This window comes from Qipengyuania huizhouensis (assembly GCF_019711635.1).
GTDB lineage: Bacteria > Pseudomonadota > Alphaproteobacteria > Sphingomonadales > Sphingomonadaceae > Qipengyuania > Qipengyuania huizhouensis.
This window is the reverse complement of the sequence record NZ_JAIGNT010000002.1, coordinates 110539-166552: the sequence shown is the minus strand read 5'-3', so window position 1 is coordinate 166552 and position 56014 is coordinate 110539. Positions and strand designations below refer to the sequence as shown.

The following is a 56014-nucleotide window of genomic DNA, read 5'->3' as shown; positions in this document are numbered from 1 at the left end:
CCGGTCAGCACCATCAAGGCACCCTGCCGATCGGTCATGTTGTCGGCGCGGTCGTACTGATGGGCAGCAAGTTCGGCAGCCTTCTGCGGATCGTCGGCAGCGGCGTATGCGAGGATCAGCGTCTTGAGCTTGCGTGCCCCCTTCGCCTCGGCGCTCTGTGAATAAGGGAGCTTTTCGGCGCGATCGTAGATTTGATGGAGTTCGTCCTGCAGCTCACTGGCAATAAATGCTTTCAGCCCCTCACGCTCCTCGAAGATACGACCGGGATCGGCGGCCTCGATCTGCTCGGCGATATACGTCTGGCTCGGCATGGAGAGCAGTTCGCCGCGCATCAGATCGTCGAGCGCATCGTCATCGGTCACCGCACGGAGAGCGCGGACGATGTCGGCTCGTCCGGTATTGCGTGTGTCTTCCGACAGCTCTCCCTTGCTGGCTGTGACAAGGTGGCGAACCATGAGATCCTGCATCGCTTCGTACCGCGCGAAGGGGTCGTCATCCTTCGCGGCCAGAAAGACAAGCCCATCGGGCGCGATATCGCGCCCGATGGTGACCGGCGCGGAAAAGCCGCGGTTGATGGAGAGTACCGGCTTTTCGGCAAAACCGGAGAACCGGAAAGTGTCGCTCGCCTTGTCGAGAACCACCAGATGCTCGCCGGAATGCGACCCACTCTCCCGATCGAACAGCGCAATCCTGAGCGGTACGGGCATGGCCTTCTTGTCGTCCTGACCGGGAGTCGGCGGGACTGCCTGTGACAGCGTCAAGACAGCTTCGTCGCCCTCATGAGAGAGTTCAACGCTCACCTTCGGCGTCCCGGCCTGCGAATACCACAGGCGGAACTGCGACAGATCCAGACCCGTGCCGTCCTCGATCGCCTTGACGAAATCCTCGCAGGTTGCCGCCTCGCCGTCGTGGCGGTCGAAGTAGAGATCGGTGCCGCGACGAAACGCTTCTTCCCCTGCCATGGTGCGCATCATGCGGATGACTTCGGCGCCCTTGTTGTAGACGGTCGAGGTGTAGAAGTTGCTGATCTCGCGGTAGCTGTCGGGGCGGATCGGATGGGCGAGCGGTCCCGAATCCTCGGGGAACTGGACTCCGCGCAGCACGCGCACGTCCTCGATCCGCTTGACAGGCGCACTCCCCATGTCCTGGCTGAACAGCTGGTCGCGCAGCACGGTGAAGCCTTCCTTGAGGCTCAGCTGGAACCAGTCGCGGCAGGTGATGCGGTTGCCCGACCAGTTGTGGAAGTACTCGTGGCCGATCACGCCTTCGATCCCGTCATAGTCGCCATCGGTGGCGGTTTCGGGGTCGGCGAGGACGTATTTGGTGTTGAAGACGTTGAGGCCCTTGTTCTCCATCGCGCCCATGTTGAAGTCGGACACGGCGACGATGTTGAAGAGGTCGAGATCGTACTCGCGGCCGAAGGTGTCCTCGTCCCACTTCATCGAGCGCTTGAGGCTCTCCATGGCATGCTCGGTGCGCTCGAGGTCGCCCTCGCGCACCCAGACGTTCAGTTCGACCTTGCGCCCGCCCATGGTGGTGAAGCTGTCGCTGCGCGCCACGAGGTCGCCAGCAACCAGCGCGAAGAGATAGGACGGCTTGGGCCAGGGATCGTGCCATTCGGCCCAGTGAGTTGCGCCATCTTCACCCATATCGGCCCGGTTGCCGTTGGAAAGCAGCACGGGGAAATCCTTCTTCGGCCCGCTCATCCTCACCGTGTAGGTGGAGAGCACGTCCGGGCGGTCGGGGAAGAAGGTGATGCGGCGGAAGCCCTCGGCCTCGCACTGGGTGCAGAGCATGCCGGAAGAGGCGTAAAGACCCATCAGCTGCGAATTCGCGCCGGGGTCGATCTCGGTCACGATCTCGATCATGTGCCGATCGCCTTCCAGCGTGACCACCAGATCGTCGCCGTCCATCATGTGTCCTGCGCACTCACCGCCGTCACAACGCAGCGACACCAGTTCGAGCCCGTCGCCATTCAGCCGGATCGTGGGCGAGGCATCCGCATCGGGATTGCGTTCGACCTCCAACAGCGCGGTGACGCGCGTCTTTTCCAGGCCGAGTTCGAAATCGAGCCGGGTCGTGGGCACCAGCCAGGGGAAAGGCTGGTAATCCTCGCGCCGGATTTCCGGCGGTGCCGTGGGCTCCACGGCCGCATCGGCCATCTCGGGATTGCCATCGGGTGTCGAAGGCGTGCGCGCGATATCCATTCTCGTCCTGTCCTTTGCGGGTTCCTCGGCTATTACGCCCGGATGGCCCGTTTGTTCATCTTCGGCCTCGGCTACACGGCGGGGCGGTTTGCGCAAGAGATGCGTAGCAAAGGCTGGCATGTCGATGCCACCGGTAGCTCAGGAAACCTCGACTTCGAGGACGTGGGGACGGTGCACGCCGTCCTGCGCGAGGCGAGCCACGTGCTCAGTTCGGTGCCGCCAGCCGGCGACAGCGACCCCGTGCTGGACCGCTATGCCGAGGCACTGGAGGGCAAGTGGCTGGGCTACCTTTCCTCCACCGGCGTCTATGGCGACGTCGAAGGCGCATGGGTTGACGAAAGTGCGCCCACCGGAACCGGGCGGCGCACCGCACGCGCCGAGTGCGATGCGCGGTGGCTGGACCTGGGCGCGCGGGTGTTCCGCCTGCCGGGGATCTACGGGCCGGGCCGCAGCGCCTTCGAGCGGGTGCGAAGCGGCAAGGCACACCGTATCGACCTGCCCGGGCAGGTGTTCAGCCGCGTGCATGTCGATGATATCGTCGGCGGACTGGCCGCCGCAATCGGGCGCGATGCGCCGCGCGGAGCCTACAATCTGTCCGACGACCTGCCGACCAGCCAGAATACCGTGATCGAGGAAGCCTGCCGCCTGCTCGGTCAGGAACCTCCCCCGCTGCAAACACTGGAAGAAGCCGATCTTTCGCCCATGGCGCGCGGTTTCTATGCGGAGAACCGGCGGGTGGCGAACGGCAAGGCCAAGCGAGTGCTGGGCTGGGAGCCGCGCTATCCCACCTACCGCGAAGGGCTGGCAGCGATCAGGGCTCTGGCGTAGCCCGCCTTGGCGGGGGCGCACTGCGCCCGCGCAGGGCAACCACCATGCCGATCAGCGTGATCGCCGCGCCTGCCGCCGGCAGGATGCCCCAGACAAAGCCTTCGAACAGGGTCGAGAGCACCATGGCGACAATCGGTACGATCACCGAACTGTAGGCCGCCGTTCCCGCCCCCACCTTTCGTACCAGCCCGTAATAGAGCGGGAAGGTCACGACCGATCCGAGCAAGCCGAGGTAGAGAATGCCCAGCGCATATTCCGGCCGCGTGTCGAACTGCGGCGGGCCCTGCGTGACCAGCGCGAAGCCGGCATTGAGGATGACGCCCATCACCATCGACCATGCCAGCAACGTCAGGAGCGGCATGCGCTTGGCTCCGTCCATGGCCTGCACGATATTTGCAGCACTGGCAGAAAGGATGCCGCCAATCGTCAAGGCTGCCCCAAGCAGGACCTCCCCCAGTGTCGCCGGGGACGCGCGCCATTCCTGCGCAAACAGCATGGCGACGCCGATCGCCGCAATCGTGGAGCCGAGGACGAATTCGCGGCGGATGGGCTGCCCGAGCACGAACTTGCCCAGCACGGCATTGGGCACGACGAGCAGCGCGAACATGACCGCCACCAGCCCCGAGGTGATGAATTTCTCAGCATTATAGACGAAGCTGAAATTGAGGCAGAACTGGAACAGGCCCAGCGCAAGGGCCCAGCGCCAGCCTTCGCGCGGCAGGGCGAGCGGTTCGCCGCGGAATTTCGCCAGCACGAACATGCCCGCCGCCGCGACGACGAAACGCCAGGTGATCGACCAGCTTGCCGGGACGACCGAAAGCTGATCGCGGATGACCAGCCAGGTCCCGCCCCAGATCAGGCTGACCAGCAGGAAGGCTGCAAGATTTCGCGGGGTGAGGAGGCTTTCGCCCCCGGATGAAGCGTTCATAGTGCCGCGATCGCAGTGGCGAGCGTGCGGGCATCTTCCTCGCGCGTGTTCCAAGCGGTGACGAATCGCGCCGCATCCGCGCCCCAGTCGTAGAACCCGAACCCCTGCCCGCGCAGCGTTTCGCGTTCGGCGGGCGTACAGCGCACGAACAGCTCGTTCGCTTCGACAGGGTGCATCAGGCGCTGCCCGCAGGCACCGGCGATTTCTGCGGCGGCGGCATTGGCCGACCGCGCATTGGCCAGCCACAAATCGCCATCGAGCATGGCGTGAATCTGTGCGGCCAGGAACCGCCCCTTGCTTTGCAGGTGTCCGGCACGCTTGCGGCGATAGCGCGCCACATCGGCCAGACCTTCTTCGAAGAAGACGATGGCTTCCGCGCTCATTGCGCCATTCTTCACGAAGCCGAAGCTGAGCGCATCGACGGGCCCAGCCACCTCGCTTGCCGACAGGTCGAGGAAAGCGGCGGCATTGCCGAAGCGCGCGCCATCCATGTGCAGGCCGAGCCCGCGCTCACCAGCCAGCGCACGAATCGCCGCAATTTCCTGGGGCCGATAGACACGGCCATATTCGCTGGCCTGCGTAATCGAGATGGCATGGGGCTGGACCTGGTGGACATCGTCCCGAATCGGATCGATCACGGCGCGGATTGCGTCAGCCGTCAGCTTCGCACCCTCCCCCTGCCCGAGCAGGAGCTTGGCCCCGTGGAGATAGAAGCCCGGCGCACCGCCTTCGTCCATCTCGATATGCGCTTCTTCGTGGCAGATCACGGCGCCGTGCGGCTGCACCATCGTCGCAAGCGCGAGGCAGTTTGCCGCAGTACCGGTTGCCACCCACAGCACCGCGCAGTCACGGCCGAAAAGCGCATTCATTCTTTCGTCGAGAGCCAGGCTTAAACTGTCGTTGTCATAGGGCGAATCGGGCTGGTCGGCACCGTGCATCGCGGCCCAGACGGCGGGATGAACACTGGCGGCATTGTCGGAAAGAAATTGCATCGGAACGCGTTTAGCGACCCGCGAATTGGAAAGACAGCAAGGAAAGAAAACAAAATGGGTATCGCAGCCATCCAAATCGAACACCGCGACCGGGTCACCCACGGTGACTACATCGCGACAATGCCGGGCGACGACAGTACGGCGAAACTGAGCTGGACGGAACGCGGCGGCATACGGCACGCCGAACATACCTATGTTCCGCCCAGCCATCGCGGCAAGGGCGTGGCCGAAGAACTGGTCAAGGCCATGATCGCCGATGCCCGGCAACATGGTTTCAAGATCGCGCCCGACTGTTCCTATGTCGCGCGCTATTTCGACCGGCATCAGGAGCTGGCGGAACTGCGCGCCTAAGGAGCAGGAGCGCCCTTCTCTTCAAGCAGGCGGGAAAAATCGGTGCGGGCGAGGCTGTCGCAGATTGCGCTGCGCCAGCGCCGCGCCTCTGCCACGGGCATTCCGTTGATGCGCAAACGGCCCCCGGCGAGACCGAGGGCGAGGCTGGCGTAGCCGCGTCTGCGCGCGACCGGCCCCTGGGCGATTTCGACCGATTGCAGCTTTACGCGGGATGCAATCGCGAGACTGGGTGAGAGCCAGCCGTGGCGGCTGTAGAGCTGGCTTTCACCAAGGGCGCGGTAGTCGTGTTTCCACCGCCACCATTGCTGGGCGACGGTGAAGAGCAGCCCGGCCAGAGGAGCCAGCCAGACCCATTCGCGCGCAAAAAGGGCAGACACGACAGTGGCCGGGACGAGGAAGAGCGCGGCCAGCACCGCCTTGTCGATCCGGTAGCGCGCCAGCGCGCGGGCCCATTGCGCATCTTCCGGCGGCAGGGAGAAGCCGGTCACTGCGACCACCGGGGCGATCTCGTCCATCCGGCCGAAGGGGACCGCATCGTGATTGGCCCCGCCGCTGTCGCTGGCGAGGCTGATGACCTTGAGCGAATGCCAGCCGAATCGGCGCCGCAGGAAGCCCGTCCCGATGCGGAGCGCCTGAACGCGGTGCAGCGGCATCACCACATCGGTCCGGGTCAGCAGGCCGCGCCGCCTGCGCAGGCCCTTCGCCGTCCGCTCGAGCCGGAAATCCCATTCGCGCAGCGCCGTTCGGCCGATTCCCGTCGTAACGCCCACCACGCCGAGCGCCGCGAGCGCGATGACTATTCCGGCAGCCTGCGCCAGTGGGCCGAGACCCGCCAGCCGCTGCCCCGGACCGGCGAGCCGCTGCTCCCACTGATCGAGATCCCATAACTCGAAGGGCAGCAGGAAATCGAATTGCTGTGCAAGGCCGCCGAGCACCGCGACCACGGCGAGCGAAAATTCGAACAGGCCGAAGGTGAAGACGCGCCGCGGCCCCATGGCGAACAGGACCTCCGCTTCCTCCGGGGCGGTCGCCGTTTCCTCGGCGTCCTGCGTTTCCGCCGTATCGCGGCGGGTGCGGACGAGTTCGCGAAGACGCTCTCCTTCGCTTTCGGACAGGTAGGTCAGCGCGAGATCGTCTTTCCCGCCAGCGCCTGTCTCGAACTTGACCTCGACCAGGCCGAACAGCCGCGGCAGCAGCTTCTGTTCGAGGCTGACGTCCTGGATCCGTTCATAGGGGACCGAGCGCGCCGCACGCGACAGTACGCCGCTTTCTACGCGGATATCGCTTTCGCCCACGGTATAGGTCAGCTTGGTCCACTGCAGGTATGCGATGACGACGTTGAGCAGGATGATCACGATTACGAGGGGCAGGAAGTAGCCGACGAGATCGCCGATATCGCCATCGTCGAGAATCGTCACCGAGGCGACCGCCAACGGGATCACCAACTGAAACAGCATCGTCACCGCGCGCACGGCGAAGCTGCGCGGATCGGTGCGCCGTGCGTCTTCCTGCCGCGTCATTATTGCGTATCGCGCCGGATGGCCGCGCGGATCTCCTCGCGCATCGCCAGCGCATCCTCATGTGCAAGACCGGGTAGCGAGACCGAGGCATTATGCGTGCCCGCAGTGTGCACGGTGAGCGTGGCGAGGCCGTAGCCGCGTTCCAGCGGGCCCTGGTCGACATCAATATGCTGGACGCGGCCGAAGGGTACGACGGTATCGGAACGGAACAGCACGCCGCGCACCACACGCAGCCGCTCCTGCTCCAGCGAATAGCCGCGCGTGACATAGCGCCGCATGGGGAGATAGAGGACGAGATAGGCAGCCACGAGAGCGACCGGGAGCCAGACCACCCCGGTCCAGCCGGGAATAGCGAACTCGGCGATGCTGGCCGCGATGATGAGGATCACGGCGAGGATGCCCGCAACCAGCCGCATCATCGACTTGTAGCGCGGATCGAGCGGGGTCAGTTCGTCGGTTTCGTCCATACCGCCTTACCTATGCAATACAGCAGCCGCGTCAACGCCTTTGATCGAAGCGCCGGCCCACGATGGCGGCGGCGATATTGGTCTTCTGTACGTCGGTGGTGCCGCCGGCGATTCCCCAGGCAAACCCGTCACGCACGCGCTGTTCCATGCCGTAATCCTTGTGATAGCCATATCCGCCCATCACCTGCATGCCGTTGGCAGTGACGCTGCGCACGATTTCGTTGGCGAAGCATTTGGCGGTGGAGCTTTCATAGACGCTCGGCAGGCCCCCTTCGTTATGCTCTGCATTGGCGGCGGCGCGGTAGATCAGCAGGCGCGCCGCCTCGACCTGCATCGCCATTTCGGCGAGCCGCATCTGCACCGCCTGGAAATCGACGATCGGCTTTCCGAAAGCGGTGCGCTCCTGCACATACTCCGTCGCCTGTTCGAGTGCGGCGGCAGCGAGGCCGAGCGACTGGGTGGCGTTGCCGCAGCGTTCGAGCCCGAAGGCGCTCATCAGTCTGCCGAAACCGCCCGCGGGAACGATCAGGTTTTCGCGCGGGACTTTGACGCTGTCGAAGGCGATGTCGCGCGTCTCGATCCCGCGGAAACCCATCAGCTGCTCGCGCTTGCCGAAGCTTACCCCCTCCATATCTTTGTCGACCAACAAGGCGCCGATCCCCTTCGCGCCGGGCGCATCGGAGAGGCGGGTATAGACGACATAGTAACGCGCATGGCCCGCGCCGGAGGTCCAGCGCTTGGTGCCATCGAGGACAAAGTGATCGCCCTCCTCGTACGCTCGGGTGGCAAGATCGGTCAGCGCAGTGCCCGCATCGGGTTCGGACATGGACACCGCCACCGTCGCTTCGCCGCTAACGACTTCGGGAATTACCTGCGCCTTCAGCGCCTCCGACCCGAACCGCTCCAGCGTCCGCACGGGGCCGACCAGCGCCTCGAACACCGGAAACGCGACCGCGTTCGAGATCATGGCGAACTGTTCGAGCACCAGCAGCGCCTCGAGATGGCCGAGACCGAGGCCGCCGTATTCTTCCGGCAGGTTGACGCCCAGGAACCCCATCTCGCCATAGCGGCGCACCATTTCTGCGGGAACGGGGAAGTCCTTCTCCTCCATCTCGCGCGCAAGCTCGGGCAGTTCCCCACGCGCGAAGCTGCGCGCTGCGTCCTGCAGTTCGCGTTGCTGTTCTGTCAGGCGGAAATCCATCGCTGCGCTCTCCCGTGGTGCCGGGATTCGCTGCCCGAGGGCGCGTCGCTTCGCAAGTCCGATAGGAAGAAATGGTGCTGCTGGGGAGGATTGAACTCCCGGCCTCACCCTTACCAAGGGTGCGCTCTACCACTGAGCTACAGCAGCACACTATGCCCGCCGGAACGCCGTGCGGGGTGGAGGCGCGCGCTATTGGCAGAGACGGCGCATAAGTCAACCTTCGCTTGCGGCGGCAGTCGAATTTCGCGAAAGGTTGCGCAATGACCGCTGCAGACGACAAGATGACCCGCGAAGAGAGGCTCGCCGCGAAACTTCGCGAGAACCTGCGCCGCCGGAAGGCTCAGACTCGCGAAATGCGCGAATCGGACGATACAGGCCTTTCCAAGGACGATACGCGCCGCTAACGCGCAGTGCTCCTAGGGGAAAACCGGAGTAACCATGTCGAAGCTGATCCTCGTTCGCCACGGCCAGAGCGAGTGGAACCTCGCCAACCGCTTCACCGGCTGGTGGGATGTCGACCTGACCGAAAAGGGCGAAGAAGAAGCGCGCGAGGCAGGCCGGCTGATGCAGGCCAAGGGCGTGTTGCCCACCGTCGCCTTCACCTCCGTCCAGAAACGCGCGATCAAGACGCTCAATATCGCGCTGGAAGAATGCGACCGGCTGTGGATCCCCGTGACACGCGACTGGCATCTGAACGAGCGTCATTATGGCGGCCTCACCGGTCTCGACAAGCAGCAGACGCGCGAGAAGCACGGGGACGAACAAGTCCATATCTGGCGCCGCAGCTTCGACGTGCCGCCGCCGGACATGGAAGCGGGCAGCGAATTCGACCTGTCGGACGACCCGCGTTACACCGGGATCGACGTGCCGCGCACCGAAAGCCTCAAGCTCACCATCGAACGCGTGCTACCCTATTGGGAAGAGGCAATCCTGCCGCAGCTGGCCAAAGGCGAAACGGTGATCATCTCCGCCCACGGCAACAGCTTGCGCGCGCTGGTCAAGCACCTGTCGAACATATCGGATGAAGAGATCACCGGTCTGGAAATCCCCACCGGCCAGCCAATCATCTATGAATTCGATGGTACGCAGGTCACCGGCGAACGCTATTACCTGAAGGATAGCTGAGATGGCCCAAGGGGGAAAAGCCAGGGTCGCCATCGTGATGGGCAGCCAGTCCGACTGGCCGACCATGAAACGCGCCGCCGAAGTGCTCGAGGAGCTGGGCGTCGCCGCCGATGTCCGCATCGTGTCCGCACATCGCACACCCGAACGCATGTATGAATTCGCCAGGGCGGCAGAGGATGAGGGTTTTCACGTCATCATTGCAGGGGCTGGCGGCGCTGCCCACCTGCCCGGCATGATCGCGGCGCTGACCCATGTGCCGGTGCTGGGCGTGCCGGTAAAATCCAAGGCGCTTTCGGGGCAGGACAGCCTGCTTTCCATCGTCCAGATGCCCGCCGGGGTCCCGGTCGGTACGCTGGCCATCGGCGAAGCGGGCGCGACCAATGCCGGGCTGCTGGCCGCCGCGATCCTCGCCAATGGCGATGCGGAGCTCGCGCAGCGGCTCAAGGACTGGCGCATGGCGCGCAGTGCCGCGGTGACCGAAAGGCCGGAAGACTGATGCTGAAACGCGGGTCCACCATCGGTATCCTCGGTGGCGGCCAGCTTGGCCGGATGATGGCGACGAGCGCCGCGCAGCTGGGATATCGCTGCATCGGCTATGCGCCCGAGGGCGATAACGTCAGCGGCGCGGTAAGCGAGGACTTCGTCACCGCCGACTGGGACGACGAAACCGCCTTTGCCGCGTTTGCCGGGCGCTGCGACGCTGTGACCTGGGAGTTCGAGAACGTCCCAGTCGCCACCGCGCGCGCGATCCAGCAGGCCAAGATATTTCCCGCTCCGCTGGCGCTGGAAACCGCGCAGGACCGACTCAATGAGAAGCGCTTCGTCGAGGGTCTCGGCGGAAGGCCGGCCGCCTATGCGAAGGTCGATACGAGCCAGGATCTCGAAGCCGCGGTCGACCGGCTGGGCGCGCCCGGCATCCTCAAGACGCGGCGCGACGGCTATGACGGCAAGGGCCAGTGGCGCATCGGTAGTGCGCGCGAGGCAGCGGGACTACGCATGCCCGAGGCGGCCTGTATCTACGAAGCCTTCGTCGAGTTCGAGGCGGAATTTTCCGTCATCCTGGTGCGCAGCCGCGACGGCGAAATCCGTTTCTGGGATTCACCCCGCAATGTCCACGCGGGGGGTATCCTTGCCTCCTCGCACTATCCGGCGGGCGAGCAGATCGCCGCGCAGGTGACCGAGGCGCGCGAACTGGCGCGCAAGGTCGCCGACGCGCTCAAATATGTCGGCGTGCTGACGCTGGAATTCTTCGCCACGCGCGATGGGCCGATCTTCAACGAGATGGCGCCGCGCGTACACAATTCGGGCCACTGGACGATCGAGGGCGCGGCCACCAGCCAGTTCGAGAATCATATCCGCGCGGTCGCGGGTCTGCCGCTCGGCGACACGCGCACCACCGCCGCTGCGGTCGAAATGCGCAACATCCTGGGGGCCGACATCGACAGCGCCCATGCGAAGCTGGGCGATGCGCGGGTCCACCTGCACGATTACGGCAAGGCCGAGGCCAGTGAAGGGCGTAAGATGGGCCATATGACGCTGGTCACGCTCGACACCCGCGGATGAGCCTGTTCCTGATATATGCCCGCGCTGCCAATGGCGCGATCGGCAAGGAAGGCCGCCTCCCCTGGCACCTGCCCGCCGATCTCAAGCGCTTCAAAGCACTGACGATGGGCAATCCCATGATCATGGGACGCAAGACTTTCGAGAGCCTGCCGGGCCTGTTGCCGGGCCGCCGTCACATCGTCCTCACCCGGAGAGAGCGCTGGGATTCGACCGGAGCGGAAGTCGTGCGTTCGGTCGATCAAGCGCTTGATCGGGCCGGAAACACCGAGGGAAGCATTGCCGTGATCGGCGGCGCGGCGATTTTCGACATCTTCATGCCGCTGGCGGACCGGGTCGAGCTGACCGAAATCCACCGCGAGTTCGACGGCGATGTCTTCATGCCCCCGCTCGGCCCGGAATGGGAAATGGTTCGGCGTGAGGATTTCGAGGCCGAGGGCGACAGGCCGGCCTATTCCTTCCTCACCTACACACGCATCGGCGAGACAGGCGCGTGAGGCGCAAGGTCGGCATCGGCATCGCCGTGCTGGTGATAGCGGCGCTGGTCGCGTTCTTCACCATCGCGCCCGGATATGTCGAGCGTGACCTCAACCGGATCGACGGCGAGCCGCTGATCGCGGTCTCGCAGGAAGCGCGCGACCTTCACGCAGACCTCCAGATCGTCGACCTGCATTCGGATACGCTGCTGTGGAAGCGCGACATGACCCAGCGTGCCTCGCGTGGCCATGTCGACCTTCCGCGCCTGCGCGACGGCAATGTTGCGCTGCAGATCTTCTCCAGCGTGACCAAGTCGCCGCGCGGACAGAATTACGATTCGAACACGGGCGATACCGACAACATCACCCCGCTGGTCATCGCCCAGCTCCAGCCGCTGCGGACATGGGGCAGCCTGCTCGAACGCTCGCTCTGGCACGCGCAGAAGCTCGACCGCGCGGTGGATGAGGAACGCGACGGACTGTTCCAGATCCACGGCGCGGAAGATGTCGACCGTCTGCTTCGACGCCGCGCAAGTGGCCGTGATGGCGTCGGCGCGATGCTATCCATAGAAGGTCTGCACAATCTCGAAGGCGACCCCGCCAATCTCGAACGGCTGTACGACGCCGGCTTTCGCATGGCGGGCCTCACCCATTTCTTCGACAATGACCTCGCCGGTTCGATGCACGGCACCCAGAAGGGGGGCCTTACCGACAAGGGGCGCGCCGTTGTGCGGCGCATGGAAGAGATGGGCATGGTGGTCGATATCGCGCACTGCAGCCCGGCCTGCGTCGCCGACATCATTGCCATCGCGCGGCGCCCGGTCGTCTCCAGCCATGGCGGCGTGCAGGCGACCTGCGGTGTCAATCGCAACCTTTCGGACGAACAGATCCGCGGGGTCGCGGCTACCGGCGGCATCATCGGTGTGGGTTATTGGCCGGGCGCCGTCTGCGACACCTCGCCGCGCTCTACGGCCAGCGCAATGCGCCATATCCGCGATTTGGTGGGGATCGAACATGTCGCGCTCGGCAGCGATTTCGATGGCTCGGTCACGACTCGTTTCGACACCAGCGAACTGTCGCAGGTGACGCAGGCGCTGATGGACGAAGGCTTTTCCGAGGACGAAATCCGCGCCGCGATGGGCGGCAATGCGCTGCGCGTGCTGAGCGCCGGGATCGAACCGATGGGGGCGAAGCCATGAGGTTCCTCGACCACCGCGATCCGCTCCCCGAATCGCTGCGCGGTGCAATCGTGGCGCTGGGCAATTTCGACGGCTTCCACCTCGGCCACCAGGCAGTGGCACGCGAAGCGATCGAATGGGCCCGGGCCGAGGGCCGGCCGAGCATCATCGCGACCTTCGATCCGCACCCGGTGCGCTTCTTCAAGCCCGACGTTCCGCCCTTCCGCCTGACCACGCTCGAGCAGCGGCAAGAACTCTATCTCGCCGCCGGGGCAACCGCGATGCTGGTGTTCCATTTCGATGGAGAGCTGGCGGGGACGACGGCGGAGGATTTCGTGCGCATACTTCTCGCCGAAAAGCTCGGCGTGAAAGGCGTGGTCACCGGGGGCGATTTCACCTTTGGCAAAGCGCGCGGCGGCAATTTCGAGAAACTGGTCGAGCTCGGCCGCGAGGTCGGGATCGAGGCCCGCGCGGTCGATCCGGTGCTGGACGGCGGAGAGCCTGTATCCTCCAGTCGCGTGCGCGAGGCGCTGCGCAAAGGCGATCCGCAGGAAGCGGCGCGCCTCCTCACCCGCCCCTTCGCCATTCGCGGCGTGGTGGAACATGGAGACAAGCGCGGGCGCGAGATAGGCTATCCCACCGCCAACCTATCCATCGAACATTACCTGCGCCCGAAATACGGTATCTACGCAGTGACGGGCCGCATCCTGTCAACGGGGCAGGAGCTGAAAGGCGCGGCCAATATCGGCGTGCGCCCCCAGTTCGAACCTCCCAAGGAATTGCTCGAGCCCTATTTCTTCGATTTCTCCGGCGATCTCTACGGTCAGGAGATCGAGGTAGCGTTCCACCATTTCCTGCGCGGCGAGGCGAAGTTCGATTCGCTAGATGCGCTGGTGGTGCAGATGGAGCAGGATTGCGAGGAAGCGCGGCGGTTGCTGGCGCATCTCCGCTGATTCGTCATTCCCGCGCAGGCGGGAATCCAGCACTGGCGACGGTAGCGGCTCCGCACTGGATCCCCGCCTGCGCGGGGATGACGGTGAGAGCGTGGCCAAGACAGGTCACTCCGTACTTTCCTACGGCGCGCAATTCCTCTAGCGGCGGCACCCTATGTCAGAAAGCGACCAGACACAGCGCGATTACCGGGACACGGTCTTCCTTCCCAAGACCGATTTTCCGATGAAGGCCGGCCTCCCCCAGAAGGAGCCGCAGATCCTTGCGCGCTGGCAGGACGAAAAGCTCTACCAGCAGCTGCGCGAAGAGCGTGCGGGGCGCGAAAAGTTCATCCTTCACGACGGCCCGCCCTATGCCAATGGCGACATGCATATCGGCCATGCGCTGAACCGCATCCTGAAGGACATGGTGGTGCGCAGCCAGAGCCTGCTCGGCAAGGACGCGCCCTTCGTGCCCGGATGGGACTGCCACGGCCTCCCCATCGAGTGGAAGGTCGAGGAACAGTACCGCAAGAAGAAGAAGGACAAGAAGGCCGTCCCCGCGGCCGAATTCCGGCAGGAATGCCGCGAATATGCGCAGAAATGGGTCGACGTTCAACGCGAGCAGCTGAAGCGGCTCGGCCTGATGGCGGATTTCGACAATCCCTATCTCACCATGCAGGCGGAGAGCGAGGCGACCATCGTTGCAGAACTGATGAAGTTTGCCGAAGCCGGAAACCTCTATCGCGGATCGAAGCCGGTGATGTGGTCGCCGGTTGAAGAAACCGCGCTGGCCGAGGCCGAAGTCGAGTACGAGGACATCACCTCGACCCAGATCGACGTGGCATTCGAGATCGTGGAATCGCCGATTGAAGAGCTGGTCGGCGCGCATGCGGTGATCTGGACGACGACGCCTTGGACGATCCCGGTGAACCAGGCTTTGGCCTATGGGCCAGAGATTGAGTATGTTCTGCTGTCATTGACGGCCGATACGCCAGGCAGTGGCGGTAATGCCGACGGGCAGGTGAACAAAGTGCTGGCGGCAGCCGGGCTGCCGTTCCACACCAACAGCATTTCGAAGTTTCTCGTCGCGAAGGATTTGGCAACTGCCTTCGCTGATCGAATCAATAAGGCAGCGCAGGCGCTCGATTTTGGCGATGCAGTCGCGCCGTCACTTCAAGAGTACATTGATCCGAACTCAGATCGGGATGCGTCGATCGCAGGCTCCGAACTCGCCGGAACCATCGCCCGCCACCCGATGCACAAACTCGGCGGGTTCTACGCAAATCCGCGCCCGCTGCTCGCAGGCGATTTCGTCACCACCGACAGCGGTACGGGTCTCGTCCACATGTCGCCCGATCATGGCGAGGACGATTTCCTGCTCTGCCGAGAACACGGCATCGAACCGGTCTTCGCGGTCATGGGCGACGGCCGCTATCGTGACGACTGGCCCTGGCTGGGCGGCAATGACGAGCGCCGCCGCGCGGTAATCAACAAGCAGTTCAACGCGCCCGACGGGCCGATCTGTTCGGACCTGCGCGAGGCTGGCGCGCTGCTTTCCGCCTTCGACGACTACCAGCATTCCTATCCGCATTCGTGGCGGTCGAAGGCCAAGGTCATCTATCGCTGCACGCCGCAGTGGTTCGTGCCGATGGACAAGCCGCTCGACACCGGCGATTTCGACGTCGCCGCGCCCGAAGGCTTCGGCGCTGCCGTGGCGATGTTCACCAGCAAGGACCATTCCACCCTGCGCGAAATCGCCATGCGCGAGATCGAACGGGTGAAGTTCTATCCCGAAAAGGGCCGCCGCCGCATCGGATCGATGGTCGCAGGCCGTCCCGACTGGGTGCTGTCGCGCCAGCGTGCATGGGGCGTGCCGATCACGCTGTTCGTGCGGCAGGACGGCAGCTATCTGCAGGACCCGCAGGTCAATGCCCGCGTCATCGAAGCGGTGAAGCGGCAGGGAGTCGATGCCTGGGACGAAAGCCGCAAGGCCGAATTCCTCGGCCCCGATCACGATCCGGCCGAGTTCGAGATGGTCACCGACATTCTCGACGTCTGGTTCGATAGCGGCTGCACCCACGCCTTCACGCTGGAAAGCGGCCGCTGGCCCGACCAGCGCTGGCCCGCCGATCTCTATCTAGAAGGCAGCGACCAGCATCGCGGCTGGTTCCAGTCCTCCCTGCTCGAAAGCTCCACCACGCGCGGCCGTGCGCCCTACGACGCGGTGCTGACCCACGGTTTCACCATGGCGAGCGACGGCAAGAAGATGTCGAAGAGCCTCGGCAACACCATCGATCCCCTGAAGGTGATGGAGCAATACGGCGCGGACATCATCCGCCTGTGGGCGCTGAGCGTCGATTTCACCGAAGACCACCGGATCGGCGACGAGATCCTGAAAGGCGTGAGCGACCAGTACCGACGCCTGCGCAACACCTTCCGCTATCTCCTCGGCGCGCTCGACGGCTTCGTCGGCGACATGGGTGATACGGGTGAGATTCCCGAGCTTGAGGTTTATGTCCTCGCGCTGCTCGCCGATCTCGACGGAAAGCTGAAGACCGCGCTCGAGGCTTACGACTTCAACACCTACACGCGCCTGCTGGTCGATTTTTGCAACGAGGACCTGTCCGCCTTCTATTTCGATATCCGCAAGGACTGCCTCTATTGCGACGGGCCGGACAGCACGCGCCGCAACGCCTATCGCACTGTGCTGGACATCCTGTTCCACGCACTGGTGCGCTATGCCGCGCCGGTGCTGGTATTCACCGCCGAGGAGGTGTGGACCACGCGCTATCCGGAAGGCGGCAGCGTCCACCTGCTCGAATGGCCCAAGGTTCCGGGCGTATCGGCCGATGGCGCTCGCTGGGAAAAGCTGCGCGATCTGCGTGAGCGCGTGACCGAGGCGATCGAGCCGCTGCGCCGCGACAAGACCATCCGTTCCAGCCTCGAAGCCGATGTGGTGGTCCCCGACAGCGCGGTGCCCGAAGGCTTCAGCGACGCGGATCTTGCCGAACTGTTCATCACCGCGTCAGTCGCCCGGAGCGATAGCGACACGGTGTCCGTTACCCGTACAGACGAAAACAAATGCGGCCGTTGCTGGCGCCTGCTCCCCTCGGTTTCCGAGGACGGGGCGTTGTGCGACCGCTGCGAGGATGTCGTCACCCAGATGGATGCTGCCTGACATGAACCCGCTCCTTCGCATGCGTCTGATCGGTGTCGCGATCGCCTTCGCCATCTATGGCGTGGACCAGTATGTGAAGTGGCTCATGGTAGAGCCGCTGCAGCTGCGCCAGCGCGGCGTGATCGACCTGCTGCCCTTCTTCGACCTGCGCTGGACGCAGAATTTCGGCGTCTCGATGGGGCTGTTCGAAGCCGACAGCTTCGAATCGCGCTGGATCCTGGTGGGTGTGACCGCGCTGATCGCGCTGGCGGTCACCATCTGGATGTTCCGCGAGAAGACGCTGGGCGATATCCTTGGCCTGTCGATGATCCTCGGCGGGGCGCTGGGCAACATCAAGGACCGCTACGAGCTCGGCTATGTTATCGACTATGCCGACTTCCATATCGGGGAATTCCGCCCCTTCCTGATCTTCAACATCGCCGATGCGGCCATCACCATCGGCGTCCTGATAATCCTTGCCCGCGCCTTCTTCATGCGCGACAAGGACGATGAAGAGGTCGACGACCTCATGCACGGCAAACCGGCAGACGCCGCGGAGAGCAACTGATGAATACCCTTACCCGTATCGCCCTTCTTGGCGCCGTTTCGAGCATGCTGGCCGCATGCGGCGGCGGCGGTTTCCTGAACCGCGAACGCCCTGATGAATTCGCCGTCCAGCGCCAGGCGCCGCTCGTAGTGCCGCCCGATTTCAACCTCGTGCCCCCCGCTCCCGGCGCGCCGCGCCCGACGGAAGGCACCGCGGCAGAACAGACGCTCGAAGCGCTATTCGGTGGCCCTGCAGAGCGTAGCTCGGTCGAAACCAGCGCGCTCGACCGCGCCGGTGCGGCCGAGCCGGGCATCCGTTCGCAGGTGGGTTCGGAAGAAACCAACACCGTGGCCAAGGGCCGCGTAACCCGCGACATCATCGCCGCCCCGGAAGGTGACGGCGCATCGGCGCAGGCCGTAATTCCTGGCTGACACCAGCAATTACTGATTCTTGCTTTTCGCTCGCACATCCGTGCGAGCGTCCTCGGTGCTGTTTCGACGCTTCGCGCCGAACACCTGCGGGTGGCCAGTCGGCCTTGCCGGGCCTCCGCCGACCCGGTTAGGCGCGGCCTGAGACCTTAGTCTGGGGTGACTTCGCGCTTCGCCTTGCCCGCGACTTCGCTGACCAGCACCTTGTCGATGCGGCGTTCGTCGAGGTCGACGATTTCGAAGCGCCAGCCCTGCTCCTCGAACCATTCACCTTCGACGGGCAGTTTCTTCATCACCGCGAGGCAGAAGCCCGCGACGGTCGCGAATTCGCGGTCGTCGCCGTAATCGAGCCCCAACCGGTCGGCGAGCGCATCGGCCGAAAGCGATCCGGCCACGAGCAGGCTGCCATCGTCTCGCTCAACGATGCCCGGCGTATCGTCCGGGTCCTGGTCGCTGGCAAAATCGCCCACCAGCGCGGTAAGCAGGTCCACCGGGGTCACGATTCCATCCAGATGGCCGTATTCGTCATGCACCATGGCCATGGCGATATCGGCCTGCTGCAGCACGCGGAGCGCATCGACCGCATCGAGCTGGTCGGGCACGACCTCCGCCTTTTTCATGAGCGTTTCGAGCACCACGCCCTTGCCCGCCAGCATCGTGCCCAGCACTTCGCGTACCCGCACGAGACCCATTATCCGGTCGGGCGATCCATCGGCCACCGGCCACACCGAATGCGGGCTTTCCTCCAGCATCGCGCGGATCGCTTCTTCATTCGCATTGACGTCGATCCAGTCGAGATCGGTCCGCGGTGTCATCACCTCGCGCACGGGACGCTGGGCGAGGCGCACCACGCCGGCTAGCATCTGGTGCTGTTCGCTCTCGATCACGCCACTGCGGGTCGCCTCTGCGAAAAGCATATGCAGCTCTTCTGCCGTGACCGAGCTTTGCCCTGCGGGCTTCACACCCAGCAGGCGGATCAGCAGGCCCGAGGAGGCATCCAGCAGCCAGACCAGCGGAGCGGCCACTTTTGCAAGCAGCGCCATCGGGCGCGCCATGATGATAGAGATCGGCACCGCGGCGCGCAGCGCGACCTGCTTGGGCACGAGTTCGCCCACGACGAGGCTGAGATAGGTCGTCAGTGCGATGACCAGCGCAAAACCGGCTTCCTCCGCCCATTCGGCGGGCAGGCCCATCGCCTCCAGTCGCTCGCCCACCGGTCCGCCCAGGCTTGCACCGGAATAGGCGCCCGCGATGATACCGATCAGGGTGATGCCGATCTGGACGGTCGAAAGGAATTTGCCCGGGTCCGCCGCCAGCTCGATCGCGGTTTTCGCCGCGGCGCTGCCCTGATTGGCAGCCGAGCGCAGCCGCCCCGTGCGTGCGGAGACAATTGCCAGTTCGCTCATGGCGAACACGCCGTTGAGCAGAATCAAGCCGGCGATGATGAGAAGGTCTGTCCAGGGAAAGGGTGTCACACCCCTTCGCTAGCACAAAAGTGCCGCCCTGCCAGCGTCTCTCGGAACAGGCTGTGAATTGGATGGTTCTGATACTCTAGAGACGCTGGTGGGCGCGTCCCATGGCGTTCGGGTGAGGCAAGGGCTGGAGCGCCCTCACGAGCCCGGCTCTCAGAAAGGGAATGAAAACATGAAAACATCACGCTTTTTCCTCGCAGGACTTTCTTCCATCGCTCTGCTCGGCACCTCTGCCTGTGTCACAGACCCCAACACCGGCGAACGCAAGGTATCGCGCACCGTACTCGGCGGTGTGGGTGGCGCTGTGGCCGGCGGCCTTCTCGGCGGCGTAATCGGCGGCAAGACCGGACGCATCATCGGCGCGGCAGCCGGCGGCGCAGCGGGCGGCTATGTCGGTTACCGCATGGACCAGCAGATCAAGGAACTGGAAGAACAGACGGCCGGCTCGGGCGTCGATGTGAGCGAAACCGACGGCGGCGAGGCGATTCTCGTCAACCTGCCCGATGGCGTGACCTTCGCCACCGGCAGCGCCACGATCAACTCTGCCTTCCGCGCGACACTCGACAATGTGGCCGCCAACCTGGTCCAATATCCCAACAGCCTTATCGACGTGTACGGATACACCGACACGACTGGCGGAACCGACCTCAACCAGCGCCTGTCCGAACAGCGCGCCCAGGCAGTCGCCAACTACCTGATCAGCCGCGGCGTGAGCTCCTCGCGCATTCGCTGGCAGGGTTACGGCGAGCAATATGAGCATCTCAAGGTCAAGACCGCCGACGGCGTGAACGAACCTCTCAACCGCCGCGTCGAGATCAAGATCATCCCGTTCGACCAGGACGACGTGGAAGCTGCTCAGGCGAACCAGTAACGTCCACTAACTCGAACTCACGTTCAACAGGAAGGGGTCGGGTCCAACCCGGCCCCTTTTTCATGCGTTGCTTTCTAGGGTCTGGCGATCTGATGTGCCCTGTCGGAGAGATGCTCGACCGTGGCGGTATGGATGTCCGGCGCACTGACAATGACGCCGAAGGCGCGTGGATCGCGCTTGTTGTAATCGAGCTTGCGACCGAAACTGTCGGACACGGCCGCTCCTGCCTCGCGCGCGATCAGTCCGGCGGCGGCGATGTCCCATTCGAAACCCCAGCGCAGCGTGGCGACGAGATCGGCGCGGTCATCCGCCACCATGGCGATCCTGAGCGCGATGGAATTGGGCTGCTCGACCTTGGTCAGCATGCGGTCCTGCTTCATCAGATCGTTGGCAGGTACGCGCGCGCCCTCGAAATCCCGCCGTGTCGAAGCGGCGATCCGGGCTCCGTTGAGCGTGGCGCCCTGCCCCGCAACGGCATGCCACACCTCGCCGCGCGCAGGCGCGCAGAGCGTGCCGATGAGCGGCCTGCCGGAACTGATCAGCGCCACCGATACCGCCCAGCCCTTGCGTCCGCGAATGAAATCGCGCGTGCCGTCCACCGGATCAACCAGCCAGATCAAATCGCGATCGAGCCGTTCCGGATCGTCGGCGGTTTCTTCTGAAAGCCATCCGGCTGAAGGCAGCAACGCGCCCAGTTCGCGCTTGAGGAAGGCATCGACGGCCAGATCGGCCTCGCACACCGGGCTTCCCGGGGTCTTCTCCCACGACTCCAGTTCCGCACCCGCTCCCGGCCAGAGTCCGAGCGCAATCTCGCCTGCCTGCGCGACGATGGATTCGAGACGTTTACTGTCGATCATGGAGCGCGAGTGCACCTGCACCCGAAAACCGCACTTTTCAAGCGCGCCCAGACATGCTTATGCGCACGCGCAGATTCCCATCCCCCCAGACCGCGCATTCGCGCGAAGGACGAGAACCCAGATGAACATTCACGAATACCAGGCTAAGGAACTCCTCGCGAAATACGGCATCGCCGTTCCCGCAGGACACGCAGCACTCACCGTCGAAGAAGCGGTTGCAGGCGCGAAGCAGCTTCCCGGGCCACTCTATGTCGTGAAGGCGCAGATCCACGCCGGCGGGCGCGGCAAGGGCAAGTTCAAGGAACTGGGGCCCGATGCGAAGGGCGGCGTCCGCCTGTCGAAGAGCGTGGACGAGGTCGAAGCGAATGCGAAGGAAATGCTCGGCAACACGCTGGTAACGATCCAGACCGGCGACGAAGGCAAGCAGGTCAATCGCCTCTACGTCACCGACGGCGTCGACATCGAGAAGGAATACTACCTCTCCATGCTGGTCGACCGTGCCTCCGGCCAGGTCGCCATGATCGCCTCCACCGAAGGGGGGATGGATATCGAGGATGTGGCGCATGAAACGCCCGAGAAGATCACCACCATCACTATCGACCCGGCGCAGGGCTTCATGCCGCACCATGGCCGCGCGGTTGCCTTCGCATTGAAGCTGACGGGCGATACCAACAAGCAGTGCCAGAAGCTGGCGAAGCAGCTCTACACCGCCTTCATGGACCTCGACATGGAAATGCTCGAGATAAACCCGCTGGTGGAAGACAAGGAGGGCAACCTCCTCGTGCTCGACACCAAGATGAGCTTCGACGGCAACGCGCTTTATCGCCACAAGGACGTCGAAGCGATGCGGGACGAGACCGAGGAAGACCCGGCCGAAGTCGAGGCGAGCGAATACGACCTCGCCTATATCAAGCTCGACGGCAACATCGGCTGCATGGTCAATGGCGCGGGCCTGGCCATGGCGACGATGGACATCATCAAGCTGAACGGCGCCTTCCCTGCAAACTTCCTCGACGTGGGCGGCGGCGCTACCACCGAGAAGGTGACGGCCGCGTTCAAGATCATCCTCAAGGACCCGGCAGTCGAGGGCATCCTCGTCAATATCTTCGGCGGGATCATGAAATGCGACGTGATCGCCAACGGTATCGTGCAGGCGGCAAAGGACGTGAACCTTTCGGTTCCGCTGGTCGTCCGCCTCGAAGGTACCAACGTCCGGGAAGGCAAGGAAATCCTCGCCAACTCGGGCCTGCCGATCGTCCCGGCAGACGATCTGGGCGATGCAGCCCGCAAGATCGTGGCCGAGGTGAAGAAGGCGGCCTGAGCGCCGCCCTGGCGGTCAGTCGACCCGTTCGAAACGGAAAACCAGTTCGCTGATCTCGTCGCCGTCGCTCTTCATGCGTACGGCGGCGAGCAGCCCGTCCTCTCCATCGCACCGCAATGTGAGCGAGTGGAAATAAGCAGCGCAACCCTCCACCGCGATCAGGCGAAAGGTGAGCATGTCGTCCTTCTCCTCCCAACCGGTGAGGTCGGCATTGAAGTGCTTCAAGCGCAGGACCAGCGTTTCCTCTTCCTCCACCAGATACATGTGCTCGGTGAAGCGGATGCCGCCTTCCCCGGTTTGCTGGACAAATGTGCCCACCATCGTATCGCCGGTAGGTGGAAGCCAGCTTTCCATCGCCGCCGCACCACCGATGCCGCTGCCGCTCCACTGGCCGACCAGCCAGGACATTTGTTCGATCGTTGCCGGCGGGGATTGGTAGTCTTCCGGTGCGGTGCGCGTTTCCTGCGCGACTGCCGCCGTCGTCATAAAGAGCAGAAGCCCTGTTACCATAGACGCTATATGCATTGCCAAACCTCCCACCGTCGGCTGAAACTATTCGCGGCCAGAACCATAGTAAAGGTAATCCGGCCCGCGCGCTTGACCTGCGGTTTTCCGCGGGACAGGAAGCCAGTCGAGAGTCGGCAAACGGCCGCCGCTTTGCTTGACGTTTACGTAAACGCAAGCTAGGCGGGCACCGAAGTTTCCATCGAGAGGAAGGTATTCGCATGAAAATCCTCGTCCCCGTCAAGCGGGTGATCGATTACAACGTCAAACCGCGCGTGAAGGCCGATGGCTCGGGCGTGGACCTTGCCAATGTAAAGATGAGCATGAACCCCTTCGACGAAATCGCCGTCGAGGAGGCCATCCGCCTCAAGGAAGCGGGCAAGGCGGAAGAGATCGTGGCCGTCAGCATCGGCCCGGCAAAGGCGCAGGAAACACTGCGCACCGCGCTTGCCATGGGCGCCGACCGCGCGATCCTGGTGGAGACCGATGACGAGGTCGAACCCCTCGCGGTTGCCAAGATCCTCAAGGCCATCGCCGAAGAGGAAGAGCCCGGCATCGTGATGCTCGGCAAGCAGGCGATCGACGACGATTCGAACCAGACCGGCCAGATGCTGGCGGCCCTGATGGGCCGTCCGCAGGGCACCTTCGCCAATACAGTCGAGGTGGATGGCGATCACGTTATCGTGAAACGCGAGGTCGATGGCGGTCTCGAGACCGTGAAGCTCACGCTTCCGGCCATCGTCACCACCGATTTGCGCCTGAACGAGCCGCGCTATGCCTCGCTGCCGAACATCATGAAGGCGAAGAAGAAGCCGCTCGATACCAAGAGCCCGTCCGATTACGGTGTCGACACCGCGCCGCGCCTGAAGACCACCAACGTCTCCGAACCGCCGGTTCGGCAGGCTGGCGTGAAGGTCGAGGACGTCGATGCGCTGGTTGCCAAGATCAAGGCATTGGGCATCGCATAAGGAATTCACCCGTCATCCGTTCGTGCTGAGCTTGTCGAAGCACCGTCCTTCTTTCGGGCGCTCGGATGAAGAAAAGTACGGCCCTTCGACAAGCTCAGGGCGAACGGACTTGGAGGTTTGAACATGAAGACACTGGTGTGGGTCGAACACGACAATGCCGAAATGAAGGACGCGACGCTTGCCGCGGTGACCGCTGCGGGCAAGCTGGGCGAAGTACACCTGCTGGTCGCCGGATCGGGCTGCCGCGCGGTTGCCGAACAGGCTGCGAAGGTTGCGGGCGTGGGCAAGGTCCACCTTGCCGACGATGCGGCATATGAGCATGCGCTGGCGGAAAACGTCGCGCCGCTGATTGCCGACCAGATGAGCCATCACGACGCGTTCGTCGCACCCGCCACCACCACCGGCAAGAACATCGCGCCGCGCGTCGCCGCTTTGCTCGATGTGATGCAGGTGTCGGACATCCTTTCGGTCGAAGGCGACAAGACCTTCACCCGTCCGATTTACGCCGGCAATGCCATCGCAACGGTCGAAAGCACGGACGAAAAGCTTGTCATCACCGTTCGCGGGACCGCCTTCGACAAGGCAGAAGCGGAAGGTGGTTCGGGCACGATCGAGGAAATTTCCGGACCGGCCGACGCGGGCCTTTCCAGCTTCGTCAGCCAGGAAATCGCCGAGAGTGACCGTCCCGAACTGACCAGCGCCAAGATCATCGTTTCGGGTGGCCGCGCGCTGAAGGACGCGGAAACCTTCGAGCAGGTCATCACGCCGCTGGCAGACAAGCTCGGCGCAGGTATCGGCGCTTCGCGCGCCGCGGTCGATGCGGGTTACGTTCCGAACGATTACCAGGTCGGCCAGACCGGTAAGATCGTGGCTCCGGAAGTCTACATCGCCATCGGCATCTCGGGCGCGATCCAGCACCTCGCCGGGATGAAAGACTCCAAGACCATCATCGCGATCAACAAGGACGAGGACGCACCGATCTTCCAGGTGGCGGACATCGGCCTGGTCGCCGATCTCTATAAGGCTGTCCCGGAACTGACCGAAAAGCTTTGACTATTTAGGACTTGCATCGACGACCCCGTCGCCACATCGTAGTGGTGAGGGGTCGTTATTATGAAGATACGTTTCTTGTCCGCGGCGCTTTGTATGAGCACCTTGCTGCAACCGACATTCGCGGATGCGGCAGAAGAGTCCTTGGTGCTTGCACCAAGCTCGCGTTGGAATCTGGATTACGGCGAAGAGTCATGTCGGTTGGGCCGCACCTTCGGGGAAGACGAAAACAAGGTCCTGCTGATCTTCGCCAAATACGCTCCCGGTGTATCGATGGAGGTGATGGCATCGGGCGTCCCGTTGTCTGCGAAGCGCGCAAGGTCCTTCACCTACAGCTTCGACCCGGCGGAGAAAATCGAAGAAGAAAGGCCGTTCTTCGGTGATCTCGAATCGGGGGGCACAATCTGGCAATTCTCCGGCAAGCTCATTCCACCGGCTACTTTTGATAATTTGCAAGAGGCCGAAGCCTCCAAAGCGGAATTCAGGGTTGCAGAAAGTCAGGCGGCCGATGCAACGAAGAGCATAACCTTCAAAGTAGGCGGCAAAGCCCCTGTCATACTAGAAACGGGCGGACTCGGCGGAGTTCTCTCCGCAATGGATGCTTGCCTCGACGACCTCGTCAGCAGTTGGGGGTATGACTTGGAAATCCAGAAATCGATAGTGAAGGAACCCGAAGCGCAAGGAGACATGTCAAAGTGGCTGGATTATCCCACGCTCCCACTGCGTCGTGGCCTCTCTGGAAGTGTGCGTTATCGACTGGCTATTGATGAAGAAGGGCGTTTAACCGACTGCATAATCCAGTCCAACTACTCCGACCCGATATTCGGCGAGGAGGTCTGTAATCGCTTTATGCGCAGGGCGCGCTACGAACCGGCGCGCAATGCTCAAGGCGAAGGGGTCAGGTCCTACGTCGCAAGCACAGTAGTATTTATTAGTGGTTGAGCCTGAAGAAGACGCGCTCGCTAGCCGAATGCCGTTGACAATGCGTGCAGGGTCAGCCCCACCAGCCCGCCAACCAGTGTTCCATTGATCCGAATGAACTGCAGATCGCGGCCAACCGCATTTTCCACACGGCCTGTGAGGGTCGTCGCATCCCAGCGGCGGACGGTTTCGCTGACGAGTTGCACGATCTGATCGCCATAGCGCGTCGCCACGCCCACGGCGGTACGGCGGGCGAAGCGGTTGACCTGCTGCTGCAAGCGGATGTCGTCGCGTAAGGCGCCGCCGAGTTCGGCCAGGGTCTCTCCGAGGTAGCCGTCTCCGGCGCCGCCGCTTTCACGGATGCTGTTTATGAGACGCGCGCGGATACGCTCCCACACCGATTGCCACCAATCCGCGATCGCCGGATTGTTCACGAGCTCGACCTTCATGCGCTCGACCCGCGCCTGCATTTCGGGATCCTCGCGAAGGCCGCGGGCAAGTTCCTGAAGACCCTCCTCGATCTTGTTGCGAAGGGGGTGCTCCGGATCGACCAGCACTTCGGCAAGGAGCTTGTAGAGACCGTCGAGAACCGAGTTCGCAACCCTCTCGTCCAGACCGGTGAAGCGAAGCACGGCATTGGCCCGATTGTGCACCATATCGCGGACCATCTGCTCATTATCCTCGAGCACGAGGCCAGCCCAACGAATGATCTTGTCGATCACCACCTTGTGCCTGCCATCTTCGATCATCGCGTCGAGCATGCTGCCCAACAGGGGCGAGACTTCCAGCTTTTCGATTTGCGCGGCGAGTCCGGAGCGGACTTGGGTGCCGAGCCTGTCGGGATCGAGCGATTCCAGCACCTCGACCGCAAGCTCGCCTGCACCGGCTCGGACGCGCGAATCACGCGCGGCCCTGGGATCGGCGAGATAGCCCCCCACCGCTGCGGCCAAATTCATCGCCCCCATCCGGCGGGCTACGACTTGTGGCGTCAGGAAGTTCTCGCGCAAGAAACCTGCCATCGTATCGGCGATACGGTCCTTGTTCGCTGGAATGATCGCCGTGTGCGGGATCGGCAAGCCGAGTGGGCGGCGAAACAGCGCGGTGACGGCGAACCAGTCGGCAAGACCACCCACCATCGCCGCTTCGGCAAAGGCATGGGCATAGCCCCAGGCAGGATGCACATCGAGCCAGCGCCCCGACGCGATGAAGATAGCCGCCATGAGCACCAGCATGCCCGTGGCAGTACGACGCATGGCACGGGCGCGATCCGCCGGGAGCGGCTCGCCGCCCCTTCCAGTCAGATTATGGGAAGTGCCCGCCATACCCTAGGCGACGCTTACTCCGCCGGTTCGATCCCGGGTTCATGGGCTTTTGGCCCGGGAACACCGTCTTCGTCGCCCGGTCGATAGGTCAGGAACCTATTCCGCAGCCAGGGCCCAGCCCGCTTCTCGAACCCGTCCGCAAGGCTGAATCCAGCCGGCACGATCAGCAGCGTAAGCAGTGTCGAGAGGATCAGACCGCCGATCACCACCGTACCCATCGGCGCACGCCATGCCCCATCGCCCGACAGGCTGAGCGCTGTAGGCACCATACCTGCCGTCATAGCAACAGTAGTCATTACGATCGGCTGTGCACGCTTGTGCCCGGCATCGATGATGGCGTCCATCTTCTCCTGACCTGCATCCATGGCCTCGATCGCGAAGTCGATCAGCAGGATCGAGTTTTTCGAGACGATCCCCAGCAGCAGCAGCACACCGATCAACACCGGCATTGAGAGCGGCTGACCCACAATCCAGACTAGGAATATACCGCCGAGCGGTGCCAGAGCAAGCGAGGTCATGTTGACCAGCGGACTCATGAGACGCTTGTAGAGCAGGACCAGCACCGCGAAAACGAGTAGGATGCCCGCCATCAAGGCGATCGAGAAATTCTCCATAAGTTCCTGCTGCATCTCGTCTTCGCCGACCTGATCGCGGATCACGCCCTGTGGCAGGTTCGCCAGAGTAGGAAGGGCATCGACCTGCTCCATCGCGTTGCCACGCAATACGCCGCTGGCAAGGTCGGCTCCGATGAAGACCCGTCGGTTCTGGTTATAGCGCTGGATCGTCGTCGGACCCGAACCGAAAGTGATGTCGGCAATCCGGCCGAGGGGGACAGAAGTGCCGTTGGCCGTCGGAACCGGCAGGTTCTCGATCGTGACGATATCCTCCCGCGCCCCTTCCGGCAGACGCACTGTGATCGGGATCTGGCGGTCGGATAGCGAGAATTTCGCCGCGTTCTGTTCGATCTCACCCATGGTCGCGATACGGATCGCCTGACTCATCGCGGCGGTGGACACGCCCAGATCGGCAAGCAGTTCGGTCCGCGGCCTGATGATGATTTCGGGCCGCGGAACATCGGCTGTGATGCGCGGGGCGACGATGGTCGAAACGCCCTTCATCTCTTCTACGACCTTGGAGGCGGTGTCGCTGAGAAGTTCGGGATCGGAGCCTGCGAGCATGATCGTCAAATCGCGCCCGCTGCCACCGCCGCCGGGACCGTTCATGGAGTTCCAGCGGACCCGTGCATCGGGGATAAGGGCCAGTTCAGGAGCGAGAGCGCGGGTGAATACATAGGACGGACGTTCGCGATCTTCCTTCAAGGTAATGTAGAGCGTCGCCTGCCCTTCCCGGACGCGTTCGAGGACACGTTCGACTTCCGGCTGCTCATAGAGCAGGGCGGCAACCTGATCTGCCACGCGTTCGGTCGTATCCAGCGTCGTGCCCGGCACCATCTCGATCTCGACCTGGACGTTCTCGTCGTCGATTTCAGGATTGAACTGGAACGGTGTCTGCGTGAACAGCAGGACCGTCAGCAGGAAAGAGAACCAGCCCACACCCAGCATCCATACGCGGTGGTCATAAAAGCGCGCCTCGAGATAGCGCCAGCTCTGGCCAAGCCGCTCGCCAATCACACGGGTGAGGAAACCGAGGACTTTCAGGAGCCCGAAAACCAGAGCGAAACCGACCGCGGTAGCCACTGCCAATTGAATGATCTGCAGGGGGCGCATCACCAGATCGTGCAGGAACCCTTCCGATGCCACGGCATTGGCCAGCGTTTGGGGTATCTGCAATCCGTCGATCGCATTGAAGGTCATAAAAACCGCCACGCCGGAAATACCGAGCAAGGCGAACACGACGAGCAGGAGCGATAACGCATAGGCCCAGCGATGCTTGGGCCCCTCAATGCCCTCGCGGCGCGCACGCATCTTGCCGCGTTCAAGCGACCAGTGAAGCACGCGCATGTAGCGGTCCATCCACTTGCCTTTGCCGTGTTCGGCATGGCCGTGCGCTTTCAGGAAATAGGCCGACAGCATCGGTGTGATCATACGCGCGACGGCAAGGCTCATCAGCACCGCGATGACGACGGTCAGACCGAAGTTCTTGAAGAACTGGCCCGTCACGCCCGGCATCAGGCCGACGGGCAGGAAGACCGCGACGATGCAGAAGCTGGTTGCGACGACCGGCAGGCCGATTTCATCCGCCGCATCGATCGACGCCTGATAGGCGCTCTTACCCATGCGCATGTGCCGGACGATGTTCTCGATCTCCACAATGGCATCGTCGACCAGAACACCCGCTACGAGGCCGAGCGCCAGCAGTGACAGGAAATTCAAATTGAACCCGAGCAGGTCCATGAACCAGAAGGTCGGGATCGCGGATAGCGGGATGGCGACTGCGGAGATGAATGTAGCACGCCAATCGCGCAGGAAGAAGAACACCACGACAACTGCAAGGATCGCACCTTCGATCATCGCCGCTATCGAGCTTGAATACTGGCTCTTGGTATACTTCACCGTGTCGAATAGCTGGATGAAGCGGACGTCGGGGTTTTCCGCCTCGATCTGCGCAATGAGCTCCTGCGCGTCTTCGTAAACGGTGACGTCCGAAGCGCCCTTTGCGCGGCTCATATAGAAGTTCACGACTTCCTGATCGCGGACCTTGGAAATGGATGTGCGTTCCGAATAGCCGTCGCTCACAGTCGCAACATCGCCCAGCCTGAGCGTCGTTCCGTCCGCAAGGCGGATCTGGCGCTGGGAGAGTTCGAAGGCGCTTCCGGTGTTGCCGAGAACGCGGACCGATTGGCGCGTGCCGCCGACCTCCGCCATGCCGCCTGCCGCATCGAGATTGTCGCGCCGCAGGACCTGGTTGATCTCGGATGCAGTTACTCCGTAAGCCTGCATCTTCGCAAGGTCGAGCGTGACTTCGATTTCCCGATCCACACCGCCGAAGCGCCCAGCTTCGGCCATTCCTTCGATCGACAGCAGACGCTTGGCGACCGTGTCATCGATGAACCAGCTGAGCTGTTCGATCGTCATGTCGCTCGCCTCGACGGCGTAAATGCCCAGGAAGCCGCCAGCGACATCGACCTTTTCGATACGCGGTTCGAGAATGCCCTCGGGCAAGCTTCCGCGCACGCCGTCAATCGCGTTCTTCACCTCGGAAACGGCGTCGTTGGGATCGGTGCCGATCTCGAATTCGACGAAGGTGTTCGAACTACCTTCACGGGCAGTCGAGGTAATCTTGTTGACCCCAGCGACCGAACGCACGGCCGATTCGACCCGCTGCGTGATCTGGTTCTCGATCTCGGTCGGTGCAGCACCAGGCTGGGAGATCGTGATGTTGACTGCCGGGAACTCGATATCCGGATTATTGACCACATCCATCCGCGCGAAGCTGAGAATGCCGGCCAGAAGGAGGGCCGTGAACGCAACCAGGGGGATGACCGGGTTGCGGATCGACCACGCGGAAAGATTGCGGAAGTTCATGCAGGCCCCCTATTGCCCGGCCGGGCGCGGATTGACCGTTTCGCCTTCGGTCAGGAAGCCCCCGGCACGCAGCACGATCTTCTCGTTGCCGGTAATGCCGCTCTCGATCACGACACCCTCGCTCGTGACCATGCCGGTTCTCACGGGCGTCCGCTGAACCTTGTTCTCGGCGTCCACCACATAGACGAAACTGCCATCGTCGTCCGACAGAACGGCGCTTTCGGGCAGCAGGGGAGCTGTGGTAGTGCCGCTGAGGATGCGGGCAGTAGCAAACCCGCCGGGCCGCAGGGCGGGATCATAGGAAAGCGCGATCCGCGCCGTCCCTTGCCGGTTCTGGGCATCGATGGTCGGGGCCACCTGCCATACCTGCCCGGTAAAGGTCTGTTCGGAGCCCACCGGCGTGACTTCGGCCGAAACACCGGCGCGAAGCCTGGTAAGCTGTTCCTCCCCCACCTGAGCGAGCATTTCGATCTCGCCGCCCCGGGCGAGACGGAACAAGGGGCCCGAACCGGCAGAAACCGTCGCGCCGACCTCGACATTGCGTTCAAGCACCAGGCCTGCCGAGGGAGCGACGATATTGAGCCTTGCATTGCGGGCCTGCAATTCGTCGAGCTGCGCGCGCGCCACGCGGACACGGGCTACGGCAGCATCCCGCGTCGCAGTGAGGCGGTCTACATCGGCTTGCGAGACGAAACCGCGCTCGACCAGTTGCAAAGAACGATCGAGATTGGACTGCGCAAGCTCCGCGTCGGCCTGCGCCACTTCGATCTGCGCAGCCGCCGCCCGAGCCTGCTGGGACTGAACCGAGCGATCGATCACGGCAAGGACCTGACCCTGCCGCACCCAGTCACCCGCTTCGACGGGGATGGAAACCACCCGGCCGCCTTCGCCCACAACACCTACCGGAGCATCGCGACGTGCAGCGAGTACACCGGTTGCCACGATCTCTCCCGCGACAGTGGTGCGCCCCGGCGAAACGACGGTGATGGCAGGTGCTTGCGAACCCGTATCCGCGGCTTCGTCTTCCGCGCCCATGGTCAGGAGAAGATACGCAGCGACGATCGCCGCGAGCACGACCAACGCGATAACGATATAGAGGCGCTTGCGACTGCGGGCTTCGCGTTCTGCGACTGCAGGCTCGCCATCGAGCGAAACGGCGACCGCTTCCCCCTTGTTGGACATGATCTCGGATTCGTACGTCATTCTGTTTGCCCCGTCTGGCAACGACTTTATTCGGCTTGGTGTATTAGTTGGCTAAATCACAAAGCGCAAGTCTGCGGTTTTCCTGGTAATGCAGGCTTCGATGCGGAGCAATCTTTCCCTCGACCGGAGTAGGAGACGGGTGGACGAATGTCGGGGGCCTTGTCCGAAACCAGTCTGGAAGATGCAAAAAGGGCGGCACAGCCAAGACTGCACCGCCCCTTGTATTTAAAAATGCTTTATAGCGTTACCGCACGCGACCCCGCTGGACGAGGTTTACGATGCCGAGCAGCACGATGGCGCCCACGATCGCGATGATAAACCCGGTCAGATCAAAGCTCTGAATGCTACCTTCGATGCCGAACAAAGTGCCGGCGAGGAAGTTGCCGATAAGCGCACCGACGATGCCGACCACGATATTCCAGAAAATACCCATCGACGCATCACGGTTCATAACCAGACTTGCGAGCCAGCCGGCCACACCGCCGACGATAATTGCGATAATCCAACCCATTGCAAAACCTCCTGTTATCCTCCCATCCGACCCTATGCCACCCCGAACGGATGTCAAGGTCGGTGGTTCCCCTTCTGCATAGGGACAGGGATTTAGCGGGTTTGCGAGCGTTTTGTTCCCGGGCCGGGCAAGTCGCTCAGTATTTGAACTGACGTTCGTAGAGATCGCGGTAATGCTGGATGCGCGTAACACGCAGGCCCTGCATGCCCGAACGGTCGACGGCACGCTGCCAGGATGCAAACTCTTCCAGCGTCAGCCCGTAGCGCTCGAGCACTTCATCGATGGTCAGCAGACCGCCATTGACCGCCGCGACTACCTCCGCCTTGCGGCGCACGACCCAGCGCTTCGTCGAAGGCGACGGCAAGTCCTTCAGGGTCAGCGGTTCGCCAAGCGGGCCGATCACCTGTGCAGGGCGGATGTCCTGATTTTCGATCATCTATTTCTCTCGGTCGCCTTGCACCGCACCATTTGCGGCTCGGCCCTGACCTAACGCCTCGGTTTTGCCATGCGCTAAACCAGTTTGGTTAATGGCCCGTTTACTTTCTCCGCAATTTTCCTTGCGTGCTTCGCCAAAGGCCTCGAAGCCGCCGTGGTCTCCCTTGGCAAGTTCTTCGCGCAGTTCGCGTGTTGCCGAAAGCTTCGCGACCAGTTCCGTCCAGCGGAACTGGTGCAAACCATCGCTTTCTCGAGCGTCGCGAACGGTCTTCTTGTTGATCTGCCCCTCGAACATGCGATCGTTGATAGGCTTACATGGTAAAGTATGTGTGAATCATGTTTGGCCGCGCAACCAGCTAAGGGCTGGAGGCGAACGGCGCGGACGTGTAAGGGGCAACCATGCCCGAATCCCGCCTCCTCGACCCGGCAAGTGCCGCCGGGCTGTTCGGCCTTGATAAGCCTGCATCCGAAAGCCGGATCGTAGTCGCTATGTCGGGGGGTGTGGATTCGTCGGTCGTGGCGGCGCTGGCAGCCATGAGCGGGGCCGAGGTTATCGGCATTACCCTGCAGCTTTACGACTATGGAGCCGCAACAGGCCGCAAGGGTGCGTGCTGCGCCGGCGACGACATCGCCGATGCGCGCGCCGTTGCCGACCGGCTGGGAATCGCACATTACGTTTCCGACCACGAAAGCGCGTTTCGCGAGGAAGTGGTCGAAGCCTTTGCCGACGAATATCTGGCCGGTCGCACGCCCGTCCCCTGCATCCGTTGCAACATGGGGCCCAAATTCACCGACCTCTTTGCCATGGCGCGCGAACTTGGGGCGGATTGCCTCGCCACCGGCCATTACGTGCAGCGCAGGATGGGGCCGGCCGGCGCGGAACTGCATCGCGCCACCGATCCCGCCCGCGACCAGTCCTATTTCCTCTACGCAACGACCGAGGACCAGCTCGACTACCTGCGCTTTCCCTTGGGCGGCCTGCCCAAGAGCGAGGTACGCGAATTGGCCGAAGCATCTGGCCTGCGCAATGCGGCCAAGCCCGACAGCCAGGATATCTGCTTCGTGCCCGACGGCGATTATGCGAAGATCGTCAGGAAGATGCGACCCGAAGGCGCGCGTCCGGGCGCCATCATCCACGCCTCGACCGGCGAAGAACTGGGCGAACATCGCGGCGTGATCCATTACACTGTCGGCCAGCGCCGCGGCCTGGAGATCGGCGGTCAGCCCGAGCCGCTATATGTCGTCGGCATCGACGCCGCCGAAGCGCAGGTGAAGGTTGGACCCAAGCGCATGCTGGCCATCGAGGAAGCCAGGCTTGTCGAAACCAACCGCATCGGGCCGCTTCCCGATGCCCCCCTGACCGCCAAGGTCCGCAGCCTCGCCAAGCCCGTGCCGGTCACTCTCGAAGGGCCACTCGGCGGCGGGGCGTCGACCAGCATTCGCTTCGAGACACCCGAATATGGCGTTGCCCCCGGGCAGGCCGCGGTGATCTATGCCGGCGACCGGGTGGTCGGCGGCGGATGGATCGATTCGACCACGCGCTGCGCGGTCTAGTCTTCCCACTTCTGCAGCACGCAGCCGTAGCCCTCGCGATAGCTCGCCGTATCGGAGGCGATGAAGGGTATCGAAGCGGAAACGCTCCTCGTCGTCTCGTTCGCGCTTAGCGAAACCAGCTCCATGCCTTCCAGCTTGTCCTTGGCGCAATCTTCGAGGCTGCGGCCAGCTACGAAGCGACATGAACAGCCGACCCGCGCAGCATAGGCCGTTCCCGCCTCTCCGGTACGCGTAGCCGCTTCCCCATAGGCAAACCAGGCTGCTGCGAGCGCCACCATGACAACCAGGGCGAGCCAGAACCACCAGCGGGAGAAGAGAGAGCGTTTTTTCGCCATTGCGCGCGTTATTTCCTCATGCGAGTGACGCGGGCATGTTCCCGCGGTCGCACCCCCTTATCGCTCTTGTCCTTGCCACCACAAGCCTTGCCGCATGCGGTTCGCCCGGCCCGGCGGAAGAACCTCTGCTGAGCGAGGAAGCGCTGGCTGCAGTAACCGAAAATCCGGGCGCGCCAACCAAGGCGCTCGCGCGCGAGGTCGACGATCTTTTCAGGATGGAGGGCCTCGGCGAAACACGCGCACTGATCGTGCTGCATGACGGTACGATCGCAGCCGAGCGGTACGGCGAAGGCTACGATCCAGACACGCGCTTCGTCAGCTGGTCGATGGCCAAGACGGTCACCGCGCTGATGATCGGCCAGCTCGTCGGCGATGGTTTGCTGCGGCTCGACCAGCCCGCTCCCGTCCCCCGCTGGCAGCGTAGCGGAGACCCTCGTGCGGATATTACCCTGCGGCATTTGCTGCAGATGCGCAGCGGGCTGGAGCATACCGAAGCGGGCGACCCGCCCTATGAGAGTAGCGAGGTGCGAATGCTCTTTCTCGACGGACGGGACGACATGGCGGACTATGCCACTGCCCAACCACCCGAGGCCGAGCCGGGCGAGAAGTTCGAATATTCTTCCAATACCACGGTGATTCTTGCCGATATCGCCTCGCGTGTGCTGTCCGACGCCGGGCATGCCGAGGCGCGGCGCCGTGCGGTGAAGGATTACCTGTCCGCGCGCCTGTTCGAGCCGCTCGGCGCCACTTCCATGGTTCCCGAATTCGACCGCGCAGGAACATTGATCGGCGGAAGCCTGATGCATGCCACTGCGCGCGACTGGGCGAAGCTGGGCGAACTGATGCGGCGCAAGGGCTCGCATCGGGGCGAACAGCTCGTTCCGCGAAGCTGGGTGGCCCAAATGGTCCAACCAAGTCCCGGTTCACCGCAGTACGGCCTCCAGACCTGGCTCAACCGGCCGACGGGCGATGAAGATCACCCGCTGTTCCCCGATCGCGCGCCGCACTCGGCCTTTTCGATGATCGGTCATATGGGCCAATATGTGTTCGTTTCACCGGAACAGGGACTGACCGTGGTGCGCCTCGGTCATTCCAATGCCGAAGAACGCAAAGCCATGTTGCAGCAACTGGCCGATATTGTGGAGCTTTACCCGGCCGAGGGCAGATAGAAGCTTCCCTCGACCACGGTGACGCAGTTCCCGCCCAGAACCGCCTTGTCGCCTTCGCGGCGGCATCGCGCGTGACCGCCCCGCGGCGATGTCTGATAGGCACTGAAGCTTCCGCGCCCCAGCCGTTCGGTCCAGAAATAGGTGAGGCAGGCATGGGCAGACCCGGTGAAGCTGTCCTCGTCCACTCCGCCCCCGGGGACAAAGACACGGCTGACGATATCGGTATCCGAGCCAGGCGCAGTACAAATGAACTGGTCGTTCCCGAGCGCCGCGAGACCTTTCAGGTCCGGGTCGAGCGCGCGCACCTCGTCTTCGGTTCTGTAAAGGTAGATGCCGTATCCATCGGGATTGAGCCAAACTTCTTCTGGCTCCGAACGAAGTAGCGCTACGGCCTCGCTCCAGTCGCCCTGGATGGTAGGGATGAGAGGAAGAGCCAGTTCGTACCCTGCATCGCACCGCCTCACCTCGAGGTTGCCTGCCTTGCGGGTGCGGAAGGTGACCCGCTCGCCCCCGTCCCGCTCCAGCAGGACATGCCCGCTTGCCAGGGTCGCATGGCCGCACAGGCGCACTTCTTCCGTTGGCGTGAACCAGCGTAGCTCCCAATCAGCCTCACCCGTCTGATCCTTCGCGAGAAAGGCGGTTTCGGCGAAGTTGTTTTCTTCCGCAATGGCTTGCAGCGTGGCATCGTCTAGCCAGCTCTCCAGCGGCATCACCGCCGCCTGGTTCCCGGTAAAGGGCCGCGAGGCAAAGGCATCGACATGGGTATAGGGCAGCTTCATCAGTCTTCCGGATCCAGTTTGGCGAACTCGTTTTCCTCGACGAGCGGGTTGCCGGGCTCATCCACATGGCCTTTCGGATCGATGTGGATCAAGAGCTCCATCGCAGGGAAGCGGCGGCACAGGTCTTTCTCGACACGCTCGATGATATCGTGCGCCTGCCCAACGGTCATGCTGCCCGGCAGGTCGACATGGAATTGCACGAAGTCGCGGTTACCGCTGGTGCGCGTGCGCAGGTCATGAAGGTTGGATAGCTCGGGGTGTTCGGCAGCGGCCTCCACAAAAGCGAGACGCTTCTCTTCTGGCCATTCGCGGTCCATCAGATCGTCGACCGCTTCGCGCGCTGCGTTGAACGCCCCCCAGCCCAGCCAGGCGGCGATGGCAAGACCGAATAGCGGATCGGCCAGGCCAAATCCGGCATATTGATCGAGCATCAAGGCCGCGATGACTGCCACGTTGAGCAACAGGTCCGACTTGTAATGCAGATGGTCGGTCTGAATTGCGAGACTGCGCGTCCGGCGCATAACATGCCGCTGCCAGCCGAGCAGCGCAAAGGTGAGCACAATCGCAACAACCGAAACCGCAATTCCTTCCTCGGCAGCGGCAGTTTGGCCACCTTGAGCCAACTGACTGATCGCCCGCACTGCAATCCCGAAGGCGGACAACGCGATCAGCATCACCTGGAAGATTGCCGCCAAAGCTTCGGCCTTGCCGTGGCCGAAGCGGTGGTCCTCATCGGCCGGCATGGAAGCGATCCAAACGCCGGTGAGGGTGGCGATGCTGGCAATCAGGTCGAGCGTCGAATCGGCCAGGCTGCCGAGCATGGCGGTAGAACCGGTGCGCCAGCTCGCCCAGCTTTTCAGGGCGACGAGGATTACCGCGACCGTGATCGAGGCTATAGCCGCAGAGCGGGCGAGACGGGTGCGTTGGTCGGTCATGGCCGGATCTTCACGGATAGAGTAGCGTGTTCGACCACGTGCCATCCGGACCTTCGCGGGTGAATTGCCTGCGGTCGTGAAGACGGAACTCGCGGTCGCGCCAGAATTCGATCGTGTGCGGGGTCAGCAAGTAACCCGTCCAATGCTGGGGACGCGGAATATCGCCTTCGGGATACCGCTTCTCCAGCGCTGCAACCCGCTCGAGATAAAGCTGGCGATCGGGAAGCGGACGTGACTGGTCGCTAGCCGCGGATCCGATCTGGGATGCGCGCGGGCGCGAATGGAAATAGCTGTCGGCCTGTTCCTCGCTCACCTCCGCAAGCATACCCTCTATGCGAATCTGGCGACGCAGACTTTTCCAGTGGAACAGCAAGGCCGCCTGCATATTCGCGCGGATTTCTTCGCCCTTACGGCTTTCGGCATTGGTGTAGAAAACGAAACCTCCACCTTCACCCCATTGGCTGCCGTGGCCCTTCAAAAGGACCATACGAACCGAGGGTCGTCCGTCGGGAGTCGCGGTTGCCAGTGCCATGGCGTTCGGATCGTTCGGTTCGGCCTTCCTGGCCTCGGCGAACCAGGTTTCGAATAGCGTGAAGGGATCCGTGACCGGAATTGCGCTTTCAGCCTCATTCATCGCCCGCTCCTGCAGGATGGAACACCTGGTATGCTGCCCAGAGACAAAAACACAGTCGAGGCGATTTCATGCGCAAAAGCCGGAACTTCGGCGGATTTCTGGGGATTGGGCATAGACATGATCGGCATTCCTAGCCCTGCTGGCAATCGTATGAAAGGCTCTCTGCTTGCGCGCGTGAAGCGTCGCAACTAGCTAACACACCATGGCAGACCCGTATTCCACCCTCGGTATAACGCGTAGCGCGAGCGAAAAGGACATCAAGAGCGCCTATCGCAAGCTGGCAAAGGAACTGCATCCCGACCGCAACAAGGACAATCCCAAAGCGGCCGAGAAGTTTTCGGACATCACAAAGGCCTACGACCTTTTGTCCGACAAGGACAAGCGCGCCCAGTTCGATCGCGGCGAGATAGACATGGAAGGCAATCCGGCCAATCCCTTCGCCGGGATGGGCGGCAACTCGCGTGGCGGCTTCAGTGGAAGTGCGGGAGGTCAGCGAGGTTTCCGGGCAGAAGATTTCCATGGTTTCGGCAACGAGCAGGTCGATCTCGGCGACATCTTTGAAGGGCTGTTCGGTGGCGGTCGTACGCGCGGAACCGCCCGTCCCGACGGGATGGGCGGCGATCCGTTCGGCGGTCGTCACGCCCCTCCCCCCAGAAAAGGTGCGGATATCGGTTACACGCTGCGAGTCCCGTTCGTGGATGCTGCAACCCTCAAGGACCAGCGCATCACTCTGGCCGACGGCAAAACCATCGATCTCAAGCTTCCCAAGGGGCTGGAAGACGGAACGCAGATGCGGCTCAAGGGGAAGGGACAGCAGGGGCCGGGGGGCGCCGGCGACGGATTGGTGACGATCAAGATCGACAGGCACAAGCTCTTTGCGCGGGACGGCTCCGATGTGCGCTGCGATCTACCGATCACGCTCGACGAGGCAGTGAACGGCGGGAAGGTACGCGTCCCGACGGTCGATGGACCGGTGATGATGACGATCAAGCCTGGAACCGATGGCGGGACCGTTCTTCGCCTGAAAGGCAAGGGGTTCACCAAGAAGGATGGTAGCCGCGGAGACCAGCTCGTCACGCTCGAAATTCAGCTTCCGCAAGACCTCGCCGATCTTGCCAAGCGGCTCGAGGGATGGAAGGACGAAAGCAACCCGCGAGCCGATCTCGGAGCGTAAGCCTGTACGAATCCGATCCTCCAGAACCGAAGGAGCGCCAGATCCGGTCGCTCTCTCCTGAGGCGCGCCGGAAACAGGCACAGCACCTGCGCGGGCGGATCAAGAAGCACGTCGGTCCGGGAACTCGCGTCTGGGAAGTGGCCAAGCGAACCCTGGTCGGCACCTATAACGACGGTTTCATCCATGCCGGCAATCTTGCCTATCTGGCGATGCTGTCGATCTTCCCCTTCTTCATCCTCGGCGCTGCGATCTTTTCCGCCATTGGCGAGGAAAGCGAGCGTGCGGCGACGATCAACGCGGTACTTTTTGCCCTGCCCCCGGTGGTCGGCAACGTCATCGAGCCTGTTGCGCGGGATGTAATCCAGGCACGTAGCGGGTGGTTGCTGTGGGCGGGTGCTTTCGTCGCGCTGTGGACCGTGGGAAGTCTCGTCGAGACCATTCGGGATATACTCCGCCGTGCCTACGGAACCGAGGCCACAGAGGCGTTCTGGAAATACCGATTGTTCTCGACCGGGGTGATCCTTGGCGCGGTGCTGTTGCTCATGCTCAGCCTGATGGCCCAGTTCGTGATCGGCGCAGCGCAGCAGATCATCGAGGCCTATTTCCCCGACCTGGTCGACAGGGTACTCGAACTGCAACTTTCACGCATTGTCCCCGCACTGGGCCTGTTCGGCTCTCTCTATCTCATCTTCTACACTCTTACTCCATCCGAATATCGCCGGCGGCGCTATCCCAAATGGCCTGGAGTGCTGCTGACGACTCTTTGGTGGATCGCCGTGACCACCATCATGCCGGCAGTGCTGACCAGCTTCTTCGCTTATGATCTGACCTATGGCGGGCTGGCCGGTGTGATGGTCGCACTGTTCTTTTTCTGGCTTGTCGGCCTCGGTGTGGTTATCGGCGCGGAACTCAACGCTGCACTTGCGGAAACGCCCGAAGAAGAAATGAACCTGATCGGACAGGCGGACGAGGGGCGCAGGGTCGAACTCGCAAAGGAAATGCAGGAAGAGCAGGAAGGAAACGTGGAATGACCGGTCTTATGGAGGGCAAGCGCGGCCTCATCATGGGTCTGGCCAACGACAAGTCGCTGGCCTGGGGTATCGCCAAGAAGCTGCACGAACACGGGGCAGAAATGGCATTTTCCTATCAGGGCGAAGCGCTGAAAAAGCGCGTTGGGCCGCTGGCCGAGCAGCTTGGCAGCGACTTTACCTTCGAGTGCGATGTTTCGGACATGAAAGCGCTTGATCGCGCATTCGACACGCTGAAACAGCGCTGGAACACGATCGATTTCGTGGTTCACGCCATCGGCTTTTCGGACAAGAGTGAACTGCGCGGGAAATATGTCGACACCAGTCTCGACAATTTCCTGATGACGATGAACATCTCCGCTTACTCGCTGGTCGCAGTCGCCAAGCGGGCGCGCGAGATGATGACCGATGGCGGTAGCATCCTTACGCTGACCTACTACGGCGCGGAAAAAGTCATCCCGCATTACAACGTCATGGGCGTTGCCAAGGCGGCGCTGGAGACGAGCGTGCAGTATCTCGCCAACGATCTCGGCCCCGAGAACATCCGGGTGAACGCAATCAGCGCCGGTCCGATCAAGACATTGGCCGCGAGCGGGATCGGCGACTTCCGTTATATCCTCAAGTGGAACGAGTATAACTCGCCGCTCCGCCGGAACGTCACAATCGAGGACGTGGGTGGCTCCGGCCTATACCTCCTTTCCGACCTATCTTCGGGTGTGACGGGCGAGACGCATCACGTCGATGCCGGCTATCACGTTGTAGGCATGAAACAGGAAGACGCGCCCGACATCGCGCTCGACAAGAACTGACTTGGCAAGGGTACTCGTCACCGGAGCGGCAGGCTTCATCGGCGCGGCGGTGGCCGAACGCCTATGCGCGCGAGGTGACGAGGTTCTGGGTATCGACAGTCTCAACGAGTATTATCCGGTCTCGCTGAAGAAAGATCGCCTCGCGAATGTAGAGGCGGGCGCGCAGGGACGATTTGCCTTCAAACATATCGACTTTTCCGACTGGGAGATGCTCTCAGCAGCGCTTGAAGTCGAGACTTTCGACAGCATCGTCCATCTCGGCGCGCAGGCCGGTGTACGCTATAGCCTCGAAAACCCTCGCGCCTATGTCGAAGCCAACCTGATGGGCCATCTCAACCTGCTCGAGGTGGCACGGCACCGCACGATCGGCCATATGGTCTATGCCAGTTCTTCGAGCGTCTATGGTGGCAACGAAACGCTGCCTTTCGCGGTGGAAGACCGCGCCGACCATCCCGTCTCGCTCTACGCAGCGACGAAGCGCGCCGACGAACTCATGAGCGAGACTTACGCCCATCTCTATCGCATTTCGCTCACAGGCCTGCGCTTCTTTACCGTCTACGGACCTTGGGGCCGTCCGGACATGGCGCTTTGGCTTTTCACCGATGCAATCCTTGCCGGACGAGCCATAAAGGTCTTCAACAACGGCGAAATGTGGCGAGACTTCACCTTTATCGACGACATCGTGAATGGCGTAGTCGCCTGCCTCGATAGCCCGCCGGTCGATGATGGCACGGAAAAGGCAGGTGGAAGCGTCAAATCCCACGCGCTTTACAACATCGGCAATCACCGCAGTGAAAAGCTGACTCGCGTCATCGAACTGATCGAAGAGGCTTGTGGCAGGAAGGCGGAGATAGAGTTCCTCCCGATGCAGCCGGGCGACGTCGAGAAGACCTATGCCGACATCGACGCTATCCAGCGCGACATCGGCTACCAGCCGACCACGTCAATCGAACAGGGCATTCCCCGCTTCGTCGAGTGGTACCGCAAGTACCATAGCCTTTAAGCGCCTAACCTGCTGCCAGCAGATCGCAAATACGCTGCGATGAATGACCATCACCGAAAGGATTATGCGCGCGCGCCATGAGGGCATAGGCCTCATGGTCGTCGAGCAGGTGCTCGGCCTCGCGGACAATCGTCTCCGTGTCGGTTCCAACCAGCTTGGCGGTCCCCGCCTCGACACCTTCCGGACGTTCGGTGGTCTCGCGCATAACCAGCACAGGCTTGCCGAGGGCGGGCGCCTCCTCCTGCACTCCACCGCTGTCGGTGAGCATCAGATGGCTGATATCCAGCAGACGCGCGAAGTGGGGATAATCGAGCGGTTCGATCAGGGCGACGTTGCCGAGACCTTCGAGCTGCTCGTTCATCACCGCACGTACATTCGGGTTCATGTGGACAGGAAAAATAACCGCGATGTCATCGCGTGAGGCAATACGCTTAACCGCATTAGCAATATTCTGTATCCCTTCGCCGAAATTTTCGCGCCTGTGGCTGGTTATTCCAATGATACGCTTGCCAGCAAACCGCTTTTCGAGATCAGCGAGACCCGAGGCGAGCGAGGGTTGAGCCTCGATCCGCCCGGTTACCCATTTGAGCGCATCGATCACCGTATTGCCGGTGACATGCACGCAGGCCGGATCGACATTCTCTTTCAACAACGCGTCTGCGCTGGTCTGCGTCGGTGCGCAGTGAAGCCTGGCGAAAGTACCCACCAGTCGGCGGTTCACTTCTTCGGGCCAGGGCTGGTAGATGTCGCCGCTACGCAGCCCCGCCTCGATATGGCAGACGGGAATTTTCCTGTAATAGGCCGCGATCGCACCGGCCATTACCGTGGTGGTATCGCCCTGCACCACGACCCAATCGGGCTTTTCCTCATCCAGCACCTTGCCGATACCGGTGAGCGCCCGCGCCGTCAGTTCGTCGAGCGTCTGACCTTCGGTCATCAGGTCGAGATCGTGGTCTGGGCGAATATCGGCAATCGAGAGCACTTGATCGAGCATCGAACGATGCTGCGCAGAAACGCATACACGGCTTTCGAAGCGACTATCCGCTTCCAAAGCATGAATCAGGGGAAATAGTTTGATCGCTTCGGGTCGGGTACCGAAGATCGTAAGAATGCGGGGCTTGCTCACCCCCGATGATCTAACCAGAAACCTTTACGAAATAAAGATAATCAACCTTCCGGATCGCCTGCAACCAATTCTGCATCGCTCGCTTCAGGCTGAGGAAGAGGTTCTTCTTCGGGTGTCGCGGTTGCGCGTTCCCGCTCGAGGCGCTCCATATATTCGCGCTCGATCATTTCGACCTCTTCCTGCGTGCGCTCGGCGTCTTCGTCGATCGTCGATAGCCGTTCGGCGCGCGCGGCCGCAATCACTTCACTGAAGCGCACGGCGGAAGAATTTTCCTTGTCGGCATAAGCCTTGGCAATCATTTCCTGCGTGCAACCGGTGAAACCGCCAGCACCCGCGGGCGAGCAGGACATAATGCCGAAATCGCCGACCATTTCCAGTCGCTCCACGCGGTTCATCCAGGCTTCGGCCTGCGGTCCGTCGGTAAATCGCTGCGATTCGGGTATACGATAGCGCTCGCTTTCCGCCTGTCGCGCACAAACCACGATTGTACCATCATCGCCTTGCGGGCATTCATCATCTCCATAGACGATGACCATGTTGTAGCTTTCATCGCCAGTTTCGACCGGCGTCTGCGCATTGGATGGTCCAGCGAATGCAGCGGCAGAGAAAGCTACTAAGGCAAGCAGGGGTTTGGTCATAATGGCCTCTTGTGAGCGGTAGCGGTTAGTAGGCGCCTGAACGCGTGAACTATCAATGAAGCGAGTGAAAGGCACCTGCCGTTCCCGTCAGATTCTCTCGGAAATTCTGATGGCCGCCCGGCAACCCAGGCGAATCAGCCCCGACAGGATGGGATATGCAGGTGCGCGCTCTGCGCCTGCGGCCAGTGCCGCATCGCGGTGCTCACGCTCGTCTTCGCGGAACTCCTCGATCATTGCGGCGAGTTCCGGATCTTCATTGGTTTCCTCGAGCTCGTCGAGTTGCCTGGAATAATGCCGGTCGATTTCGGTTTCGACAGCCGCAGTGCACGCCATCGCTGCTTCCGGTCCGATCAGGGCTGTCGCAGCGCCGAGTGCGAAACCCGCACGATCCCAGAAAGGCTGGAGGGCAGTGGGGCGCACCCCGCGGCGAGCCATCAAGGCATCGAATTTCGCGCGGTGGCCAGCCTCCTGCTCCGCCATCCCGGCGATCTCGGCGGAGTCGGGCCCACGATCGCCCATGACGGCGAGTTGGCCAGCATAGATTCGCGTCGCCCCGAACTCTCCCGCCTGATCGACGCGTATCATCCGGGCGATATGGTCCGGTGTTTTGGTCATGATCGACCTTCCTTGCGGAGGAGATTGAATATGAACAGGCTGGTCGCCGTGGATATGAGGAAATTGAAGCCGGCAAGACTGATGCCCAGCAATGTCCACGGCGCTTCGTCGCACCGCACCACCGGTGCGTTCATGATTGCGTCGAGTGCGCTTTGTCCTTCGCCTGTCTGCGGAATGGCGGCGCAGGAGGTTACGCCTTCCCACCAACCATATTCGACACCGGCATGAAACAGGCCGATAAGTCCGGAGGTGAGCAGCCCCCCTGCCGCCAGCGCAATCCATAGCCGCTTAGGCGCGGCAAGGAAGGACAGCAAGGCGAAAGCTACGGCGGCGAAGTGAGGATAGCGCTGCCACCAACACATTTCGCACGGATAGAGATCGAAACCGTATTGCGACAGGTAAGCACCCGCGAGCAACAGCGCCGGGACTGCCAGCGCCAGTCGCTGCGCCATCCGCAGGTTCGGGCTTTCATTGATGCTCACCCTGGAGGCGCTACCTTCACTTCGTGCGCGAGGCAACGGACCGCGGACTTGTGCGGCGCAACGTCTCGACGGCGTAGTGCAACTGGAAGTCCTCGATACCCTGTGCTTCGAGTTCTTCCGCGGTTAGCTGGAACCGCGGATCGGTATGTGTATCGCTCTCCAGGTCTTCGTCCTTAATGCCCAGCTCGTTTATCAGATGGCCGCGCAAATCGCTTTCCCGCATCGTGAACTTCATGCGGCTGGCGAGATCGGGATCGGATAGCTGCGGAACCCTGATATCCGGCTTGATCCCACCCTCCTGCACCGAATGGCCGGAGGGTGTGTAATAGCGCGCCGTCGTGAGCTTGAGTGCGGCGTCGCGGCCCAAGGGGAGCAGCGACTGAACACTACCCTTGCCGAAGCTGCGTTCACCCATCACGATGGCGCGGCGATGGTCCTGCAGCGCACCAGCCACGATCTCGCTTGCCGAGGCTGAGCCGGCGTCGATCAGCACGACGATCGGCAGATCTTCCGCAATGTCTCCGCGAAAGACGGTTTCGGCGTCGTAACTTATCGATTCGCCGCGAGCCCGGCCGCGCTGCGAAACGATCTGGCCCTTCGACAGGAACAGATCGGAAAGCGCCACTGCCTCGTCCAGCGAACCGCCGGGGTTGCTGCGCATATCGAGCACGAGTCCGTTGAGGCGACCGGTGGCCTGCGTTTGCAAGTCCTTCCACGCAGCGAAAACATCGCTCCCGACATCGCGCGAAAACTCGTTGATCATGATGTGACCGATGTTGCCATCCTGCAATTCCCAGGTCACCGGCTCGAGCTCGATCAGACCGCGCGTGACGTCGAGGTCGAATGGCTCCTCGCGTCCCGGGCGGAATACAGTGAGTCGGATCGAGGTTCCCGCCTGACCACGCATGCGCGCCACCGCTTCGTCGAGATCAAGGCCGTAGATCAGTTCGCCATCGATATGGGTAATATAGTCGCCGGCCTTGATCCCGGCTTCATCTGCTGGACTCCCCCGGAAGGGCGAGATTACCTTTACGGCACCGTCTTCGCCGACAACCGAGAGACCAAGGCCCGAATAGTTGCCATCGATCATGGTTTCGAGCCGCTGGAGGTCGGAGCCGTCGAGATAGGCCGAATGGGGATCGAGAGCAGCAAGCATTCCGCTGATTGCGCCGTTGATGAGCACGTCATCCTCAACGGGCTCGACATAACTTGCCTTGACCCTTTGATATACTGCGAAAAGTTTCGCAAATTCCGGACCGGCGCTGCCTTCGACACGAGCAAGACCGGCAGTGGTTGCTGGTAAAAGAGCGACAGCGGTCACAAGGGCGGCCGAACGGGCCAGGGCGGCAAAGTTCATCGAGACGGATCTCCAGTTTCCGAAGCCGAGTCTATCGCGCATCGCGACTGAATGAAAGATGAGCCGAAAAGTGCAGTGCGGGCGATGGAATTTCTGCGTAGTCTTTCTGCTATCCGATCAACGCAGCTGGTCGAGAGGATTGACGGGTTCGCCATCATGCCTCAGTTCGAGAGTTGTGATGGGATTAATCGTAGCGGCAAGACCAAGCGGAGATCCCGCCGTAAGCTGCTGGCCGGTGTCTACGGAAAGGGTTCCCAGCCCGGTAACCAGACTGGTCCAGCCGCCTTCATGTTCGAGAATGACAATTCGCCCATAACCTTCATACTCCCCGGCGAAGCTGACCCGCCCATTGGCGGGCGCAATCACTTGCGCCCGCGGGCGTGAGAGGATGGAGATGCCGGGACGTCGACCACCATTGTCGGTAGTCTCGGCGAATCCCGAAACGACACGTCCCGCGACCGGCAACAGATAAATTTCAGGGGCATCCACTCGAGAGGCGGTTGAAGTAGCGGGGGTTGGTGGTAGCGAAGCCGAACCCGGGCGTGCCGGGCGAACAAGCGGACCGTCGAGTTTGGCAAGGCGCAGACGCAGGGCCGCCGATTGATCGAGCCTTGATATTAACGCATCAAGATCGCGCGCCTCTTCCGCCAACTCGATTGCGAGTGCCGCTTCGCGATTCGCCCCTCCCGCCGCCTGCCTGGCGAGTACACGTTCCTTCTCGGCCAAGGCGAGCATATCGCTCCGGCGTCGGTCGAGCGTTTGTTCTGCGCGGCGTCGGTCAGCCAGGAAGCCGCGACTTTCCGTTTCCAGGCGACGTGCCCGCTCAAGGTCGCCGCGCAATCCGGCGGTACGCTGCTGCACAATGGGTATAGCGCTTGCGAGAACGACGCGAGTATGGACGACGTCACGCAGCGACCCCGGCTGTAGCGCAGCGAGCGCGAGCGGCCGACGCGCCATCGTCTGAAGCGCGGCGGTGAGCTGCGCGAGTGGCTCGCGACGCTGAGAGAGATCATACGAAAGTGTACGTCGTTCACGCTCGACAATCGCGAGTTCGGCTTCAGCCGCGACGATACGCGCTTCTGCCTGCTGCACCCGAGCGGCGAGAGCAGCTGCGGCGGCTCGCGCCTTTCTCGAGGCTTCGCTGGAACGTCGGGCTTCGGCCTCGAGACGTTCGGCTCGCTGGCGTGCGCTACGCTGCTGGACTCGTGCGATTTCGAGAGCTTCCCGTGCAGCCGATGAATGGATCGAAGCTGAGGATTGTTGTGCGGTCAGCGGCGCAAGACCCTGCAAACCAACGATAATCGCCAGAGAAGCAGCAACGATAAGGGCAGCAGTGCGGTTCATGACGTCAGGCTTTCCTGCTGGCGTGATGCCCGATTATCCGCTCCGATGGTAGGGGTGACCGGCGATGATCGTAGTTGCTCGGTAAAGCTGCTCGGCCAACATGGCGCGCGCAAGCAGGTGCGGCCAGGTCGCCTTGCCGAAGGCGAGCAGCAGGTCGGCATCGTGCCGGTCTTCCTGCGAATGCCCGTCCGCAGCGCCCAGGATAAAGCGACACTCGCGCATCCCGTCGTCGCGCCAGCGCTCAAGGGTTCCAGCCAGCTTCTCGGAGGAAAAATCCTGGCCGCGCTCGTCCAGAAGCACGGTTTTGTAGGGCGTCTGCGGTTCGGGTATGCGCCCTCCGCTGTCGGGGAGTTCGGTGAATTTCACCGGCCAGACAAGGCGCTTCTCGTAGCGCGCGATCAGATCGGCCTCGGGTGATCGAGCAATCTTGCCGCGAGCGATGACGTGAAGAAGCATGTTCAGACCTGGCGCCGGATACTGAAGCGGTACGCGAGTGCGTTACTTGGCGTCGAAAACGCCCGAGGCAGCTCACGCAGAGGCGCTACGCCGTACCAGCCACTGGCGGTGCGTCGCCGAACGCCCACATCCGTTCCAGATTATAGAAGCTTCGCACTTCGGGCCGGAACAGGTGAACGACGATATCGCCGGCGTCGAGCAGCACCCAGTCTGCCGCGGGAAGCCCTTCGAGCTTTACCGGGCCGTACCCGCTCTGCTTGAGCTTTTCAGCGAGTTTCTGGGCAATCGAGGCAACCTGCCTCGTCGACCGGCCCGATGCGATCACCATATGATCGGCAATGGAGCTCTTTCCTGCAAGATCGATGGTCACGACATCCTGCGCCTGATCGTCATCGAGCTGTCCGAGCACAAAGTCGAGCAATTCGTCTTTCGTCGGTTCAGTCATGCGAACGACCTTGGTCGTGGCGATCCCGGAAACAGCCGGATCTGTATGCGCCTGAGTCATAGGCGATTGTACTACTCCTGATCGTGTAAGCCCTTGAGATAGGGAGTGGAGGGAAAACGGCAACACGCATCATGGCGTGGTCGTTTCCTCCGCCGAGGGTATGAGACGATGTGTCACCTGATCTCGCCGGGACAAGCCCGTATGGCGCAATGCCCAATCGGGGTCGGCACGGCGGATTGCCGTGGCCGAACGCGGATCGGGATCGAAACGCAATGTCACCAGTGCCGGTGCACTCCATTCACCCCCATTTGCAAAACTGGCGGATGGCACACGATAGTGCCTTAACCAGGCCATCGCGGGGCTTGCGATAGCATCGGCATCATAGCCGGGCCGGCCGATGACTGCAATCGGCATGGTGCGGGCAATCGTACGCCAGTCTTTCCAGAGGTGGAATTGAGCAAGATTGTCCGATCCCATCAGCCAGACGAAATCACACTTGGAATATCGCCTGCGGATAGCGCGCAGCGTATCGACCGTGTATCGCGTTCCCAATTCGCGCTCGATAGCGGTGACTCGGATCGGCGCGCGCTTCGCCTGCGCCATTGCTGCGCTTATGCGCGCCGAAAGCGGGGCCATGCCCTCCTTCGGCTTGAGCGGATTTCCGGGCGATACCAGCCACCAGATCTCGTCCAGTCCCAGCGCTGCGCGGGCGAAAAGGGAAATCCGCCGGTGGCCGCCATGCGCCGGGTTGAAGCTGCCTCCCAGCAAGCCGATGCGCGTCGCTCGCGAACCCGTCGACTTCAATGCTTTCCAGCCCTTCTCATGAAACTCGCCTATCAGTCCCGCGCCTGCGTGTCAGCAAATTGGCAGACTGGTCAATCGAGAGGTAAGGTTAAAGGTGCTGAAACTTTCTGGACTTCGAATTTTTCGAAAATTCCCTGTCTGTGAAACGCTTCACCGCATCCAACGCTCGACTCGTGGATTCTACGGGAACCCGGATTCGATTTTGTTAGGAATCTCCCATACCGACAGTCTCAGGGATAAAAGACCAAGGGACGGGTCGTTTGAACAATTCACGCGCCAAGTCAGGCTGGAAAAGCCGTATCGAAAGCTGGTTTCCAGATCGCGAATTCTTCATGCGTTCGGAAGGTACAGTTCGCTTCATTACTATTTCTTCGAGAATCCAGAAGCTTGCAGCATCTATCGTGGTTCTCGTTGGGCTTGTGTGGGCGGCATCGTTGGTCATTGCAGGCTGGGCGCAGTACAGCGCCAGCGCCGACCGAATGAGCCTTCAAAACCGCGAAGCCAGGGTTGCCACTTCGGAGGAGCGCCTCGCCGCTTACGGTGACAATCTTGAGGACGTGAGCGAGGATCTCAATCGTCGCATGGAATTTATCGAAGGCGTTGCAGAACTCCTTCCCGCTGACATGAAAGTCGATACGCGCGTCAGCGATTCGAGCGGTGAGACTGCCGCTACGGTCGAAAAGGTCAGCGCCGCGTTTCCCCAGGCCGCCGAACTCGCACGTATCGAAGCACGCCAGCTTGCACTCGTGGAAGGGCTTACCCGCTATGCAGATTGGCGCGCAAAGCGGGCCGCCGCCCGGCTCGAGAAATTCGAGCTCAATCCCGATGCGGTCATTCGTCAGTCCGAACGCCAGGCGATGGGTGGTCCTCTCGAAGGTCTGTCGACAGACAGCGAAGGCAACATCGATCCACGTTTCGAACGCCTCGGTCTGTCTATGGCGCGCATGACAGCGCTCGAAAATGCGCTCGAGGGCGTCCCGCAATTCGCTCCTGCGAACCGCAACATGATCTCCAGCGGGTTCGGTTACCGCCGTGATCCGTTCAACCGTCGTCCGGCCATGCACACGGGTCTCGACTTCCGCGGGAAAACGGGCACACCGATTTTCGCCGCCTCCAAGGGCCGCGTCAGTTTTGTAGGCTGGAAGGGCGGCTATGGCAAAACCGTTGAGATCACTCACGGCAATGGGCTCATGACCCGTTACGCTCACATGTCGCGTTTCGACGCCAAGGTCGGAGATACTGTCATCGCCGGCAAGGTCATCGGTGCGATCGGCAGCACCGGTCGATCCACGGGCCCGCACCTTCATTTCGAGGTCCGCATCAACGGACGGGCCGTCAATCCCCGCACATTCCTGGAGACAGCCCCCAATGTTCTCGAAGAAATCCGCCGAGACCCAAAGCTCGCCGCCAACGGTCAATAACCCAGGACGCAGCGCCCCCATGGCTTCCAAGAATAACTCGACATTTTCCGTCCTCGGTTCGGATCTCACTATCAAGGGCGATATCAAGGCCTCTGCCGATCTCCATATCGACGGCAATGTCGAAGGTGATATCGCCTGCACCAGTCTCGTGCAGGGTGAGACCAGCAAGGTAATCGGTGCAGTAGAGGCCGAGAGCGCCCGCCTTGCCGGCACCGTCGAAGGTTCGATTACCGCTCGCGAACTTGTGATCCTCAAGAGCGCGAAGATCACCGGCGACGTCTTCTACGACGCGCTGACCATAGAGCAAGGCGCGCAGGTCGAAGGCCGCTTCGCACATCGCGATCCGAAAAGGAATGCGCCCTCTGCTACCGCTCCGAGAGCGGAAGGCAATGCCAAGCCGGAGCTGCAACTGGCGAACTGATCACATTCGAGTTGAGAGGATGAAGGCCGCTCCCGCCATGCGGGGGCGGCCTTCTCTCATCCCGGAGCCGTTTCAGCCGCCACTTCGGCGCGCAGAGCCTTGCGATCCAGCTTCCCGATCATCGTCTTGGGCAAATCCTCGCGCAAGACGACCTGTTCCACCCGCTCGTGCTTGCCGACGCGGGCATTGAGCCAGGCACGCAACTTCTCGGCCGAAATCTCGGCGTCGGGCTGGAGGACGACATAGGCGTAGGGAGATTCGCCGCGATACGGATCAGGCCGACCGATGACGAGGACTTCCTTGACGGCTTCGTGCTCGAGCAGGACACTCTCGACCTGGCTCGGAAACACCTTGAAGCCGCCTACCGCAATCATATCCTTGATCCGGTCGACTATTTCGAGAAACCCGTCTTCATCCATGGTGGCAACATCGCCGGTGCGTAACCAGCGCTTGCCGTCACGCTCCACAAAGGTCTCGCCATGGGTGTCGGGCCGGTTCCAGTAGCCGCGCATGATCTGGGGGCCATGAACCGCGAGTTCACCGGGCTGGCCTTCCGGAGCCAGCTTGTTCGGGTCCTCCTTGTCGAGCAGAAGTATCTCCGTGCCCATGACGACCTGTCCGATCGTCCCCTTCTTGCGCACTCCCTCGTAAGGATTGGCGGAGACGACCCCCGAACTTTCAGTGAGCCCGTATCCCTCGACGATACGGACGCCCGTTACCTCTTCGAAACGATCGTGCACGGGCGCAGGCATTGGCGCACCGCCCGAGATGCAGACCTTCAGAGATGACACGTCGGCCTTGGCCAGCTTCGGATGGTCCAGCAGCGCCTGAAACATGGTCGGCACCCCGGGAAAGCCGGTGGCTCTGTATCTCTCGATCGTATCCAGAACTTGCGCCGCGTCGAAACGGGGCACCATGGCGATGGACGCGCCGGTTACCATCGCGTGGTTAAGCAGCGCAGTATTGGCGAAAACATGGAAGAACGGCAGTGCTCCCATGAAGACTTCGCTAGCCGGATCCCCGTATGGGTTGAGCCCGGCTACCTGCTGGGCATTGATCGCCAGCTGGGAATGGCCCAGCATCGCGCCCTTGGGGCGCCCGGTGGTGCCGCCCGTATATTGGAGCAGGGCAATGTCCTGCTCCGCATCGATGGATGGGAAGGAAGCGGTTTCTGAGTTCGTGAGCACATCGCTCCACGCCACTACGCTGCTTGAGTATTTCACCTTGGCGATCTTGCTGCGGCCGAGCACCTTCAGCGCCAGTCCCTTATACCAAGGTAGCATCGCGGCCAGCGACCCGACGACAAGCGTTTCCAAGCCCGAGGCTTCGAGCACGCTGGCGGCATTCGTGTAAAGTTCCGGGACGTCGAGCGTGACGAGCAGACGCGTGCCCGAATCCTCGACCTGCCAGGCAAGCTCCTCCACCGTGTAGAGGGGGGAGAAGTTCACGACCACGGCGCCCGCCATCATCGCACCATAATAAGCGGAAGCATAAATCGGGACATTGGGCAGGAAGAGACCGACCCGGTCGCCGGGCTCGATCCCCCTCGCCATCAGGCCTGCGGCGAAGCGCTGTGCTTCGAGCTGGATATCTCGATAGCTGTAGCTGCGCCCCAGGAAATGCAGAAACGCTGCGTCAGGTGTCTTCGCCGCCGTCCGGCCAAGAAGATCGGGGAGGCTGGCCACCTGGAACTGCGTGTCCCACGGCGTGGGATGGTGGTAAGGATAACTATTTACATCCATGTCAATAGCATGGAGCAAAGAGGTATAAACGCAAGCAAAAAGGGCGCGAAAAGCACCTGCTTCCCCGCCCTTTTACCAGTCAGTTTCGTTGCTCAAGCTTCGGAAGTACCCTCTTCGGCCTCTTGTGCGCGCTTAGCCGTCAGCCAGGCTTCGGCCTCGGCTTCCTGCGCGGCTTCCGTCGCAGCCTTTTCGTTCGCATCGCGTTCGGCGCGCAGTTCCTCGATCAGTTTTTCACGATCGCTGCCGCCACTGGCCTGTACGGGGATAGCCTCATCCTCGATACCGGCCTTCTTCGCTGCCTTGGCGACGACCGCATCGAGTTCGCGCTGCGAACACAGGCCGAGAGTCACCGGGTCCTTGGGCTGGATGTTCTGGATGTTCCAGTGGCTACGCTCGCGGATCGCGGTGATCGTGTTCCGCGTCGTCCCGATGAGCTTCGAAATCTGCGCGTCCGAAACCTCCGGATGATTGCGCAGCAGCCAGGCAATGCCGTCGGGCTTATCCTGCCTCTTGGACACCGGCGTGTAGCGTGGGCCCTTCGTGCGGCTTACCGCGACCGGCGCACGTTGCATCTTGAGCCGGTATTCGGGGTCCCGCTGGCCCTTCTCGATTTCTTCCTGCGTCAATTCGCCCGAATGGAGGGGGTCGCGCCCGGTATATTTGCTACCCGCCAGATCATCGGCCATGGCCTGGACCTCGAGAATGTGCAGGCCGCAGAATTCGGCGATCTGTTCGAAGGAAAGCCCCGTATTGTCGACCAGCCAAGTGGCAGTCGCATGCGGCATCAGAGGGGTGGGTTGGTCGGCCATGAAAATGCCTTTGTGTGAAGTCCGGAAATAGAAGGGCCGCCCCTCGCGGAGCGGCCGTTGCGTGCCACATGTAGGCGACGGAGCAGGATTCGGCAAGCAGCTTGGAGCCAGAGACATTTTCACGCTGCGGCAAGGATCAAACCGGGGGCGCTTCTCCATCGAGCGCTGCGAGTCCGGAGAGAAATTGGGCCGTTGCCGCCTCCCAGCTGAACTGCGTCCCATAGCCTGAACAGGTTATGGAGTCGCAATAGAGCGCGGCATCGATCGCCCGGTCTAGGTCCTCTGACAATGCTCCGACTTCGTCGGTAACGATATCCCGCGGTCCCGCAACGGGATAGGCCGCCACGGGCGTGCCACAGGCAAGCGCCTCGATCATCACGAGACCGAAGGTATCCGTCCGGCTCGGGAAAACGAAAACATCGGCCCCGGCGTAATATCCTGCCAGCTCGCGCCCCGACTTGCGACCAAGGAAGTGCACTTCGGGATAACGACGGCATAACCGCTCCAGCGCCGGACCGTCACCGACCACGACCTTGGTACCCGGATGCCGGGCTTCCAGGAAGGCCTCTATATTCTTTTCGACCGAAACGCGCCCGACATATAGCTGGATGGGGCGCGGCATGTCCTCGAATTCGGGCGGCGGCGGCGCTCCGGGATCGAAACAGGCGAGATCCACTCCGCGCGTCCAGTGGTGCAGCTTGCCGAGGCCATGGCTACGCAATTCCTCGCGAATGCTTTCGGTCGCGACCAATACTCGCCGAGCCGGTGCGTGGAACCATTCGATATAGCGCCAGAACCAACGTGCAGGCAGATGGGTGCGACGAGCAATATATTCGGGAAATTGCGTGTGATAGGCAGTGGTGAACGGCATCCCGCTTCGTGCACAATAGCGCCGCGCCGCCATTCCCAGCGGACCTTCGGTAGCTATGTGGATCGCGCCCGGCCCAAATTCACGCAGTTTGCGGGCGATGGCGCCCGGTGGATTTAATGCCAGCCGAATTTCCGGATAGGTCGGGCATGGAATTGAGGCGAATTGATCGGGCGAGATCACCATCACCTCGTGACCTTGCTCGCGCAACATGCCGCAGGTTGTCGTAAGTGTCCGTACGACACCATTCATTTGCGGGAGCCATGCGTCGGTCACTATTGCGATGCGCTGAGGCGCCTCCGTGACAGCGCGCAGTGGAGCAGTACCCCCGTGGGGCAAGTTCACGCGGCTTCCAGCTCTGCACCAGCGGGCGAGATTTCGCGACGAGCGACCTCTTCGGGCCAGTGGAGCAGTTCCATCGTGCCGTCGAAATGTTCGACCAGAGCGTTGCATCCCTCCACCCAATCTCCATCGTTGTAATAGGAAACCGATTTGCCTTCGTGCATGAACTCCCGAATTTCGGCGGTATGGATGTGGCCACACACCACGCCATCGACGCCCCGCTCGCCGGCGGCACGGGCAACAACCTCTTCATATTTCAAGATAAATTCGACCGCGTTCTTGACCTTGTGTTTTGCCGCCTTGCTGATCGACCAGTAAGGAAGGCCGAGCAGCTTGCGCACGCTGGCCACCCAGCCGTTCAACTTCATCATGGCATGATATAGGGCGTCGCCGACGAAGGCGAGCCAGCGATGGGCAAGCATGATAGTGTCGAATTCATCGCCATGCAGCACCATCAACCGGCGCCCGTCAGCCGTATCGTGGAAGGCGGCCCGGCGAATCTCGACACCGCCGAAGTTCATGCCGGAGAAGGGCCGCACCATCTCGTCGTGATTGCCCGGAATATAGACGATCCGCGTCCCGCGCCGTGCCCGCTTCAGGATGCGCCAGACGATGTCGTTGTGCTCGGACGGCCAGTAGAACTTTTTCTTGAGCCGCCAGCCGTCGATGATATCGCCGACGAGGTACATCGTCTCGCTGTCGGTATGATCGAGAAAGTCGATCAGCAGTTCGGCATTGCAGCCCTTCGTGCCCAAGTGGACATCGCTGATCCAGATAGTGCGATATTTGCGCCGCTCGCCCACTGTACGCTCCGGCACCGATGGCTGTATTGGCGGAAAGCCCGCGACATTGGTAAAGTCGGAAAGGTTTCTGGGCAGTTCGGTCACGGTCCATCCCCCGAAGCTAC

57 protein-coding genes and 1 tRNA gene (1 of these 58 cut by a window edge) are annotated in these 56014 nt (G+C 62.2%); 25 read left to right on the top strand and 33 right to left on the bottom strand.

All coding sequences use genetic code 11. From position 1 onward, the window contains the following. Positions 1–2207: the 5' portion of an aminopeptidase N gene (pepN, locus tag K3180_RS03290; RefSeq protein ID WP_221538245.1), read on the bottom strand. It extends 445 nt beyond the left edge of the window; the window shows 2207 of its 2652 coding nt (coding positions 1–2207); the start codon lies at positions 2205–2207; the stop codon falls past the left edge of the window. Positions 2208–2249: 42 nt separating this feature from the next. Here pepN and K3180_RS03285 point away from each other — a divergent pair, with 42 nt between their 5' ends. Then, the gene (locus K3180_RS03285) at positions 2250–3035 is read left to right on the top strand and encodes a Rossmann-fold NAD(P)-binding domain-containing protein (protein ID WP_221538244.1); all 786 of its coding nucleotides are present in this window, start codon (positions 2250–2252) and stop codon (positions 3033–3035) included. On the opposite strand, the gene K3180_RS03280 is transcribed toward K3180_RS03285, so the two are convergent. Beyond that, positions 3019–3963, bottom strand: a complete 945-nt coding sequence (locus K3180_RS03280; RefSeq protein WP_221538243.1) for a DMT family transporter — start codon at positions 3961–3963, stop codon at positions 3019–3021. The two genes, K3180_RS03285 and K3180_RS03280, sit on opposite strands and share 17 nt — an antisense overlap. Continuing rightward, positions 3960–4955: a threonine aldolase family protein gene (locus K3180_RS03275; RefSeq protein ID WP_221538242.1), complete on the bottom strand. Its 996-nt coding sequence runs from the start codon at positions 4953–4955 to the stop codon at positions 3960–3962. Before K3180_RS03275 ends, K3180_RS03280 begins: the two co-directional genes overlap by 4 nt. Before the next feature lie 54 nt (positions 4956–5009). Here K3180_RS03275 and K3180_RS03270 point away from each other — a divergent pair, with 54 nt between their 5' ends. Then, a complete protein-coding gene (locus K3180_RS03270) occupies positions 5010–5306 on the top strand; it encodes a GNAT family N-acetyltransferase (RefSeq protein ID WP_221538241.1) in 297 nt (98 codons plus the stop codon). Here the strand turns inward: K3180_RS03270 and K3180_RS03265 are convergent. The 4 genes from K3180_RS03265 to K3180_RS03250 all read right to left on the bottom strand — a co-directional run bounded on the left by K3180_RS03265 (position 5303) and on the right by K3180_RS03250 (position 8641). Then, a complete protein-coding gene (locus K3180_RS03265; RefSeq protein WP_247710269.1) occupies positions 5303–6826 on the bottom strand; it encodes a PH domain-containing protein in 1524 nt (507 codons plus the stop codon). The two genes, K3180_RS03270 and K3180_RS03265, sit on opposite strands and share 4 nt — an antisense overlap. Beyond that, positions 6826–7293: a PH domain-containing protein gene (locus tag K3180_RS03260; RefSeq protein WP_221538240.1), complete on the bottom strand. Its 468-nt coding sequence runs from the start codon at positions 7291–7293 to the stop codon at positions 6826–6828. Before K3180_RS03260 ends, K3180_RS03265 begins: the two co-directional genes overlap by 1 nt. Positions 7294–7324: 31 nt before the next feature. Continuing rightward, positions 7325–8494 (bottom strand): acyl-CoA dehydrogenase family protein, encoded by a 1170-nt coding sequence (locus K3180_RS03255; protein ID WP_221538239.1) that lies wholly within the window; start codon positions 8492–8494, stop codon positions 7325–7327. Positions 8495–8566: 72 nt separating this feature from the next. Next, positions 8567–8641, bottom strand: a tRNA-Thr gene (locus tag K3180_RS03250). 113 nt (positions 8642–8754) lie between these two features. Between K3180_RS03250 and K3180_RS03245 the strand changes: the two genes are divergently transcribed. The 10 genes from K3180_RS03245 (at position 8755) to K3180_RS03200 (ending at position 17900) form a co-directional block, all read left to right on the top strand. Next, the gene (locus K3180_RS03245) at positions 8755–8898 is read left to right on the top strand and encodes a hypothetical protein (RefSeq protein WP_221538238.1); all 144 of its coding nucleotides are present in this window, start codon (positions 8755–8757) and stop codon (positions 8896–8898) included. Positions 8899–8932: 34 nt separating this feature from the next. Then, a complete protein-coding gene (gene gpmA, locus K3180_RS03240; RefSeq protein WP_221538237.1) occupies positions 8933–9619 on the top strand; it encodes a 2,3-diphosphoglycerate-dependent phosphoglycerate mutase in 687 nt (228 codons plus the stop codon). Position 9620: 1 nt separating this feature from the next. Continuing rightward, a complete protein-coding gene (purE, locus tag K3180_RS03235; protein ID WP_221538236.1) occupies positions 9621–10115 on the top strand; it encodes a 5-(carboxyamino)imidazole ribonucleotide mutase in 495 nt (164 codons plus the stop codon). Next, positions 10115–11182, top strand: coding sequence for a 5-(carboxyamino)imidazole ribonucleotide synthase (locus K3180_RS03230; RefSeq protein ID WP_221538235.1), 1068 nt, complete (start codon positions 10115–10117; stop codon positions 11180–11182). Before purE ends, K3180_RS03230 begins: the two co-directional genes overlap by 1 nt. After that, positions 11179–11676, top strand: coding sequence for a dihydrofolate reductase (locus K3180_RS03225; protein ID WP_221538234.1), 498 nt, complete (start codon positions 11179–11181; stop codon positions 11674–11676). Before K3180_RS03230 ends, K3180_RS03225 begins: the two co-directional genes overlap by 4 nt. Then, positions 11673–12854 carry a dipeptidase gene (locus K3180_RS03220; RefSeq protein ID WP_221538233.1) on the top strand — a complete coding sequence of 394 codons (1182 nt, stop codon included), beginning with the start codon at positions 11673–11675 and terminating at the stop codon, positions 12852–12854. The genes K3180_RS03225 and K3180_RS03220 overlap by 4 nt, the downstream gene beginning before the upstream one ends. Continuing rightward, positions 12851–13786: a bifunctional riboflavin kinase/FAD synthetase gene (locus K3180_RS03215; RefSeq protein WP_221538232.1), complete on the top strand. Its 936-nt coding sequence runs from the start codon at positions 12851–12853 to the stop codon at positions 13784–13786. The genes K3180_RS03220 and K3180_RS03215 overlap by 4 nt, the downstream gene beginning before the upstream one ends. A gap of 154 nt (positions 13787–13940) precedes the next feature. Beyond that, positions 13941–16943: an isoleucine--tRNA ligase gene (gene ileS / locus K3180_RS03210; RefSeq protein WP_221538231.1), complete on the top strand. Its 3003-nt coding sequence runs from the start codon at positions 13941–13943 to the stop codon at positions 16941–16943. 1 nt (position 16944) lies between these two features. Further along, a complete protein-coding gene (lspA, locus tag K3180_RS03205; RefSeq protein ID WP_221538230.1) occupies positions 16945–17490 on the top strand; it encodes a signal peptidase II in 546 nt (181 codons plus the stop codon). After that, complete coding sequence (locus K3180_RS03200) at positions 17490–17900, top strand: DUF3035 domain-containing protein (RefSeq protein ID WP_221538229.1); 411 nt, start codon at positions 17490–17492, stop codon at positions 17898–17900. The genes lspA and K3180_RS03200 overlap by 1 nt, the downstream gene beginning before the upstream one ends. Positions 17901–18046: 146 nt before the next feature. Here the strand turns inward: K3180_RS03200 and K3180_RS03195 are convergent, their stop codons facing one another. Further along, entirely contained in the window at positions 18047–19372 is a 1326-nt protein-coding gene (locus tag K3180_RS03195; protein WP_221538228.1) for a CNNM domain-containing protein, read from the bottom strand. Positions 19373–19541: 169 nt separating this feature from the next. Between K3180_RS03195 and K3180_RS03190 the strand changes: the two genes are divergently transcribed. Further along, positions 19542–20240: a YiaD family glycine zipper/OmpA-like lipoprotein gene (locus tag K3180_RS03190; protein WP_221538227.1), complete on the top strand. Its 699-nt coding sequence runs from the start codon at positions 19542–19544 to the stop codon at positions 20238–20240. Between the two features lie 74 nt (positions 20241–20314). Here the strand turns inward: K3180_RS03190 and K3180_RS03185 are convergent, their stop codons facing one another. After that, positions 20315–21097: a 3'(2'),5'-bisphosphate nucleotidase CysQ gene (locus K3180_RS03185; RefSeq protein ID WP_221538226.1), complete on the bottom strand. Its 783-nt coding sequence runs from the start codon at positions 21095–21097 to the stop codon at positions 20315–20317. 121 nt (positions 21098–21218) lie between these two features. Between K3180_RS03185 and sucC the strand changes: the two genes are divergently transcribed. Continuing rightward, positions 21219–22418 (top strand): ADP-forming succinate--CoA ligase subunit beta, encoded by a 1200-nt coding sequence (sucC, locus tag K3180_RS03180; protein ID WP_221538225.1) that lies wholly within the window; start codon positions 21219–21221, stop codon positions 22416–22418. A 15-nt stretch (positions 22419–22433) separates the two neighbouring features. On the opposite strand, the gene K3180_RS03175 is transcribed toward sucC, so the two are convergent. Further along, positions 22434–22904: a DUF6265 family protein gene (locus tag K3180_RS03175; protein ID WP_247710268.1), complete on the bottom strand. Its 471-nt coding sequence runs from the start codon at positions 22902–22904 to the stop codon at positions 22434–22436. A 239-nt stretch (positions 22905–23143) separates the two neighbouring features. Between K3180_RS03175 and K3180_RS03170 the strand changes: the two genes are divergently transcribed. From K3180_RS03170 to K3180_RS03160, 3 genes are all read left to right on the top strand, one after another. Continuing rightward, entirely contained in the window at positions 23144–23890 is a 747-nt protein-coding gene (locus K3180_RS03170; RefSeq protein WP_221538223.1) for an electron transfer flavoprotein subunit beta/FixA family protein, read from the top strand. 123 nt (positions 23891–24013) lie between these two features. Further along, complete coding sequence (locus K3180_RS03165) at positions 24014–24943, top strand: electron transfer flavoprotein subunit alpha/FixB family protein (RefSeq protein WP_221538222.1); 930 nt, start codon at positions 24014–24016, stop codon at positions 24941–24943. Positions 24944–25003: 60 nt separating this feature from the next. After that, positions 25004–25882 carry a TonB family protein gene (locus tag K3180_RS03160; protein ID WP_221538221.1) on the top strand — a complete coding sequence of 293 codons (879 nt, stop codon included), beginning with the start codon at positions 25004–25006 and terminating at the stop codon, positions 25880–25882. A gap of 20 nt (positions 25883–25902) precedes the next feature. On the opposite strand, the gene K3180_RS03155 is transcribed toward K3180_RS03160, so the two are convergent. The 6 genes from K3180_RS03155 to K3180_RS03130 all read right to left on the bottom strand — a co-directional run bounded on the left by K3180_RS03155 (position 25903) and on the right by K3180_RS03130 (position 33112). Further along, positions 25903–27114: a DUF445 domain-containing protein gene (locus K3180_RS03155; RefSeq protein WP_221538220.1), complete on the bottom strand. Its 1212-nt coding sequence runs from the start codon at positions 27112–27114 to the stop codon at positions 25903–25905. An 83-nt stretch (positions 27115–27197) separates the two neighbouring features. Beyond that, positions 27198–30668 carry an efflux RND transporter permease subunit gene (locus tag K3180_RS03150; RefSeq protein WP_221538219.1) on the bottom strand — a complete coding sequence of 1157 codons (3471 nt, stop codon included), beginning with the start codon at positions 30666–30668 and terminating at the stop codon, positions 27198–27200. Positions 30669–30677: 9 nt separating this feature from the next. Next, positions 30678–31871: an efflux RND transporter periplasmic adaptor subunit gene (locus K3180_RS03145; protein WP_221538218.1), complete on the bottom strand. Its 1194-nt coding sequence runs from the start codon at positions 31869–31871 to the stop codon at positions 30678–30680. A 244-nt stretch (positions 31872–32115) separates the two neighbouring features. Continuing rightward, positions 32116–32382, bottom strand: coding sequence for a GlsB/YeaQ/YmgE family stress response membrane protein (locus K3180_RS03140; RefSeq protein ID WP_221538217.1), 267 nt, complete (start codon positions 32380–32382; stop codon positions 32116–32118). A gap of 136 nt (positions 32383–32518) precedes the next feature. Continuing rightward, the gene (gene sciP, locus K3180_RS03135; RefSeq protein WP_160608664.1) at positions 32519–32818 is read right to left on the bottom strand and encodes a CtrA inhibitor SciP; all 300 of its coding nucleotides are present in this window, start codon (positions 32816–32818) and stop codon (positions 32519–32521) included. Next, positions 32819–33112, bottom strand: a complete 294-nt coding sequence (locus K3180_RS03130) for a hypothetical protein (RefSeq protein ID WP_221538216.1) — start codon at positions 33110–33112, stop codon at positions 32819–32821. Between the two features lie 104 nt (positions 33113–33216). On the opposite strand from K3180_RS03130, the gene mnmA reads away from it, so the two are divergent. Further along, a complete protein-coding gene (mnmA, locus tag K3180_RS03125; protein WP_221538215.1) occupies positions 33217–34371 on the top strand; it encodes a tRNA 2-thiouridine(34) synthase MnmA in 1155 nt (384 codons plus the stop codon). Here the strand turns inward: mnmA and K3180_RS03120 are convergent. Further along, a complete protein-coding gene (locus tag K3180_RS03120; protein WP_221538214.1) occupies positions 34368–34706 on the bottom strand; it encodes a hypothetical protein in 339 nt (112 codons plus the stop codon). The genes mnmA and K3180_RS03120 overlap by 4 nt on opposite strands. A gap of 35 nt (positions 34707–34741) precedes the next feature. Here K3180_RS03120 and K3180_RS03115 point away from each other — a divergent pair, with 35 nt between their 5' ends. After that, a complete protein-coding gene (locus tag K3180_RS03115; RefSeq protein WP_221538213.1) occupies positions 34742–35875 on the top strand; it encodes a serine hydrolase domain-containing protein in 1134 nt (377 codons plus the stop codon). On the opposite strand, the gene K3180_RS03110 is transcribed toward K3180_RS03115, so the two are convergent. Genes K3180_RS03110 through pdxH form a run of 3 tightly spaced genes read right to left on the bottom strand, consistent with a single transcriptional unit; the run spans position 35854 to position 38223 of the window. Next, entirely contained in the window at positions 35854–36654 is an 801-nt protein-coding gene (locus tag K3180_RS03110) for a PhzF family phenazine biosynthesis protein (RefSeq protein WP_221538212.1), read from the bottom strand. The two genes, K3180_RS03115 and K3180_RS03110, sit on opposite strands and share 22 nt — an antisense overlap. Next, positions 36654–37589 carry a cation diffusion facilitator family transporter gene (locus K3180_RS03105; protein WP_221538211.1) on the bottom strand — a complete coding sequence of 312 codons (936 nt, stop codon included), beginning with the start codon at positions 37587–37589 and terminating at the stop codon, positions 36654–36656. The genes K3180_RS03110 and K3180_RS03105 overlap by 1 nt, the downstream gene beginning before the upstream one ends. 10 nt (positions 37590–37599) lie before the next feature. Next, the gene (pdxH, locus tag K3180_RS03100) at positions 37600–38223 is read right to left on the bottom strand and encodes a pyridoxamine 5'-phosphate oxidase (RefSeq protein WP_221538210.1); all 624 of its coding nucleotides are present in this window, start codon (positions 38221–38223) and stop codon (positions 37600–37602) included. Between the two features lie 202 nt (positions 38224–38425). Between pdxH and K3180_RS03095 the strand changes: the two genes are divergently transcribed. The 4 genes from K3180_RS03095 to K3180_RS03080 all read left to right on the top strand — a co-directional run bounded on the left by K3180_RS03095 (position 38426) and on the right by K3180_RS03080 (position 42237). Continuing rightward, entirely contained in the window at positions 38426–39397 is a 972-nt protein-coding gene (locus tag K3180_RS03095; protein WP_221538209.1) for a DnaJ C-terminal domain-containing protein, read from the top strand. 137 nt (positions 39398–39534) lie between these two features. Then, on the top strand, positions 39535–40428 hold the full coding sequence (locus K3180_RS03090) for a YhjD/YihY/BrkB family envelope integrity protein (protein WP_221538208.1): 894 nt from the start codon (positions 39535–39537) through the stop codon (positions 40426–40428). Further along, the gene (gene fabI / locus K3180_RS03085; protein ID WP_221538207.1) at positions 40425–41234 is read left to right on the top strand and encodes an enoyl-ACP reductase FabI; all 810 of its coding nucleotides are present in this window, start codon (positions 40425–40427) and stop codon (positions 41232–41234) included. The genes K3180_RS03090 and fabI overlap by 4 nt, the downstream gene beginning before the upstream one ends. Position 41235: 1 nt before the next feature. Next, positions 41236–42237: a GDP-mannose 4,6-dehydratase gene (locus K3180_RS03080; RefSeq protein ID WP_221538206.1), complete on the top strand. Its 1002-nt coding sequence runs from the start codon at positions 41236–41238 to the stop codon at positions 42235–42237. A gap of 4 nt (positions 42238–42241) precedes the next feature. Here the strand turns inward: K3180_RS03080 and wecB are convergent, their stop codons facing one another. The 9 genes from wecB to K3180_RS03035 form a co-directional block, all read right to left on the bottom strand. Continuing rightward, complete coding sequence (gene wecB / locus K3180_RS03075; protein WP_221538205.1) at positions 42242–43363, bottom strand: non-hydrolyzing UDP-N-acetylglucosamine 2-epimerase; 1122 nt, start codon at positions 43361–43363, stop codon at positions 42242–42244. A 41-nt stretch (positions 43364–43404) separates the two neighbouring features. Beyond that, positions 43405–44001 (bottom strand): hypothetical protein, encoded by a 597-nt coding sequence (locus tag K3180_RS03070; protein ID WP_221538204.1) that lies wholly within the window; start codon positions 43999–44001, stop codon positions 43405–43407. Positions 44002–44088: 87 nt separating this feature from the next. Beyond that, the gene (locus K3180_RS03065) at positions 44089–44616 is read right to left on the bottom strand and encodes a demethoxyubiquinone hydroxylase family protein (RefSeq protein WP_221538203.1); all 528 of its coding nucleotides are present in this window, start codon (positions 44614–44616) and stop codon (positions 44089–44091) included. Then, complete coding sequence (locus K3180_RS03060) at positions 44613–45098, bottom strand: disulfide bond formation protein B (RefSeq protein WP_221538202.1); 486 nt, start codon at positions 45096–45098, stop codon at positions 44613–44615. The genes K3180_RS03065 and K3180_RS03060 overlap by 4 nt, the downstream gene beginning before the upstream one ends. Positions 45099–45114: 16 nt before the next feature. Beyond that, positions 45115–46455, bottom strand: coding sequence for a S41 family peptidase (locus tag K3180_RS03055; protein WP_221538201.1), 1341 nt, complete (start codon positions 46453–46455; stop codon positions 45115–45117). 117 nt (positions 46456–46572) lie between these two features. Continuing rightward, entirely contained in the window at positions 46573–47799 is a 1227-nt protein-coding gene (locus K3180_RS03050) for a murein hydrolase activator EnvC family protein (protein ID WP_221538200.1), read from the bottom strand. Positions 47800–47832: 33 nt separating this feature from the next. After that, positions 47833–48255: a 23S rRNA (pseudouridine(1915)-N(3))-methyltransferase RlmH gene (locus K3180_RS03045; RefSeq protein ID WP_221538199.1), complete on the bottom strand. Its 423-nt coding sequence runs from the start codon at positions 48253–48255 to the stop codon at positions 47833–47835. An 85-nt stretch (positions 48256–48340) separates the two neighbouring features. After that, on the bottom strand, positions 48341–48700 hold the full coding sequence (gene rsfS, locus K3180_RS03040; protein ID WP_247710267.1) for a ribosome silencing factor: 360 nt from the start codon (positions 48698–48700) through the stop codon (positions 48341–48343). A gap of 129 nt (positions 48701–48829) precedes the next feature. Next, positions 48830–49504 carry a nicotinate-nucleotide adenylyltransferase gene (locus K3180_RS03035; RefSeq protein ID WP_221538197.1) on the bottom strand — a complete coding sequence of 225 codons (675 nt, stop codon included), beginning with the start codon at positions 49502–49504 and terminating at the stop codon, positions 48830–48832. Between the two features lie 260 nt (positions 49505–49764). On the opposite strand from K3180_RS03035, the gene K3180_RS03030 reads away from it, so the two are divergent. Beyond that, on the top strand, positions 49765–50925 hold the full coding sequence (locus K3180_RS03030; protein WP_247710266.1) for a peptidoglycan DD-metalloendopeptidase family protein: 1161 nt from the start codon (positions 49765–49767) through the stop codon (positions 50923–50925). Positions 50926–50944: 19 nt separating this feature from the next. Continuing rightward, entirely contained in the window at positions 50945–51346 is a 402-nt protein-coding gene (locus tag K3180_RS03025; RefSeq protein ID WP_221538196.1) for a bactofilin family protein, read from the top strand. A 56-nt stretch (positions 51347–51402) separates the two neighbouring features. Here the strand turns inward: K3180_RS03025 and K3180_RS03020 are convergent, their stop codons facing one another. From K3180_RS03020 to K3180_RS03005, 4 genes are all read right to left on the bottom strand, one after another. Continuing rightward, positions 51403–53088 (bottom strand): long-chain-fatty-acid--CoA ligase, encoded by a 1686-nt coding sequence (locus tag K3180_RS03020; RefSeq protein ID WP_221538195.1) that lies wholly within the window; start codon positions 53086–53088, stop codon positions 51403–51405. 92 nt (positions 53089–53180) lie between these two features. After that, positions 53181–53897, bottom strand: coding sequence for a DUF1013 domain-containing protein (locus K3180_RS03015; protein WP_221538194.1), 717 nt, complete (start codon positions 53895–53897; stop codon positions 53181–53183). A gap of 136 nt (positions 53898–54033) precedes the next feature. Next, positions 54034–55017, bottom strand: a complete 984-nt coding sequence (locus tag K3180_RS03010) for a glycosyltransferase family 4 protein (protein ID WP_247710265.1) — start codon at positions 55015–55017, stop codon at positions 54034–54036. Positions 55018–55106: 89 nt separating this feature from the next. Beyond that, positions 55107–55994: a UDP-2,3-diacylglucosamine diphosphatase gene (locus tag K3180_RS03005; RefSeq protein WP_221538192.1), complete on the bottom strand. Its 888-nt coding sequence runs from the start codon at positions 55992–55994 to the stop codon at positions 55107–55109. Positions 55995–56014 lie beyond the last annotated feature (20 nt).

Coding starts and splice junctions, on each gene's coding strand:
- K3180_RS03285 (WP_221538244.1), top strand. CDS start 2,250: ATGGCCCGTTTGTTCATCTTCGGCCTCGGCTACACGGCGGGGCGGTTT.
- K3180_RS03280 (WP_221538243.1), bottom strand. CDS start 3,963: ATGAACGCTTCATCCGGGGGCGAAAGCCTCCTCACCCCGCGAAATCTT.
- K3180_RS03275 (WP_221538242.1), bottom strand. CDS start 4,955: ATGCAATTTCTTTCCGACAATGCCGCCAGTGTTCATCCCGCCGTCTGG.
- K3180_RS03270 (WP_221538241.1), top strand. CDS start 5,010: ATGGGTATCGCAGCCATCCAAATCGAACACCGCGACCGGGTCACCCAC.
- K3180_RS03265 (WP_247710269.1), bottom strand. CDS start 6,826: ATGACGCGGCAGGAAGACGCACGGCGCACCGATCCGCGCAGCTTCGCC.
- K3180_RS03260 (WP_221538240.1), bottom strand. CDS start 7,293: ATGGACGAAACCGACGAACTGACCCCGCTCGATCCGCGCTACAAGTCG.
- K3180_RS03255 (WP_221538239.1), bottom strand. CDS start 8,494: ATGGATTTCCGCCTGACAGAACAGCAACGCGAACTGCAGGACGCAGCG.
- K3180_RS03245 (WP_221538238.1), top strand. CDS start 8,755: ATGACCGCTGCAGACGACAAGATGACCCGCGAAGAGAGGCTCGCCGCG.
- gpmA (WP_221538237.1), top strand. CDS start 8,933: ATGTCGAAGCTGATCCTCGTTCGCCACGGCCAGAGCGAGTGGAACCTC.
- purE (WP_221538236.1), top strand. CDS start 9,621: ATGGCCCAAGGGGGAAAAGCCAGGGTCGCCATCGTGATGGGCAGCCAG.
- K3180_RS03230 (WP_221538235.1), top strand. CDS start 10,115: ATGCTGAAACGCGGGTCCACCATCGGTATCCTCGGTGGCGGCCAGCTT.
- K3180_RS03225 (WP_221538234.1), top strand. CDS start 11,179: ATGAGCCTGTTCCTGATATATGCCCGCGCTGCCAATGGCGCGATCGGC.
- K3180_RS03215 (WP_221538232.1), top strand. CDS start 12,851: ATGAGGTTCCTCGACCACCGCGATCCGCTCCCCGAATCGCTGCGCGGT.
- ileS (WP_221538231.1), top strand. CDS start 13,941: ATGTCAGAAAGCGACCAGACACAGCGCGATTACCGGGACACGGTCTTC.
- lspA (WP_221538230.1), top strand. CDS start 16,945: ATGAACCCGCTCCTTCGCATGCGTCTGATCGGTGTCGCGATCGCCTTC.
- K3180_RS03200 (WP_221538229.1), top strand. CDS start 17,490: ATGAATACCCTTACCCGTATCGCCCTTCTTGGCGCCGTTTCGAGCATG.
- K3180_RS03190 (WP_221538227.1), top strand. CDS start 19,542: ATGAAAACATCACGCTTTTTCCTCGCAGGACTTTCTTCCATCGCTCTG.
- K3180_RS03185 (WP_221538226.1), bottom strand. CDS start 21,097: ATGATCGACAGTAAACGTCTCGAATCCATCGTCGCGCAGGCAGGCGAG.
- sucC (WP_221538225.1), top strand. CDS start 21,219: ATGAACATTCACGAATACCAGGCTAAGGAACTCCTCGCGAAATACGGC.
- K3180_RS03175 (WP_247710268.1), bottom strand. CDS start 22,904: ATGACGACGGCGGCAGTCGCGCAGGAAACGCGCACCGCACCGGAAGAC.
- K3180_RS03170 (WP_221538223.1), top strand. CDS start 23,144: ATGAAAATCCTCGTCCCCGTCAAGCGGGTGATCGATTACAACGTCAAA.
- K3180_RS03165 (WP_221538222.1), top strand. CDS start 24,014: ATGAAGACACTGGTGTGGGTCGAACACGACAATGCCGAAATGAAGGAC.
- K3180_RS03160 (WP_221538221.1), top strand. CDS start 25,004: ATGAAGATACGTTTCTTGTCCGCGGCGCTTTGTATGAGCACCTTGCTG.
- K3180_RS03155 (WP_221538220.1), bottom strand. CDS start 27,114: ATGCGTCGTACTGCCACGGGCATGCTGGTGCTCATGGCGGCTATCTTC.
- K3180_RS03150 (WP_221538219.1), bottom strand. CDS start 30,668: ATGAACTTCCGCAATCTTTCCGCGTGGTCGATCCGCAACCCGGTCATC.
- K3180_RS03145 (WP_221538218.1), bottom strand. CDS start 31,871: ATGACGTACGAATCCGAGATCATGTCCAACAAGGGGGAAGCGGTCGCC.
- K3180_RS03140 (WP_221538217.1), bottom strand. CDS start 32,382: ATGGGTTGGATTATCGCAATTATCGTCGGCGGTGTGGCCGGCTGGCTC.
- sciP (WP_160608664.1), bottom strand. CDS start 32,818: ATGATCGAAAATCAGGACATCCGCCCTGCACAGGTGATCGGCCCGCTT.
- K3180_RS03130 (WP_221538216.1), bottom strand. CDS start 33,112: ATGTTCGAGGGGCAGATCAACAAGAAGACCGTTCGCGACGCTCGAGAA.
- mnmA (WP_221538215.1), top strand. CDS start 33,217: ATGCCCGAATCCCGCCTCCTCGACCCGGCAAGTGCCGCCGGGCTGTTC.
- K3180_RS03120 (WP_221538214.1), bottom strand. CDS start 34,706: ATGGCGAAAAAACGCTCTCTCTTCTCCCGCTGGTGGTTCTGGCTCGCC.
- K3180_RS03115 (WP_221538213.1), top strand. CDS start 34,742: ATGTTCCCGCGGTCGCACCCCCTTATCGCTCTTGTCCTTGCCACCACA.
- K3180_RS03110 (WP_221538212.1), bottom strand. CDS start 36,654: ATGAAGCTGCCCTATACCCATGTCGATGCCTTTGCCTCGCGGCCCTTT.
- K3180_RS03105 (WP_221538211.1), bottom strand. CDS start 37,589: ATGACCGACCAACGCACCCGTCTCGCCCGCTCTGCGGCTATAGCCTCG.
- pdxH (WP_221538210.1), bottom strand. CDS start 38,223: ATGAATGAGGCTGAAAGCGCAATTCCGGTCACGGATCCCTTCACGCTA.
- K3180_RS03095 (WP_221538209.1), top strand. CDS start 38,426: ATGGCAGACCCGTATTCCACCCTCGGTATAACGCGTAGCGCGAGCGAA.
- fabI (WP_221538207.1), top strand. CDS start 40,425: ATGACCGGTCTTATGGAGGGCAAGCGCGGCCTCATCATGGGTCTGGCC.
- K3180_RS03070 (WP_221538204.1), bottom strand. CDS start 44,001: ATGACCAAACCCCTGCTTGCCTTAGTAGCTTTCTCTGCCGCTGCATTC.
- K3180_RS03065 (WP_221538203.1), bottom strand. CDS start 44,616: ATGACCAAAACACCGGACCATATCGCCCGGATGATACGCGTCGATCAG.
- K3180_RS03055 (WP_221538201.1), bottom strand. CDS start 46,455: ATGAACTTTGCCGCCCTGGCCCGTTCGGCCGCCCTTGTGACCGCTGTC.
- K3180_RS03050 (WP_221538200.1), bottom strand. CDS start 47,799: ATGAACCGCACTGCTGCCCTTATCGTTGCTGCTTCTCTGGCGATTATC.
- K3180_RS03045 (WP_221538199.1), bottom strand. CDS start 48,255: ATGCTTCTTCACGTCATCGCTCGCGGCAAGATTGCTCGATCACCCGAG.
- rsfS (WP_247710267.1), bottom strand. CDS start 48,700: ATGACTGAACCGACGAAAGACGAATTGCTCGACTTTGTGCTCGGACAG.
- K3180_RS03025 (WP_221538196.1), top strand. CDS start 50,945: ATGGCTTCCAAGAATAACTCGACATTTTCCGTCCTCGGTTCGGATCTC.
- K3180_RS03020 (WP_221538195.1), bottom strand. CDS start 53,088: ATGGATGTAAATAGTTATCCTTACCACCATCCCACGCCGTGGGACACG.
- K3180_RS03015 (WP_221538194.1), bottom strand. CDS start 53,897: ATGGCCGACCAACCCACCCCTCTGATGCCGCATGCGACTGCCACTTGG.
- K3180_RS03010 (WP_247710265.1), bottom strand. CDS start 55,017: ATGAATGGTGTCGTACGGACACTTACGACAACCTGCGGCATGTTGCGC.